The 51,451-nt window shown below is 74.8% G+C and carries 4 protein-coding genes and 1 pseudogene; all 5 read right to left on the bottom strand.

The genetic code is table 11. The features are described from left to right. Positions 1-5,659: type I polyketide synthase (locus ABZW17_RS39960; protein ID WP_354826102.1), on the bottom strand; the 5,659-nt coding region annotated here is incomplete at its 3' end. Positions 5,660-5,688: 29 nt separating this feature from the next. Next, on the bottom strand, positions 5,689-21,060 hold the full coding sequence (locus ABZW17_RS39955) for a type I polyketide synthase (RefSeq protein ID WP_354826099.1): 15,372 nt from the start codon (positions 21,058-21,060) through the stop codon (positions 5,689-5,691). Beyond that, on the bottom strand, positions 21,061-35,415 hold the full coding sequence (locus tag ABZW17_RS39950) for an SDR family NAD(P)-dependent oxidoreductase (protein WP_354826097.1): 14,355 nt from the start codon (positions 35,413-35,415) through the stop codon (positions 21,061-21,063). It abuts the gene before it with no gap. Positions 35,416-35,581: 166 nt separating this feature from the next. Further along, entirely contained in the window at positions 35,582-44,443 is an 8,862-nt protein-coding gene (locus tag ABZW17_RS39945) for a type I polyketide synthase (protein ID WP_354826094.1), read from the bottom strand. A gap of 17 nt (positions 44,444-44,460) precedes the next feature. Beyond that, positions 44,461-51,303: pseudogene (locus ABZW17_RS39940) on the bottom strand (type I polyketide synthase); the annotation flags it as partial. Positions 51,304-51,451: the final 148 nt, after the last annotated feature.

Below are 51,451 nucleotides of genomic sequence, written 5' to 3'. Positions count from 1 at the left end.
GGCTGTGGCGGGGTTTTCCGCCCCACCCCCCCCCCGCCCGCGGGGGGGGGGCGCGGGCCGCGCCGGGCTCCGTCGCGACCGGCTCCGGTGCGGCTTCGAGGACCGCGTGCGCGTTGGTGCCGCTCATGCCGAACGACGACACGGCGGCCCGGCGCGGGCGGCCGGTTTCGGGCCAGGGCCGGTTTTCGGTCAGCAGCGAGACGTTCCCGGCCGACCAGTCCACATGGGACGACGGCGTGCCCGCGTGCAGCGTGGCCGGGAGGACGCCGTGGCGCAGGGACAGCACCATCTTGATCACCCCGGCGACGCCGGAGGCGGCCTGGCTGTGCCCGATGTTGGACTTCACCGAGCCGAGCCACAGGGGGTTCTCCCGGTCCCGGCCGTAGGTGGCCAGCAGGGCCTGGGCCTCGATCGGGTCGCCGAGGGTGGTGCCGGTGCCGTGGGCCTCCACGGCGTCGACGTCGTCGAAGGTCAGCCGGGCGTTGGCCACGGCCTGGCGGATGACCTGCTGCTGCGCGGGACCGTTGGGCGCGGTGAGGCCGTTGGAGGCGCCGTCCTGGTTGACCGCCGAGCCGCGGATCACGGCGAGCACCTCGTGGCCGTTCCGCCGGGCGTCGGCGAGCCGTTCGACCAGCAGGACGCCGGCGCCTTCGGCCATGCCCATGCCGTCGGCGCCGTCGGAGAACGCCTTGCAGCGGCCGTCGGCGGCGAGCGCGCGCTGGCGGCTGAAGGCGACGAACGACGCCGGGGTCGACATCAGCGCCACCCCGCCGGCCAGCGCCATCGTGCACTCGCCGGTGCGCAGCGACTGGCAGGCCAGGTGCAGCGCGACCAGGGACGACGAGCACGCGGTGTCGACCGTGACGGCCGGGCCGGTGAGCCCGAAGGTGTAGGAGATCCGGCCGGAGACGACGCTGGCCGCGCCGCCCGTGAGCAGGTGCCCGGCCGAGCTGTCCGGCGCGGCGAGCCCGATGCCGTAGTCGGCGTAGTTGGTGCCGACGAACACGCCGGTGGCGCTGCCCCGCAGGCTTTCCGGGTCGACGCCGGCGCGTTCCATCGCCTCCCACGACGTCTCCAGCAGCAGCCGCTGCTGCGGGTCCATGGTCAGCGCTTCGCGCGGCGAGATGCCGAAGAAGCCCGGGTCGAAGTCGCCCGCGTCGTGCAGGAAGCCGCCGTGGCGGGTGTAGCTGGTGCCGTCGTGGTCCGGGTCGGGGTCGAACAGCGCCTCGACGTCCCAGCCGCGGTCGGCCGGGAACCCGGTGATCGCGTCGCCGCCGGCGGTGATCAGGTCCCAGAGGTCCTCGGGGCTCCGGATGCCGCCGGGGTAGCGGCAGCTCATCGCGACGATGGCGATCGGCTCGTCGTCGGCGACCGCGACGACGGTCTCGGTCACCTTCGCCGTCGCGTCGAGCAGGAACCCGGTGATGCGCTCGGCCGTCGGGTGGTCGAAGGCGAGGGTCGCGGGGAGGCTGCGGCCGGTTTCCGCGGCGAGGCGGTTGCGCAGCTCGACGGCGGTGAGCGAGTCGAAGCCGAGTTCGCGCAGGGCGACGTCCGGGGCGACGGCGTCCGGGCCGTCGTGGCCGAGCACCGCCGCCGCGGTCGCGCGGACCAGCCCGAGCACGGCCCGCGGGCGGTCGGCGGGGGCGACGTCGGCCAGCCACCCCGGCTTGACCTGCGGCTTTTCCACCGTCAGCGCGCGGCGGACCTCGGGCAGCTCGTCGAGCAGCGGGCGCGGCCGCAGGGCGGTGAACACCGGCGCGAACCGGGCCCAGTCGACGTCGGCGACGGCGAGGAACGTCTCGTCGTCGGCGAGCACCTGGCGGAGGCCCGCGAAGGCGAGGTCGGGGTCGAGGAACGGCAGGCCCTGGCGCAGCAGGCGGCTCGCGTCGAAGTCCTGGTTCGCCTTTTCCGGGTTGGCGGCGTTCCAGACGCCCCAGGCGAGCGAGGTGGCCCGCAGGCCGCGGGCGCGCCGACGCTGGGCGAGGGCGTCGAGGTGGGCGTTGGCCGCGGCGTAGGCGGCGTGGTCGCCGCTGCCCCAGACCCCGGCGATGGAGGAGAACAGGACGAACGCGTCGAGGTCGTGGTCGAAGACGGCGTCGAGGTTTTCGGCGCCGAGCACCTTGGCGCGCGCGACGGTGGCGAACTCGGCGACGTCGGTGGTGTCGATGGAGGCCAGTTCGATGAGCGCGGCGGCGTGGATGACGGCGTTGAAGTCGTGCGCCTGCGCGAGCGCTTCGACCTCGGCCCGGTCGGCGACGTCGCAGGTGGCGAAGGTGACACCCGGGTCGTCGGAGGCGTGGCCGCCGCGACGGCTGGCCAGGACGACGTGCTCGGCACCGGCGTTGCGCAGCCAGCGGGCGATCCGCGGGCCGAGGGCGCCGGTGCCGCCGGTGACCAGGACGGTACCGCGGACCGACCACGAGCCGGGCGCGGTCCGCGGCGGCTGGGCGTGGACGAGACGGCGGACGAGGACGCCGGAGGCGCGGATGGCCAGCTGGTCCTCGTCGCCGGGGGTGGCCAGGATGGCGGTGAGCCGCTCCAGGGCCCGGGCGTCGGGCTCGGCGGGCAGGTCGATCAGGCCACCCCAGCGGTCCGGGTGTTCCAGGCCGATCACGCGGCCGAGCCCCCAGACCTGGGCTTGCGCGGGCGACGGCGAGTCCGTGTGGACGGCGCCGGACGTCAGCAGCCACAGCGGCGCGTCGATCCCCGCGTCGCCGAGGGCCTGGGCGAGCAGGAGCGTTCCGGCGACCCCCGACGGCAGCTCGGGGAACTCCGGGTGCGGCCGTTCGTCGAAGGCCAGCAGCGACACCACGCCCGCGATGCCCGGCCCCGCTTCGCGCAGCCGTGCGGCCAGGCTTTCGCGGTCTCCGGTCACCGTCAGGACTTCGGCGCCGAGAACGTCCACAAGAGACGGTTCCGGGCCGGGGGCGACCACGGCGAGCCAGCGTCCGGACCGCGTGCCCACCGGTTCCGGTGCCGGCCGCCAGCGGATGTCGTACCGCCAGGAGCCCGCCGGATCGCCGACCGGGGAGCGGCCGGATTTGAGCCAGTAGTGCCGCTGCTGGAACGCATACGTGGGCAGATCGACCCGCGTGGCCCCGGCGATGTACGGCGTCCAGTCGACCTTCACGCCGTGTACGTGCGCTTCGGCCACCGACAGCGCGAAGCGATCCAAGCCGCCTTCGTCGCGGCGCAACGAGCCGAGCGCGACGACGTCCTCGCCGATCGCCATGGTCAGCACCGGGTGCGGGGACGCCTCCACGAACGTCCCGAACCCCTCGCCCTTCAGCCGCTCGACCGCGAGGTCCAGGCGGACTGTGCTGCGCAGGTTCGTGTACCAGTACTCCGCGTCCAGCTCCGTACCGTCGATCCACTCGCCGGTGACGGTCGAGAAGAACCCGGTCCCGGCCGTCCGCGGGGTGATCGGGGCCAGGACGTCGAGGAGTTCGTCGCGCAACTGCTCGACCTGCACCGAGTGGGACGCGTAGTCCACCGGGATCCGCCGGGTGCGCACCTCGGCGCAGGCGGCCGTGAATTCGTCGAGCGCGCCGGGCTCGCCGGAGACGACGGTCGCCCCGGGCCCGTTCACCGCGGCGATGCCGATCCGGTCGCCCCAGGGTGCGGTGAGCTCTTCGGTCCGGCTCCGGGACGCCGCGACGGAGACCATGCCGCCAGCACCCGCCAACGCGAGGATGGCCTTGCTGCGCAGCGCAACGACCCGGGCACCGTCCTCGAGCGACAGTGCACCCGACACCACCGCGGCCGCGATCTCGCCTTGGGAGTGGCCGATCACGGCGTCCGGACGCACGCCGTGGGCGGCCCACAGCTCGGCCAGGGACACCATCATCGCGAACAGCGCGGGCTGCACGACGTCGACGCGGTCCAGTTCGGGTTCGTCGAGCAGCGAGAAGCCGGTGTACGGCTCGAGCGCCCGCGCGCATTCGGTGAACCGGGCCGCGAACACTTCCGAGGTGGCCAGGAGTCCGGTCGCCATCCCGGTCCACTGGGCCCCCTGGCCGGGGAAGACCATGGCGACCTTGCCGCCGCGGGCGACCCCCGAGACGACGTGCGGCGCGGGTGTGCCGTCGGCGATCGCGCGAACCCCGGCCAGCAGCCGCTCCCGGTCCGCGCCGACCACGACGGCCCGGTGCGCGAACGTCGACCGGGACGTCGCCAGCGAGAAGGCGATGTCCACCGGGTCGCCGTCCACAAGAGACAGCCGGGCAGCCTGCTCGCGAAGCGCCTCGGGCGTTTTGGCCGACAGCACCCACGGCACCACCCCGCCGGGACCCTCCGAGGAAGCAGGCGGTTCCGCAGCCTCTTCGAGGATGATGTGCGCGTTGGTGCCCGAGATGCCGAAGGACGACACCGCACCCCGCCGCGGACGGTCGGCCGTCCAGTCCCGTCCTTCCCGGAGCAGTTCCACCGCACCGGCGGTCCAGTCGATCTTCGCCGACGGCGTGTCCGCGTGCAGGGTCGGCGGCATCCGGCGGTGCCGCAGCGCCTGCACGAGCTTGATGACGCCGCTGACCCCCGCCGCGGCCTGCGTGTGCCCGATGTTCGACTTCACCGAACCCAGCCACAGCGGCGTTTCCCGCGCCTGGCCGTAAGTCGCCAGCAGCGCCTGCGCCTCGATCGGGTCACCCAGGGCCGTGCCGGTGCCGTGCGCCTCGACCAGGTCGACGTCCACAGTGGACAAGCGGGCGTCGGCGAGTGCGTCCCGGATGACCCGCTGCTGGGACGGGCCGTTCGGCGCCGAGAGGCCGCTGCTGGCGCCGTCCTGGTTGACCGCCGAACCACGGACCACCGCCAGGACCGGGTGGCCGAGGCGCTGCGCGTCGGCCAGCCGCTCGACCAGCAGCATCCCGGCGCCCTCGCCCCAGCCCGTGCCGTCGGCGCCGTCGGCGAACGCCTTGCACCGGCCGTTGCCGGACAGCCCGCCCTGGCGGCTCATCTCGGTGAACATGTCCGGGTTGACCATCACCGCCGCGCCGCCGGCCAGCGCGAGATCGGACTCCCCGCGCCGCAGCGAGTGGACCGCCAGGTGAAGCGCCACCAGCGACGACGAACACGCCGTGTCGACGGTGACCGAAGGGCCTTCCAGGCCGAGGGTGTAGGAGATCCGGCCGGACAGGACGCTGGTGGCGGTGCCGGTCATCAGGTGCCCGGCGACCGCCTCGGCCTCCTCCCCCGCGCCGGTGCCGTAGCCCTGGGAGGCCGCGCCGACGAACACCGCCGTGCGGCTGCCGCGCAGGGTCTCCGGCACGATCCCGCCGCGTTCGAGCGCCTCCCACGACGTCTCGAGCAGCAGCCGCTGCTGCGGGTCCATCGCCAGTGCTTCGCGCGGGGAGATGCCGAAGAAGGCCGCGTCGAACCGGCCCGCGTCGTGGACGAAGCCGCCTTCGGCGACGAAGCCGGCGTCGTGGGCGTCGGGCCAGCCGCGGTCGGCGGGAAACCCGGACATCCCGTCGCCGCCGGAATCGACGAGCCGCCAGAGGTCTTCGGGCGAGCGGACGCCGCCGGGGAACCGGCAGGCCATCCCGACGATCGCCACCGGGGCGGACGCGGCGTCCTCGACCTCCTGGACGCGTTTGCGGGCGCGCCGGAGGTCCGCGGTCACCTTCTTCAGGTACTCCCGGAGCTTCGCGTCGTTGTCCATCAGGCCCCATCCCGTCGCGTGCCGTCCATTCAGGACAGTCCGAGTTCGTTGTCGATCAGGTCGAAGATTTCGTCGTCGGTGGCGGCGTCGAGTTCGGCGTCCGCGTCCTCGGCCCCGCTCCGGCGGCGCGCGAGCAGGGTTTCCAGCCGCGCGGTCACGTTTCTGGAAACGCTGTCCCCGGCGGCTTCGAGCAGCCGTTCCAGCCGGTCCAGTTCCGCCAGCACCGCCGCGTCCGCGTCGACGGCGGCGGGTGCGAGCCCGGCCAGCAGGTGCGCGGCCAGGTCGGCGGGCGACGGGTGGTCGAAGATCAGCGTGGCCGGCAGCCGCAGGCCGCTCTCGGCGGTGAGCCGGTTGCGCAGCTCGACCGCGGTGAGCGAGTCGAAGCCCAGGTCGAGGAACCCGCGGCCGCCGTCGACGTCGGCCGCCGAACCGTGGCCCAGCACGGTGGCGACGTGCCCGCGCACGACGTCGAGGAGGAACTCGCCGCGCTCGGTCTCGGGCACGGCCGCGAGCCGCTCGGCCAGCGGCGGACCCGACGGATCACCCGATGCAACCGAAGCGGTCCGCCGGGCCGGCGCCCGGACCAGCGACGCGAACAGTGGCGGCAGCCCGGCCTGCGCGCCGAGCGCGGCCGCGTCGAGCTGCAGCGGCAGCAGCGCCGGTTCCGGCCGGGCCGCCGCGACGTCGAACAGGTCGAGCCCGCGCTCGGCGGTGAACGGGACGAACGCCGACTTCGTCAGCTTCGCGAGATCGGCCTCGCGGAGCATCCCTTCGGTGGCCCAGGGGCCCCAGCCCAGCGACCCGGCCGGCAGCCCCCGGGCCGCGCGGTACTGTGCGAGGGCGTCGAGGAACGCGTTGGCCGCGGCGTAGTTGCCCTGGCCGGGGCTGCCGAGGGTGGCCGCCGCCGAGGAGAACAGGACGAACGCCGACAGGCCCCGGTCGCGGGTGAGTTCGTGCAGGTTGAGGGCCGCGTCGACCTTCGGCCGCAGCACCGCGTTCAGCCGTTCGGGCGTCAGCGACGCGACGACGCCGTCGTCGAGGACGCCCGCCGCGTGCACCACGCCGGTGAGCGCCGGGATCGCGGCGAGCACCGCCGCGAGCTCGCGGCGGTCGGCGGCGTCGGCGGCCACGATCCGTACGTTCGCCCCCAGCTCCCGCAGGCTCTCGGTCAGCTCGGCCGCGCCGGGGGCGGCCGGCCCGCGGCGGCTCAGCAGCACCAGGTCGCGGACGCCGTGCCCGGTGACCAGCCGCCGGGCGACCAGACCGCCCAGCGCACCGGTGCCGCCGGTGACGAGCACCGTGCCGTCGCCGAACGACGGCGGCATGGTGAGCACGACCTTGCCGACGTGCTTGGCCTGGCTGACGAACCGGAACGCCTCGGGCGCGCGCCGGACGTCCCAGGTCCGCACCGGCAGCGGCGTCAGCGCGCCCGCTTCGAACAGCGCGAGGACCTCGCCGAACAGCTCCCGGATGCGGTCCGGGCCGGCTTCGACGAGGTCGAACGCCTGGTACCGGACACCCGGGTGGGCGGCGGCGACGGCATCCGCGTCCCGCACGTCGGCCTTGCCCATCTCGAGGAACCGCCCGCCGCGCGGCATCAGCGCGAAGGAGGCGTCGACGAATTCGTTGGTCAGCGCGTTGAGCACGACGTCGACCCCCCGGCCGCCACTGGCTTCGCGGAACAGCTCCGCGAACCCGGTCGTGCGCGACGAAGCCAGGTGCGCGTCGTCGAGGCCGGAGGCGCGCAGGACGTCCCACTTGCCGGGGCTGGCGGTGGCGTAGACCTCGGCGCCGAGGTGGCGGGCCAGCTGGATCGCGGCCATCCCGACGCCGCCGGCGCCCGCGTGCACCAGCACCGACTCCCCGGCCCGCAGTCCGGCCAGATCGACGAGGCCGTAGTAGGCGGTGAGGAACACGATGGGGACCGACGCGGCTTCGCTGAACGACCAGCCGTCCGGGATCTTCGCCAGCATCCGCTGGTCGGCGACCGAGCGCGGGCCGAAGGCGCCGGGGAAGAAGCCCATCACCTGGTCGCCGGGGGCGAGCCCGGTGACGCCTTCGCCGCATTCGAGGACGACACCGGCGCCTTCGATGCCCATCAGCGGCTCGCCCGGGTACATGCCGAGTCCGATGAGGACGTCGCGGAAGTTCATCCCGGCGGCGCGGATGGCCACCCGGACCGTGCCCGGTTCGAGGGTCTCCGGCAGCGGGTTCGGGACGAGCGCGAGGTTCTGCAGGGTGCCGCGGCCGGTGCTGTCGAGCCGCCAGTCGCCCTCGGCGGGCGGCTGGAGCAGGGTGCCGGACCCGGCGCACACGAGCCGGGCGGCCAGCGCGCGGCCGTCGCGCAACGCGAGCTGCGGTTCGCCGGAGGCGACCGCGCCGAGCAACGCCGCCGAGCGCGGGTCTTCGTCGTCGAGGTCGACCAGGACGAGCCGGCCGGGGTTCTCGAACTGCGCCGACCGCAGCAGGCCCCACACCGGGGCGGCGGTGAGGTCGGGGACGCGGTCGCCGTCGGCCGCACCGACCGCGCCGCGGGTCACCAGCACCAGCCGGGCGGTGGCGAACCGGTCGTCGGCCAGCCACTCCCGGACGAGTTCGAGCGCGAACGCGGCCCGGTCCCGCGGCTGCGCCGAGTGCCGGATCGCGGAGAACACGTACTGCGGTTCCTCGCCGCTCTCTTCGGTGCGGCGGCCCAGTTCGGCCAGGTCCACACAGGACTCGACGGTGCCCGACGAGCCGAGCCCGGCCACCAGGCCGAGCGGGTCCGGGCCGATGACCGCATACCGGCCGCCCGAAGTCTCCGGCACCGGGATCGGCGTCCACTCGACCTGGAACAGCGCGTCCCCGCCGTCCGGGCCGCGCAGCTGATCGGCCGAAACCGGGCGCAGCACCAGCGAAGCGACCGAGGCCACGGGGGCGCCGGTGGTGTCGGCGACGTCGACGGCGACCGCGTCCCCGGCGCCCGGCTGCAACCGGACCCGCAGCGCGGTGGCGCCGGTGGCGTGCAGGGTGACGCCGGTCCAGGCGAACGGCAGCCGCGGGCCGGTCTCGCCGCCGCGGAGGCCGAGGGCGTGCAGGGCGGCGTCGAGCAACGCCGGGTGCAGGCCGAACGCGCCCGCCTGCTGGTCCGGCAGGGCGACTTCGGCGTAGACGTCCTCGCCGAGGCGCCAGGCCGCGCGCAGGCCGCGGAAAGCCGGGCCGTAGCCGAACCCGGACGCGGCGAGCTGGTCGTAGAACCCCGTCATGTCCACGGGTTCCGCACCGGCGGGCGGCCACTCGGCCAGGCCGGCGGGCTCGGCCGTGGACGCCGGCGCGAGGACACCGGCGGCGTGCGCTGTCCACTCGTCGCGGCCGTCCGGTCGCGAGTGGATGGTCAGCTCGCGGCGGCCGTCGTCGTCCGGGTCGCCGACCGACACCTGGATCGCGACGGCGTCCTGCTCGCGCACCACGAGCGGCGCCGAGAGGGTCAGTTCCTCGACCGCCGGGCAGCCGGCCTGGTCGCCCGCCCGGACCGCCAGCTCGACGAAGGCGGTGCCGGGCAGCACGACCGTGCCGAGGACCGCGTGGTCGGCCAGCCACGGCTGCGCGGACAGCGACAACCGTCCGGTGAGGACGATGCCGTCCCCGCCGGCGAGCGGCAGGGCCGCGGCCAGCAGCGGGTGGGCCGCGGCGGTGAGCCCGGCCGCGCCGACGTCCCCGGCGGGCGCCGAAACCTCGGGCCAGTAACGCCGGTGCTGGAAGGCGTACGTCGGCAGCGGCACCCGGCGGGCGCCGGTGAACGCGGCCGCGAGGTCGACCGGGACACCGCGGACCCACAGCCCGGCGACCGCGGCGGCGAACGTGCGTTCCTCCGGCCGGTCGCGGCGCAGCAGCGCCACGGCCACCACGTCCTCGCCGAGGCAGTCGGCGGCCATCGCGCTGAGCACCGCGTCCGGCCCGGCTTCGAGGAACGTCCGCACGCCCAGCCCGGCCAGCGTGGCGACCGCGTCGGCGAACCGCACCGACGCCCGCACCTGACCCACCCAGTAGTCCGGTGTGGACAGTTCGGGACCGGCGAGCCGCCCGGTCACCGTGGACACCACGGCCCGCTCGGCCGGGCGGTAGGTGAGCCGCCGGGCGACCGCGGCGAAGTCGTCGAGCATCGCGTCCATCCGCGGCGAGTGGAACGCGTGGCTCACCGTGAGCCGCTTGGTCCGCACGCCCGCCGCGGCGAACCCGGCGGCCAGCTCCAGCACGGCGTCCTCGTCGCCGGAGACGACGACCGAACCGGGCCCGTTGACGGCCGCGATGCCCACCCGGCCGCCGGTCTTGGCCACCTCGGCGGCCACGGCTTCTTCGCCGGCCCGCAGCGAAACCATCGCCCCGCCGTCGGGCAGCGCATCCATCAGGCGGCCGCGGGCGGCGACCAGTTCGGCCGCGTCGGCCAGGGACAGCACGCCGGCGACGTGCGCGGCGACCAGCTCGCCGATCGAGTGGCCGGCCAGGTGGTCCGGCCGCACGCCCCAGCTCTCGGCCAGCCGGAACAGGGCCAGCTCCACGGCGAACAGCGCCGTCTGGGTGTAGGCGGTCCGGTCCAGCAGCGCGGCTTCGGGCGTGCCCGCCTCGGCGAACACCAGGTCGCGCAGGGCGTGCTCCAGGTGCGGGTCGAGGTGCGCGCACGCCTCGTCGAAGGCGTCGGCGTACACCGGGAACCGCGCGTAGAGCTCGCGGCCCATCCCGGCGCGCTGGGCGCCCTGCCCGGTGAACAGCACGGCCAGCGGGCCGCTCTCCGCCTCGCCCGAGATCACGTCGGGGGCGGGCGTGCCGTCGGCGAGGGCGGTCAGGCCGGCCCGGAAGTCTTCGGCGGTGGTCCCGAGCACGACCGCGCGGTGGTCCAGCGCGGCCCGGCCGGTGGCCAGCGAGAACCCGACGTCGGCCGGGTTTTCGTCCACTTCGGACAGCCGGGCGGCCTGGGCGCGCAACGCGGCCACCGACCGGCCGGACACCGGCCACGGCACCGGGCCACGGCTCTCGGCAGAGAGCACGACCGGCGTGGGTCCGGCCTGCTCGATGATGGTGTGGGCGTTGGTGCCGGAGATGCCGAAGGAGGAGATGCCGGCCCGGCGCGGCCGGTCGGCCGGCCATTCGCGAGCCTCGGTCAGCAGCCGGACCGCACCCGCGGACCAGTCCACATGGGACGTCGGCGCGTCGACGTGCAGAGACTGCGGTAAAAGCTCGTGCCGCATGGCCATGACCATCTTGATGATCCCGGCGACCCCGGCGGCGGCCTGTGTGTGGCCGATGTTCGACTTCACCGACCCCAGCCACAACGGCGTCTCGCGGTCCTGGCCGTAGGTGGCCAGCACGGCCTGGGCCTCGATCGGATCGCCCAGGGTGGTCCCGGTCCCGTGCGCCTCGACGACGTCCACATCGGACGGTTCCAGACCCGCGTTCGCCAGGGCCGCCCGGATCACCCGCTGCTGCGAGGGGCCGTTCGGCGCGGTCAGGCCGTTCGACGCGCCATCGGAGTTGACCGCGGACCCGCGGACGATCGCCAGGACTTCGTGGCCGTGGCGCCGGGCGTCGGAAAGCCGTTCCAGCAGGAGCAACCCGGCGCCTTCGGCCCAGCCGGTGCCGTCGGCGGCCTCGGCGAACGGCTTGCAGCGGCCGTCGGGGGCGAGCCCGCGCTGCCGGCTGAACTCGACGAACGCACCCGGCGTCGACATCACGGTGACCCCGCCCGCGACGGCCATCGCGGACTCGCCCTGCCGCAGCGACTGGCAGGCCAGGTGCAGCGCGACCAGCGACGACGAGCAGGCGGTGTCGACCGCGACCGACGGCCCTTCGAGGCCGAAGGTGTAGGAGACGCGCCCGGCGATGACGCTGGTGGTGTTACCGGTCAGCAGGTGACCTTCGACGCCGGAGGACGCGCCGAGCATGGTGACGTAGTCCTGGCCGTTGGTCCCGGCGAACACGCCCGTTTTCGTGCCGCGCAGCGAGTGCGGGTCGATCCCGGCCCGCTCGAACAGTTCCCACGACGTCTCCAGCAGCAGCCGCTGCTGCGGATCCATGGCGAGCGCCTCACGCGGCGAGATGCCGAAGAACGCGGCGTCGAACTCGCCCACGCCGTCGAGAAATCCGCCCTCGCGGGTGTAGCTGCGGCCGCTCTTGCCGGGGTCCGGGTCGTAGAGCGCGCCGACGTCCCAGCCGCGGTCGCCGGGGAACGCCGAGATGCCGTCGCCGCCCGCGCCGACCAGGCGCCAGAGGTCCTCCGGGGACCGGACCCCGCCCGGGTAGCGGCAGCTCATCGCGACGATGGCGATCGGGTCGTCGCCGGTGACGGCCACGGTGGGCCGGTCCGGGTCCGCGGTGTCCGCGGTGTCCGCAGTGTCCGCGGTGTCCGCAGTGTCCGCGCCGAAGGCGTCGCCGAGCAGGCGGTCGGTCAGGTCCGCCGGGGTCGGGTGGTCGAACACCAGCGTCGAGGGCAGGCCGAGGCCGGTTTCGGCGGCCAGGGCGTTGCGCAGCTCGACCGCGGTGAGCGAGTCGAAACCCAGGTCTTTGAAGGGCCGGGCCGGGTCGATCGCTTCGGCACCGGCGTGTCCGAGGACCGCCGCGGCGCGGGCGCGCACGACGTCCAGGAGCACGCGACGGCGTTCGGGCGCGGGCAGCGCGGCGAGGCGGTCGGTCAGCTCGGCCGTTCCGCGCTCGCCGGGGCGCTCGCCGGCGTCGAACTCGGGCAGTTCGGCCATGAGCGGCCGGGACCGGGCGGCCGCGTAGGACGGCGCGAACCGGGCCCAGTCGACGTCGGCGACGACGACCGTGGTCTCCCCCAGTTCGACGGCCTGCAGCAGCGCGCGCACGCCGAGACCGGGGTCGAGCGGGAGGAGCCCGCGGCGGCGGAGCAGGTCTTCGCCCTCTTCGGACGCGCCCATCCCAGCGCCCGCCCAGGGGCCCCAGGCGATCGAGGTGGCCGTCTCGCCGCGGGCCCGGCGGCGCTCGGCGAGGGCGTCCAGGTGGGCGTTGGCCGCCGCGTAGGCGCCCTGGTGCCCGCTGCCCCAGACCCCGGCGATCGACGAGAAGAGCACGAACGCTTCGAGGTCGTCGCCGAGCAGTTCGTCGAGGTGGGTGGCACCGTCCACTTTGGCGCCGGCCACCTCTTCGAAGTCCGCTGTGGACGATTCGAGGATCGGGGTGAACCGGCCGAAGCCGGCGGCGTGGAAGACGGCTCTGGTGGAACGTCCCTTGAGGACTTCGGCCAGCGCTGTGCGGTCGGCGACGTCGCAGGCCACGATCTCGGGCTCGGCGCCGAGGGCACGCAGCTGCGCCGCGAGGTCGGCCGCGCCCGGGGTGTCCGGGCCGCGGCGGCTGATCAGCAGCAGGTCCCGGACGCCGCGGGCGGCCAGGGTCCGGGCGAGCGTGCTGCCCAGTGCCCCGGTGCCACCGGTGATGAGGACGGGCCCTTCGGGGCGCCAGGTGCCGGGTTCGGCACCCGCCGGGGCGCGGACGAGCCGGGGCACGAACGCGCCGGACGCCCGCAGGGCCACCTGGTCTTCGCCGGTCCCCGCGGCCAGGAGCGCGGCGAGCCGGTCGTGGCCGCGGTCGTCGAGGGTCGCCGCGAGGTCGAGCAGGCCGATCCCGCGGCCGGTGAGTTCGAGCGCGGCGACCCGGCCGAGGCCCCAGACCTGCGCTTTCGCCGGGTCGGGGGCGGTGTCGGAGCGGCCGGTGCGGACGGCGCCGGCGGTGCCGAGCCAGAGCGGGCCGGGCAGGTCGGCCTGCAGCACGGTGAGGGCTTCGGCCAGGTTCGCCGGGAAGGCGAGCGCCCCGGCGACGTCCGGCACCTCGCCCAGGCGGTCGACGGGCACGCTGACGACGTCCGCACCCCGCTCGGCCAGGCTGTCCGCGAGCCCCGCGGGGGCGGCGCCGACGAGCAGCCAGGTGCCGGTGAGGCGGCCGGTGGGGATCGGGTGGGGCCGCCAGGTGACGCGGTAGCGCCACGATTCGAGCGTGCTCGCCTCGCGGTGGCGGGTGCGCCAGGCCTGGAGCGCGGGCTGGATGGCGTCGGCGAGTTCCGCGTCGACGGCGAGGTCGCGGGCCAGGTCGCCGCGCTCGACGGCGGCCCAGAACCCGGCGTCGGCGGGGTCGGTGGCGGGCTGCGGGCGGGCCGGTTCGAGCCAGTACCGCTGGTGTTCGAAGGGGTACGTCGGCAGTGCGACGGCCCGGCCGGCGGATCCGGCGTAGAGGCTCTCCCAGTCCAGGTCGACGCCGTTGACGTGCAGGCGGGCGAGTGCGGTGAAGAGGGTTCGTGCTTCGTCGCGGTCGCGGCGGAGGGCGGGGATCGCGGTCCCGGGGACCATCGAGCTGAGGACGCCGGCCGGGCCCAGCTCCAGGAAGACCTTGGCGCCCGCGGCTTCGAGCGTGGTGACGCCGTCGGCGAACCGGACGGCTTCCCGGACGTGCCGCACCCAGTAATCCGCGGTGAACGGCTCGGCGAGAGCACCGCTCACATTCGAGATCACCGGTATTTCCGCCGGACGACAGGTCAAGGTTTCCGCCACCGCACGGAACTCGTCCAGCATCGGGTCCATCAGCGGCGAGTGGAACGCGTGACTGACGGTGAGGCGCTTGGTTTTCGGGAACTGCGCCGCGATCGCCAGAACGGCGGCCTCATCACCCGAAATGACCACCGACTCGGGGCTGTTCACCGCCGCGATGGAGACGCCCTCGGTCAGCGTGATCGCCGACTCCGGCGCGGCAATGGACACCATCGCGCCGCCCGCCGGTAGGGCTTGCATCAGTGACGCGCGGGCCGAAACCAGCCGACAAGCGTCCTCAAGGGACAACACCCCAGCCACGTGCGCAGCCGAAATCTCGCCGATCGAATGCCCCGCCACGAAATCCGGGCGCACACCGAACGACTCGACCAGCCGGAACAGCGCCACTTCCACCGCGAACAACGCGGGCTGGGTGAACTCGGTCCGATCCAGGCGCTCGGCGTCGTCGAAGGCCTCGCGGAGTTCGGGGCCGAAATGTGCGCACACCGCGTCGAAAGCTTCGGCGTACACGGGGAATCGCTCGTAGAGCCCGTGGCCCATCCCGGCCCGCTGGGCGCCCTGGCCGGTGAACAGCACCGCCAGCCGGGCGTCGCGGTCGGCGGTGCCGGTCACCACGGCGGCGTCGGAACCACCGTCGGCGAGGACACCCAGAGCACGGTCGATCTCGTCGCCACCCGCGACGAGGACAGCGCGATGGTCGTGCGTCGCGCGCGTGAAAGCCAAGGAGTACGCGAGATCCTGCGGGGCCAGGCCCGTGCCCCGGAGCCGGTCCGCTTGGGCTCGCAACGCCGTGGCGCTCCGGGCCGACAGCGGGACGAGCGGCGGTGTCGCGTCCGGTCCCGCCGCCGGGGCCGCGACCGGTTCGGCCTGTTCGAGGACCACGTGCGCGTTGGTCCCGCTCACCCCGAACGCCGAGACGGCCGCGCGGCGCGGGCCGTCGGACACCCACCCGCGTTCCTCGGTGAGCAGTTCGACGGCACCGGCCGACCAGTCCACTTGGGACGACGGCGTGTCGACGTGCAGCGTCCGCGGAAGGACGCCGTGACGCATGGCGAGCACCATCTTGATCACCCCGGCCACGCCGGAGGCCGACTGCGTGTGCCCGATGTTGGACTTCACCGAGCCGAGCCACAGGGGCCGATCGCGGTCCTGACCGTAGGTGGCGAGCAGAGCCTGCGCCTCGATCGGGTCGCCGAGCCGGGTTCCCGTGCCGTGGGCCTCGACCACGTCGACGTCCGAAGTGGACAGACCGGCGTTGGCCAGCGCGGCGCGGATCACCCGCTGCTGGGACGGGCCGTTCGGCGCGCTGAGCCCGTTGGAGGCACCGTCCTGGTTGACCGCCGAACCGCGGACCACGGCGAGGACTTCGTGCCCGTGCCGGCGGGCGTCCGACAGGCGTTCCAGGAGCACCAGGCCGACACCCTCGCCCCAGCCGGTGCCGTCGGCGGCGTCGGCGAAGGACTTGCAGCGGCCGTCCTCGGCCAGCCCGCGTTGACGGCTGAACTCGACGAACGCCGCCGGGTGCGCCATCACCGTGACACCGCCGGCCAGCGCCATCGAGCACTCGCCCTGCCGCAGCGACTGGCACGCCAGGTGCAGCGCCACCAGCGACGACGAACACGCCGTGTCCACGGTGACGGCCGGGCCCTCCAGGCCGAACGTGTAGGACAGCCGGCCGGAGACGACGGCCGGGGCGCTGCCGGTCAGCAGGTAGCCTTCGGAGCCGCCGGACTCGTCGCGCGCGCCGACGCCGTAGCCGGAGGAGGTCGCGCCGACGAACACACCGGTTCCGCTGCCGCGCAACGACTCCGGGTCGAGACCCGCGCGCTCGAACACCTCCCACGACGTCTCCAGGAGCACGCGTTGCTGGGGGTCCATGGCGAGCGCCTCGCGCGGCGAGATGCCGAAGAAGGCCGCGTCGAACTCCGCCGCCGTGGTCATGAACCCGCCTTCGCGGGTGTAGCTGGTGCCGAGGTTCGCCGGGTCCGGGTCGTACAGCGCGGCCAGGTCCCAGCCACGGTCGGCGGGGAACGGGCCGACGCCGTCACCGCCGTTTGCCAGCAAGCGCCACAGGTCCTCGGGCGAGGACACGTCCCCCGGGTAGCGGCAGCCCATGGCCACGATGGCGATCGGTTCGTCGGAAGGGGCGGCCGTGACCGGGCCCGCGGTGACGGCTTCGGCGCCGGAGACTTCGCGCAGCAGGAGCTCGGCCAGCGCCCGCGGGTGCGGGTGGTCGAAGACGACGGTCGACGGGAGCCGGACGCCGGTCGCGCTGGTCAGCCGGTTGCGCAGTTCGACGGCGGTCAGCGAGTCGAAGCCGAGGTCGCGGAAGGCCCGGTCCGCCGGGACGGCCGCGCCGGAGTCGTGCCCCAGGACGGCGGCGGCCTGCGCGCGCACGAGCTCGAGGACGTGGTGGGCGGCTTCGCGCGGGCCGAGCCCGCGGACGGCTTCGGCGAGTCCGGTGCCGACCTCGGTGACGACCTCCTCGGCGGTCACTTCCGGCAGGTCTTCGATCAGCGGCCGCCGCCGGGCGGCGGTGAACCCGGCGGCGAACCGCGCCCAGTCCATGTCGGCGACGGCGACGAACGTCTCGTCGGCGTCGAGCGCCTGCTGCAGGGCGGCGATCGCGCGTTCGGGGGCCATTTCGCGCAGGCCGCGGCGACGCAGGTGGTCCTTCGCCTCGGCGCTGCCCGCCATGCCGTCGCCCGCCCAGGAGCCCCAGGCCACGGCCGTCGCCGTCCGGCCGGCGGCGCGGCGGCGCGCGGCGAGGGCGTCGAGGTGGGCGTTCGCGGCGGCGTAGGCGCCCTGCCCGGCGCTGCCCCAGACGCCGGCATTGGAGGAGAAGAGGACGAAGGCGTCGAGGTCGTCGCCGAGCAGTGCGTCGAGGTGGTCGGCGCCGGTGGCCTTGGCGGCGAGGATTTCGGCGAACTCGGCGGGGCTGGTGCCGGCGATGGTCTGCGCTTGCGGCAGGCCGGCGGTGTGCACGACGGCCCGCACGTCCCCGAGGCTTTCGACGAGTGCGGCCACGGCGTCGCGGTCGGCGAGGTCACAGGCGGCGAAGGTGACGCGGGTGCCCAGTTCCGCTTCCAGTTCGGCGGCCCCCGGGGCATCGGCCCCGCGGCGGCTGACGAGGACGAGGTGCTCGGCGCCGGCCCGGGCGAGCCACCGGGCGACGTGCCGGCCGAGCGCGCCGGTGCCCCCGGTGACGAGCACGGTCCCCCGCGGGCGCCAGGTTCGGCCGGGTTCGACGCCGGGGGCGTGCGCGAGGCGGCGACCGAAGAGCCCGGAGGCGCGGAGGGCGACCTGGTCCTCGTGGTCGAGCCCGGCGAGCACGGCGGTCAACCGGCGGGCGGCGCGCCGGTCGAGGGTGGCGGGGAGGTCGACGAGACCGCCCCAGCGTTCGGGGTGTTCGAGGCCGGCGACCCGGCCGAGCGCCCAGACCTGCGCGGGATCGGCGGCGGGCGGCGTGTCGCCGGGCAGCGCGGCGACGGCGTGGCGGGTGAGCAGCCAGAGGGGTGCGGTGGTGTCGGCGAGAGCCTGGGTGAGGAGGAGGGTGGCGGGGGCATCGGGGAGCAGCGAGATGACACCGGCGATGGTGGGCAGGCGGGGCTCGGTGGCGGCTTCGGCAACCGCCGCAGGCTCGCGATCCCCGCGGACGGCTTGTGCCGCAGGGTCGGTGCCCGCGACCGCCACCTCGGCATCCACCGCAGGGTCGGTACCCGCGACCGCCATCTCGGCAACCGCCGCAGGGTCGGTGCCCACGACCGCCACCTCGGCAGCCGCCGCAGGGCCGCTACCTGCGGCCACCGCAGGGTCGGTGGCGAGTTCGCTCGCCAGCTCGGCGCCCGTGAGACCGTCGCTCGGCCACTCGAGCACCACCGGCTCCGCCCCGGCCGCGGCCAGGGCGTTCGTCACCTCGGCCGCGTCCGTTCCCGGCGGGGCGACCACCACCCACCGCCCGGACAGCGTCCCCGCCTCCGGTTCCGCCAGCGGCTTCCAGTCCACCCGGTACCGCCACGAGTCCACAGTGGACTTCTCCTGCCGCAGCCGCCGCCACTGGGCGAGGGCGGGCAGCAGCTCGGCGAACGACGTCTCCGCGGGCACTCCGAGCAACTCCGCCAGCGCACCGAGATCGCCGCCGTCGACCGCGGCCCAGAACCGGGCGTCCGCGGGGTCTCCGGCGACCGGCCGGTCCGGCACCTCCAGCCAGTACCGCTTGCGCTGGAACGCATAGGTCGGCAGGTCGACGATCCGGCCGTCCGGGAACGCGGGCGTCCAATCCACCGCCACCCCGCTCACGTGCGCCTCGGCCAGCGCCGTGTGGAACCGGGTCAACCCGCCGTCATCCCGCCGCAGCGAACCCAGCGCGACGACGTCGTCCCCGATCGCCATGGTCAGCACCGGATGCGGCGACGCCTCCACGAACGCGCCGAATCCCTCGCCCTTCAGCCGCTCGACCGCCACGTCCAGCCGGACGGTGGTGCGCAGGTTCGTGTACCAGTACTCCGCGTCCAACGCGGACCCGTCGATCCACTCACCGGTCACCGTGGAGAAGAACGCGGTCCCGCCCGCCCGCGGCGCGATCGGCGCCAAGACTTCGAGCAGCTCGGCACGCAGCTGCTCCACCTGCACCGAATGCGACGCGTAATCGACCGGCACCCGCTTCGCGCGCATGCCATCGGCCTCGCAACGCGCGATCAGCGAATCAAGATCCTCCGGGGCACCGGACACCACCACCGCGGACGGACCGTTCACCGCCGCGATCGACAACCCGTCCGAAAGCCGCGCTTCGACCGCGGGCAGGGGTGCCGCCACCGACACCATCCCGCCCCGCCCGGCCAACGCCAGCAGGGCCCGGCTGCGCAACGCAACCACGCGGGCACCGTCCGAAAGCGACAGTGCGCCGGACACGACCGCGGCCGCGATCTCGCCTTGCGAGTGCCCCACCACGGCATCGGGAACCACCCCGAACGACCGCCACAGCTCGGCCAGCGAAACCATCACCGCGAACAACGCGGGCTGCACCACATCGACCCGCGAAAGCGCAGCAGGATCGGCAAGGACATCCCGCAGCGACCAGTCCACGAAAGCCGACAAAGCGACCGCGCACTCGTCCAGCCGAGCCGCGAAGGCCGGGGACGACGAAGCCAGCTCCAGCGCCATCCCCGGCCACTGCGACCCCTGCCCCGGGAACACCAGAGCCACCTTGCCGCGGACCGCGGCCTCCCCGATCACCACCGCCGGGCTCGGCGAAGGCGCCGCGGAGGCCAGCGCGGCAAGACCCTCCGGGGAGGTGACCACCGCGCGGTGGCTCAGCAACGCCCGCGACCCGACCAGCGAGAACCCGACGTCGACCGGGTTTCGCTCCCAGGAAAGCAGCTCGGCGGCCTGGGCCCGCAACGCCTCCGGCGAACCCGCGGAAAGCACCCACGGCACCGGCCCGGACGCCTCCCGCGGCGGCAGCGGCGGCACCGGCGACACAACCGGCGCCTGCTCCAGGATCACGTGCGCGTTCGTCCCGCTGACCCCGAACGACGAGACGCCGATCCGCCGCGGCTGCCCGGTCTCCGGCCACGGCGTCGCCTCGGTGAGCAGCCGGACCGACCCGGCACTCCAGTCCACTTGGGACGAAGGCGCGTCGATGTGCAACGACCGCGGCAGCAGGCCCCGCCGCATGGCCTGGACGGACTTGATGATCCCGGCCACGCCCGCGGCGGCCTGGGTGTGCCCGAGGTTGGACTTGACCGACCCGAGCCACAGCGGCGTCGACCGGCCCTGGCCGTACGTCGACAGCAAGGCCTGGGCTTCGATCGGGTCGCCGAGCCGGGTGCCGGTGCCGTGCGCCTCCACCGCGTCGATGTCCGAAATGGACAGCGAGGCGTTCGCCAGCGCGGCCCGGATCACGCGTTGCTGCGACGGTCCGTTGGGCGCGGTCAGGCCGCTGCTCGCGCCGTCCTGGTTGACCGCCGAGCCGCGGACGACGGCGAGCACCGGGTGCCCGTGGCGGCGGGCGTCGGAAAGGCGTTCGACGAGCAGCATGCCCGCGCCTTCGCCCCAGCCGGTGCCGTCGGCGGCATCGGCGAACGGCTTGCACCGGCCGTCGGCGGCGAGGCCGCGCTGGCGGCTGAACGCGGTGAACGTGCCCGGGGTGGCCATCACCGTGACACCGCCGGCCAGGGCCAGCGTGCAGTCGCCGAGCCGGACGGCCTGGCAGGCCAGGTGCAGCGCCACGAGCGACGACGAGCAGGCCGTGTCGATCGTGACCGCGGGCCCCTCCAGGCCGAGCGTGTAGGCGATCCGGCCGGAGGCGACGCTGCCCGCGCTGCCGTTGCCGAGGAACGCCTCGAACTCCGCGTAGACGTCGGGGGCCAGCAGCAGCCGGGCCGCGTAGTCGGAGTACATCACCCCGGCGTAGACGCCGACCTTCTCACCGCGCACCGACGCCGGGTCGATGCCCGCCCGCTCCAGCACCTCCCACGACGTCTCCAGCAGCAGCCGCTGCTGCGGGTCCATGGCGAGCGCCTCACGCGGGGAAATGCCGAAGAACTCCGCGTCGAAGTCGGCCGCGTCGTGCAGGAACGCGCCTTCCCGGGTGTAGCTGGTGCCCGCGCTGCCGGGGTCGGCGTCGTAGAGGCGGGCCAGGTCCCAGCCGCGGTCGGCGGGGAACGCCCCGACCGCGTCCTCCCCCGCTTCGAGCAGGTCCCACAGCTGGTCCGGGGTGCGGACGCCGCCGGGGAACCGGCAGCTCATGCCGACGATGGCGACCGGCTCCTGCGCGCGGTCCTCGTTCTCCTTCAGCCGCCGCCGGGCTTCGCGCAGGTCGGCCGTGGCCCGCTTGAGGTAGTCCAGGAGCTTCTGTTCGTTCGACATTCAGGACATCCCCAGTTCGTCGTCGAGGAGGTCGAAGATCTCCTCGGCGGTGGCGTCGGCCAGTTCCGTGCCGGGTTCGTCCCGGCGGTCGTCGGTCGCGGTCCACCGGGCCAGCAGCCCGCGCAGGCGGTCGGTGACGCGGTCGCGGTCGCCGGCGGCGGGTTCGGCCGCGGCGAGCACCGCGGCCAGGCGGTCCAGTTCCGCGTGCACGGGCTGGGCGGCCTTCGCGCCGCCGGTGGGCAGTTCGGCGCACAGGTGCTTGGTGAGCGCGTCCGGGTTCGGGTAGTCGAAGATCAACGTGGCCGGCAGCCGCAGCCCGGTCGCCGCGGTGAGCCGGTTGCGCAGCTCCAGCGCGGTGAGCGAGTCGAAGCCGAGGTCGAGGAACCCGCGTCCGGCTTCGACGGCGTGGCCCGACGCGTAGCCGAGCACGGCTGCCACCTGGGCGCGCACGACCTCGTCGACGGCCCGGAGCTGCTCGGCCTCCGGCCGGCCGGCGAGCCGTTCGGCCAGCCCGGGCCCGGCCGGGACGCCGTCGCGCACGGCCCGCCGCGCCGGGGTCCGGACGAGGCCGCGCAGCAGCGCCGGGACCTCGGGCCGGGCCCGCCAGGCGGCCAGGTCCAGCGCGACCGGCATCAGCAGCGGCTCGCCGGTTCCCAGGGCGAGGTCGAACAGCCGCAGCGCGCGGTCCGTCGGCAGCGCGCGGACGCCGGAGCGGCCGAGCCGCGACACGTCGTCGTCGCCGAGGTGCGCGGTCAGGCCGCTGCGCGTCTCCCACAGGCCCCAGGCGAGCGAGGTCGCGGCCAGTCCCCGGCCGCGGCGGTGCTGGGCGAGGGCGTCGAGGTAGGCGTTGGCCGCGGAGTAGCCCGCCTGGCCCGCGCCGCCCATCGTCGTCGCGAAGGAGGAGAACAGGACGAACGCGTCGAGGTCGAGGTGCTCGGTGAGGTCGTGCAGGTGCCGGGCGGCGACGGCCTTGGGCCGCAGGACGGTGTCGAGCCGCTCGGGGGTCAGGGCTTCGAGGACGCCGTCGTCGAGCGCGCCCGCGGCGTGCACCACCGCGGTCAGCGGGTGCTCGGCGGGGATCTGCGCCAAGGCGGCTTCGAGGGCGGCCCGGTCGGCGACGTCGCAGGCGACGGCGGTGACGGACGCACCGGTCAGCTCGGTGGTGTCGGGCGCGCTGCGGCTGAGCAGCAGCAGGTGCCGGACACCGTGGACGGTGACCAGGTGCCGGGCCAGCAGGCCGCCGAGCACGCCGCTCGCGCCGGTGATCAGCACGGTCCCGTCCGGGTTCCACGCGTGCTCCCGCTGCGGCGCGGCGGCCCGCGCCAGCCGGGGCACGTGGAGTTCGCCGCCGCGCAGGGCCAGCTGGGGTTCGCCGGACGCGGCCGCCACTCCGGCCCAGGTGGCGAGGTTGTCGGTGGTGTCGACGTCGAGGAGGACGAACCGGTCCGGGTGCTCCGACTGCGCCGACCGCACCAGCCCCCAGACGGCCGCCGCGGCCGGGTCGGCGGGTGCTTCTCCCACGGCCGACTCGGTGACCAGCACCAGCCGCCCGTCTCCGGCGAGGAACTCCTGCAGGATCCCGAGCGCTTCGGCCGTCGAGTCGCCACGGCACTGCGTGTAGGCGACCGGTCCGGGCTCGCCCAGCGGCACCGCCGGCGCGGCCGGCTCGGCGGCCAGGGGCGGCCAGTTCAGGGTGAAGAGGGCGCTGTGGTCGGCGGCCGCCGCCAGCTGCCCGGCGGAAATCGGCCGCATGACGAGGGATTCGGCTTCGGCGACCGGTGCGCCGGTCTCGTCGGCGACGGCGACCGAGACGCCGTCCGCGCCGAGCGCCCCGAGCCGGACGCGCAGGGTGGTCGCGCCGGTCGCGTACAGCCGGACGCCGGTCCACGCGAACGGCAGCCGGGCGCCGGCCTGGGCGCTGGTCAGGCCGATCGGGTGCAGGGCCGCGTCGAGCAGGGCCGGGTGCAGCCCGTAGCGGGCGGCGTCCTGGTCGCCGGGGAGGGTGACCTCGGCGTAGAGGTCGTCGCCGTGGCGCCAGGCCGCGCGCAGGCCCTGGAACGCCGGGCCGTAGCGGTAGCCGCGGCCGGCGAGGGTGTCGTAGTGGCCGTCGACCGGCAGCGGTTCCGCACCCGGCGGCGGCCACGCGGTGAGGGCCGTGCCCGGCTCGGCGCCCGTGGTGAGGAACCCTTCGGCGTGCTGGGTCCAGTCGACGTCGTCGGAGGGTCGCGAGTGGACGGTCAGCGCGCGGCGGCCGTGTTCATCGGCGGCTTCGACCCGCACCTGGAGGGCGACGCCGCCGCGTTCCGGCAGGACCAGCGGGGCCTGCAGGGTGAGCTCTTCGACGGTCGCGCAGCCGACCTGGTCGCCCGCCTGCACGGCCAGCTCGACGAACGCGGTGCCCGGCAGCAGCACGGTGTCCCCGACGGCGTGGTCGGCCAGCCACGGGTGGCTGCGCCGGGAAAGCCGCCCGGTGAGCAGGGTGACGCCGGTGCCCGCGACGGTCACCGCGGCGCCGAGCAGCGGGTGCCCGGCGTCGGTGAGGCCGAGCCCGCCGGCGTCGCCCGTGGTGGTGGCCGTCCACTCTGGCCAGTACCGCTCCTGCTGGAACGGGTAGGTGGGGACGTCGGTGAGCCGGGCGCCGGGGAAGGCCGGGGTCCAGTCGACGGTGACGCCGTTGACGTGTGCCTCCGCCAACGCGGTGGAGAAGCGCGAGAGGCCGCCGTCGTCGCGGCGGAGCGAGCCGAGCGCGACGACGTCGTCGCCGAGCGCCATGGTCAGCACCGGGTGCGGGGACGCCTCCACGAACGTGCCGAACCCTTCGCGCTTGAGCCGTTCGATCGCGGTGTCGAGGCGGACCGTGGTGCGGAGGTTCGTGTACCAGTACTCGGCGTCGACCCGTTCGTTCCACTCGCCCGTCACGGTCGAGATGAAGGCGATCGCGCCCTCCTTGGGCGTGATCGGCGCCAGCACCTCGAGGAGTTCTTCCCGCAGCTGCTCCACCTGCGCCGAGTGCGACGCGTAGTCCACCGGGACCCGCTTGGCGCGGACTCCGTCGGCTTCACACGACGTGATCAGGTCGTCGAGGGCCTGCGGTGCGCCGGAAACCACGACCGCGGCCGGGCCGTTGACCGCCGCGATGGAGAGCCCGTCGGTCAGCCGCTCCTCGACCGCCTCCAGCGAAGCGGCCACCGAGACCATGCCGCCGCGACCGGCCAGGGCGAGGATCGCCTTGCTGCGCAACGCCACCACCCGAGCGCCGTCTTCGAGCGAGAGCGCGCCGGAGACCACCGCGGCCGCGATCTCGCCCTGCGAGTGCCCGACCACCGCGTCCGGCACCACCCCGAACGACCGCCACAACTCCGCCAGCGAAACCATCACCGCGAACAGCGCGGGCTGAACCACATCGACCCGGGTCAGCGCCTCCGCGTCGGCGAGGACGTCCCGGAGTTTCCAGTCCACAAAGGACTCGATCGCGGCCGCGCAGTCGTCGAGCCGGGCCGCGAACACCGGCGAGGACGCGGCCAGTTCGAGGGCCATGCCCGCCCACTGCGAACCCTGCCCCGGGAAGACCAGCGCCACCTTGCCGGGCGTCCCGGCGATCCCGGTGACCACGTCCGGCGCGGGCCTGCCTTCGGCGACGGCGGTCAGCGCGCCGGCGCCGAAAACCACCGCCCGGTAAGGGAACCGCGACCGGGCCGTCGCCAGCGAGAATCCGATGTCCGCCGGGTCGCCGTCCACCTCGGCCAGAGCGGCGGCCTGGTCGCGCAGGGCGGCCTCGGTCCGGCCGGCCAGCACCCACGGTACCGGCCCGGGCACCGGCTCGCGCTGCTCGACGACCGGGTCCGGCGCCTGCTCGAGGATGGTGTGCGCGTTGGTGCCCGAGATGCCGAACGACGACACGCCCGCCCGCCGCGGCCGGTCGGCGGTCCACGGCCGGGACTCGGTCAGCAGCTCGACGGCTCCGGCTTCCCAGTCCACATGAGACGAAGGCGCATCGACGTGCAGGGTCTGCGGCAGGACGCCGTGGCGCATCGCCATGACCATCTTGATCACGCCCGCGACCCCGGCCGCGGCCTGGGTGTGCCCGAGGTTCGACTTGACCGACCCCAGCCACAGCGGCGTTTCCCGCGACCGGCCGTAGGTCGCCAGCAGCGCCTGAGCCTCGATGGGATCACCCAGGGTCGTTCCGGTGCCGTGCGCTTCCACAGCGTCCACTTCGGACGTCGAAAGCCCGGCGTCGGCGAGGGCGGCCCGGATCACACGTTGCTGCGACGGGCCGTTCGGAGCGGTCAGGCCGTTCGAGGCGCCGTCCGAGTTCACCGCCGATCCCCGCACGACGGCGAGGACGCGGCGGCCTTCGCGCAGCGCGTCGGACAGCGGCTGCACCAGCAGCATGCCCGCGCCTTCGGAGAACCCGGCGCCGTCGGCCGCCTCGGCGAACGCCTTGCAGCGGCCGTCCGCGGCGAGGCCGCGCTGGAGGCTGAAGTCGACGAACATGCCCGGCGTCGCCATCACGGTCGCCCCGCCGGCCAGCGCCATCGTGCACTCGCCGCGCCGCAGCGCCTGCACTGCCAGGTGCAGCGCCACCAGCGACGACGAACACGCCGTGTCCACGGTCAGCGACGGCCCTTCCAGGCCGAACACGTAGGACAGCCGTCCGGAGACGACGCTGGCCGCGTTGCCGACCCCGGCGTGGCCTTCCAGGGACTCCGTCGACCGCTCCAGCAGCGCCGGGTAGTCCTGGCCGTTGGTGCCCGCGAACACGCCGATCCGCTTGCCGCGCACCGAAAGCGGGTCGAGCCCGGCGCGTTCGAAGGCTTCCCAGGACGTCTGCAGCAGGAGCCGCTGCTGCGGGTCCATGGCCAGGGCCTCCCGCGGCGAGATGCCGAAGAAGCCGGGGTCGAAGCGGGTGGTGTCGGCGAGGAAACCGCCCTCGCGGGCGTAGCTCTTGCCGGTGACGCCGGGTTCGGGGTCGTAGATCTCGTCGAGGTCCCAGCCGCGGTCGGCGGGGAACGGCGTGATGCCGTCGCCGCCCGCGGCGACCAGCCGCCAGAGGTCCTCGGGCGAGCGGACGCCGCCGGGGAACCGGCAGCCGATGCCGACGATGGCGATCGGCTCGTCCGTGCCCGTGGCGGCCGGGGCCTGCTCGGTGGTCTCGCCGCCGCTGCCCAGCAACTCGCCGAGGAACCCGGCGAGCGCGGTGACCGTCGGGTGGTCGAAGACCAGGGTCGCGGGCAGCCGCAGGCCGGTCGCGGTGGCCAGCCGGGTGCGCAGCTCGACCGCGGTCAGCGAGTCGAAGCCGAGTTCGGAGAAGGCACGGCCGACGTCGACCGCGGCCGGGCCGGCGTGGCCGAGCACGGCCGCGGCCTGCGCGCGGACGAGGTCGGTCAGTACGCGGTGGGCGTCCGGCGCGCTCAACCCGGCGAGCTGCGCGGCGAAGCCGGACGGGGCCGAGGCCGTCTCTTCGGTGGCTTCCGGGATCTCGGCGAGCAGCGGCCGGGGCCGGGCGGCGGTGAAGGCCGGCGCGAACCGCGTCCAGTCGACGTCGGCGACGAGCACGGTGGTGTCGTCGTGGTCCAGGGCCCGGCCGAGCGCGGTCAGCGCGAGCTCGGGGTCGAGCGGCGGGACGCCCTCGGCCGTCAGCCGGGCGCGGTCGACGCCCTCGTCGGCGTCCCAGACACCCCAGGCGATCGAGGTGGCGGTCTCGCCGCGGGCCCGGCGGCGCTCGGCGAGCGCGTCGAGGTGGGCGTTGGCCGCCGCGTGGGCGCCGTGGGCGCCGCTGCCGACGACCGCGGCGATGGAGGAGAACAGCACGAAGGCGTCGAGACCGTCCGGCAGCAGCGCGTCGAGGTGGTCGGCGGCGTCCGCCTTCACGCGGCAGGCCCGGTCCAGCAGGTCCGGGCCGGTCTCGGCGAGGGGCGCCAGGTCCGTGACGGCGGCCGCGTGGAACACCGACCGCACCGGCCCGTGGGCGGCGAGGACCGCGGCCAGCTGGTCGCGGTCGGCGACGTCGCAGGGTGCCTCGATCACGCCGTGTTCGCGCAGGTCACCGGCATCGGGGAAGGCCGCCGCGGCGAGCACGATCCGGGTGGCGCCCCGGGTGATCAGCCAGCGGGCGAGCCGGACGGCCGCGTGGCCGTCGGCGTCGGTGACGAGCACCGTGCCCTCGGGCCGCCAGCGGCGGGCGGGTTCGCCCTTGTCGGCGTGGACGAGCCGCCGGGCGAAGACGCCGGAAGCACGCACGGCCACCTGGTCTTCGCCGGTGGTCCCGGCCAGCACGGCGGCCAGCCGGGCGCTCGTGGATTCGTCGAGGGCGGGCGGCAGGTCGACCAGACCACCCCAGCGGGTGGGGTGTTCGAGCCCGGCGACGCGGCCGAGGCCCCAGACCCGGGCCTGCGCGGGGTCGGGGGCGCGGTCGTCGGGGGCGGTGGCCACGGCCCCTTCGGTGAGGAGCCAGAGCGGGGCGTCGAGCCGGGTCAGCTCGAGAGCGGTCGCAGCGTCCGGACGGACGGCCACGACGCCGGCCAGGTCACGGTCGTCCTCGACGAGCTCGGCGCCGTGGGCGGCCAGCACTTCCCGGACGTCGTCGCCCTCTCCGACGACTTGCCAGCGACCGGACAGCCGGGCCGCCGTCGTGGTGACGGGCCGCCAGGCGATCCGGTAGCGCCAGGAGTCCGAAGTGGACTCGTCACGGCGGCGGCCACGCCACTTCGCCAGTGCGGGCAGGACGGCGTCGAGCGGGGCGTCTTCGGCGAGGTCGAGGGCCCCGGCGAACGCCGGGACGTCCTGGTCGGCGACGACGTCCCAGAAGCGCTGGTCGGCCTGGACGGGCTCGGCCTCCGGGACGTCGAGCCAGTACCGCTCGCGCTGGAAGGCGTAGGTGGGCAGGTCGGCCGGGCGGGCATCGCCGAAGGCCGGGGTCCAGTCGACGGCGACCCCGTTGACGTGCGCTTCGGCCAGGGCGGTGTGGAAGCGGGTGAGGCCGCCGTCGTCGCGGCGCAGGCTGCCCAGAGCGACGACGTCGTCGCCGAGGGCCATGGTCAGCACCGGGTGCGGCGAGGCCTCGATGAACGTGCCGAAACCTTCGCTCTTCAGGCGCTCGATCGCGGTGTCCAGGCGGACCGGGCTGCGGAGGTTGGTGTACCAGTATTCGGCGTCGAGGACTTCGTTCCGTTCGCCGGTGACCGTCGAGACGAAGGCGGTCTCGCCCGGGCGGGGCGTGATCGGGGCCAGGACGTCGAGGAGTTCGTCGCGCAGCTGCTCCACCTGCGGCGAGTGCGAGGCGTAGTCCACCGGGACGCGCTTGATCCGGATGCCGTCCGCGCGGCACGCCGCCACGAACTCGTCCAGGGCTCCGGGCGCACCCGACACCACCACGGCGGCGGGGCCGTTGACGGCGGCGAGCGAGATGCCGTCGGTCAGCCGTTGTTCGACGGTCTCGCGGGCGGCCGCGACGGAGACCATCCCGCCCCCGCCGGCCAGCGCCAGGATCGCCTTGCTGCGCAGGGCAACCACGCGAGCACCGTCCTCCAGGGACAGCGCCCCCGAGACCACGGCGGCGGCGATCTCGCCCTGCGAGTGCCCGACGACCGCGTCCGGGACCACGCCGAACGACCGCCACAGCTGCGCGAGAGACACCATCACGGCGAACAATGCGGGCTGAACCACGTCGACCCGGCTCAACGCCGCCGCGTCGGCGAGGGCATCGCGCAGCGTCCAGTCCACAAAGGATTCGAGAGCCGCGCCGCATTCGTCGAGCCGGGCCGCGAACACCGGCGACGACGCCGCGAGTTCGAGGGCCATCCCCGCCCACTGGGCACCCTGGCCCGGGAAGACGAGCGCCACCTTGCCCGGCGCAGCCGCCTCGCCGGTGACGACGTTCGGCGCCGGAGTGCCCTCGGCGAGCGCTGCGAGCCCGCCGAGGAGATCGTCGCCGACCACGACCGCGCGGTGCCGGAACAGTGACCGCGCCGACACGAGCGCCGCCCCCACCTCCGCGGCCGGATGTTCGGCCTGGCCGAGCAACGCGGCCGCCTGGGCGCGCAGCGCGTCGGCGGTCCGGCCGGACAGCACCCAGGGCACGACACCGTCCACAAGGGACTCGGCTACGGCCTCGGGGACGTGCTCCAGCACCGCGTGCGCGTTCGTGCCGCTGACCCCGAACGAGGACACCGCGGCGCGGCGCGGCCGGTCTCCGGACGGCCAGTCCCGGGCCTCCGTCAGCAGCTCCACCGCGCCCGCCGACCAGTCCACGTGCGACGACGGCGCGTCGACGTGCAGCGTCTGCGGCAGCACGCCGTGCCGCATCGCCATGACCATCTTGATCACGCCGCCGACCCCGGCCGCCGCCTGGGTGTGGCCGATGTTCGACTTCAGCGAGCCCAGCCACAGGGGCGTTTCCCGCTCCTGGCCGTACGTTTCCAGCAGCGCCTGCGCCTCGATCGGGTCACCCAGCGTGGTCCCGGTGCCGTGCGCTTCGACGGCGTCCACTTCGGACGGCGAGAGGTCCGCGTTGGCGAGGGCCTGGCGGATCACCCGCTGCTGGGCCGGGCCGTTGGGTGCGGTGAGGCCGTTGGACGCGCCGTCGGAGTTGACCGCCGTCCCGCGGACCACCGCGAGCACCGGGTGGCCGTTGCGGCGGGCGTCGGACAGCCGCTCCACCAGCAGGAGACCGGCGCCTTCGCCCCAGCCGGTGCCGTCGGCCGCGTCCGCGAACGACTTGCACCGGCCGTCGGCCGCGAGCCCGCGCTGCCGGCTGAACTCCACGAACAGCGCGGGCGTCGACAGGACCGTGACCCCGCCGGCCAGCGCCAGGTCGCACTCGCCCTGCCGCAGCGACTGGCACGCCAGGTGCAGCGCCACCAGGGACGACGAACACGCCGTGTCCACCGTGATCGCCGGGCCTTCGAGACCGAACGCGTACGCGATCCGGCCCGAGGCGACACTGCCGGCGCTGCCGTTGCCGAGGTAGCCTTCGTAGCCCTCCAGTCCACTTCGGACGTTCTGCAGGCGGGTCGCGTAGTCCTGGTACATCACGCCCGCGAACACCCCGGTCCGGCTGCCGCGCACCGCGTCCGGCACGATCCCGGCGCGCTCGAACGCCTCCCACGCGACTTCCAGCAACAGTCGCTGCTGCGGGTCGGTCGCGGTCGCTTCACGCGGCGACATGCCGAAGAACTCGGCGTCGAATTCCGCTGCGTCGTAGAGGAAACCACCTTCGCGGACGTACGAAGTCCCGCTGTGAGCCGGGTCGTCGTCGAAGAGCTCGGGCCAGCCCCGGTCGGCGGGGAACGCCGAGACGGCGTCGCGGCCCTCGGCGACCAGCCGCCAGAGGTCGTCCGGGGACGCGATCCCGCCCGGGTAGCGGCAGCTCATCGCGACGATCGCGATCGCGTCGCCGTCGTCGGCGGTCCGCGCGACGGCGGTCCGTTCGGTCCGCCCGGCCAGGTGGGCGGCGAGCACGGCCGGCGTCGGGTGGTCGAACACCAGGGTCGCGGGCAGCCGCAGGCCGGTGGCCGCGGCGAGCCGGTTGCGCAGGTCCACCGCGGTGAGGGAGTCGAACCCGAGGTCCTTGAAGGCGCGGCCGGGGTCGATCGCGCGCGCCGACGCGTGCCCGAGCACGGCGGCGACGTGCGTCCGGACCAGGTCGAGCAGCGCCTCTTCGGAGAGCTCACCGAGGTGGCCTCCGGTCGCGGCGGTGCGCCGGGCCGACGGCGGGAAGAGCCCCCGGAACAGCGGCGAGACGGTGCCGTCGGCGGCCTGGCGGCGCAACGCGGCGGCGTCGAGCGCGATCGGGACGAGCGCGGCCGGGCCCGCGGTCACGGCCCGGTCGAACAGCGCGAGGCCCTGCGCGGAGTCCAGTGGACGCACGCCCGAGCGGCCCAGCCGGTCTCGCGCGCGGTCGTCGAGGTGCCCGGTCATCCCGCTGGCCTCGGCCCACAGGCCCCACGCGAGCGACACGGCGGGGCGGCCGGCCGCGCGCCGCCGCTGGGCGAGGGCGTCCAGGTAGGCGTTGGCGGCGGCGTAGTTGCCCTGGCCGCTGCCGCCGGTCGTCCCGGCGGCGGCGGAGAACAGCACGAACGCGGCGAGGCCGGTGGTCAGTTCGTCGAGGTTGCGGGCGGCTTCGGCCTTCGGGCGCAGGACGGCGTCCAGCCGATCCGGGGTGAGGGCTTCGACGACGCCGTCGTCGAGCACCCCCGAGGCGTGCACGACGGCGGTGATCCGGTGCGCGGCCAGGACTTCGGCGAGCCGGTCGCGGTCCGCGGCGTCACAGGCGGCGAAGACGGCGTCCGGCAGGTCCGCGGCGAGTTCGGCGGCGCCGGGCGCGTCCGCGCCGCGGCGGCTGAGCAGCACCAGCCGCCGGACGCCGTGCTGCCGCGCGAGGTGCCGGGCGACGAGCCCGCCGAGCACCCCCGAGGCACCGGTCACCAGGACGGCGCCGTCACCCCAGTCCGGCGTCGTCCCGGTGGCGGTGACACGGGCGAGGCGCGGCACAAAGGACTGTCCACTGCGGACGGCCGTCTGCGGCTCGGCCGGGACGACCGGGTGCTCCGGATCGTCGGTGTCCAGCAGCGCGAACCGCCCCGGGTGTTCCGACTGGGCCGATCGCACCAGGCCCCACGCGGCGGCGAGGTCCGGGTCCGGCGACTCGCCGTCGTGCACGGCGACGGCCCCGGTGGTCACGAAGACGAGCGTTTCGGGGCGCTCGGCGGCGAGCCAGTCCTGGACGAGCCCGAGCACGCGGTGGACCGGCGCCCCCGTCAGCGATTCGAAGACGGCGTCGGCCCCGGTGGGTTCGGCCGGGCTCTCGGTCCAGTCCACTCGGTACAGATCGTCGGCGCGGTCCAGACCGCCGGCGGGCAGCGGCCGGAGGACGAGGGAGTCCGCCGTCGCGACCGGGGCGCCCGACGGGTCGGCGACCTCGACCCTGACCTCGTCCGCGCCGCGGCGGGTGAGCCGGACGCGCAGCGCGGACGCGCCGGTGGCGTGCAGCGTCACCCCGGTCCAGGCGAACGGCAGCCGGGGCTGTTCATCCTCTGTGGACACTGCCAGGGCGAGCGGGTGCAGGGCCGTGTCGAGCAGGGCCGGGTGCAGGCCGAACCGGGCCGCGTCCGCCGGCTCGGGCAGCTCGACCTCGGCGAAGATCTCCTCGCCGCGGCGCCACGCCGAACGCAGGCCCTGGAACGCGGGCCCGTAGCCGTAGCCGGCCGCCGCGCGCAGGCCGTCGTAAAAGCCGTCGAAGTCGATCCTGGCCGCACCCTCGGGCGGCCAGGAGTCCAAAGTGAACCCGGGTGCCCGGTTGCCCGGGGCGAGCACGCCGGTGGCGTGCCGGGTCCAGGGTTCGTCCTCGTCCCGCCGCGAATGGATCTCGACGGCGCGCCGGCCGGATTCGTCGGCGGCGGCCACCCAGACCTGCAGCGTGCGGGCGCTCGGCAGGGTCAGCGGGGTTTCGAGGGTGAGTTCTTCGACCGTGCCGCAGCCCGTGCGGTCGCCCGCCTGGATCGCGAGTTCGACGAACGCGGTGCCGGGGACCAGGATCGTGTCGTGCACGGCGTGGTCGGCGAGCCACGGCTGCGCCTGCGGCGAGACGCGGCCGGTGAGGACCAGGCCGTCGCCCGCGGCCAGCGCGACGGCCGCGCCGAGCAGCGGGTGCCCGGTGGCGTTCAGGCCGAGTGCGCCCGCGTCACCCGGGTCCGCGACGACCGCGGGCCAGAACCGTTCCCGCTGGAAGGCGTAGGTGGGCAGGTCGGTCGTGCGGGCGCCGGGGAAGGCCGGGGTCCAGTCGACGGCGACCCCGCGGACGTGCGCCTCGGCCAGCGCGGTGTGGAACCGCGTCAGGCTGCCGTCGTCGCGGCGCAAGGAGCCCAGCGACAGGACGTCGTCGCCGATCGCCATGGTCAGCACCGGATGCGGCGACGCTTCGACGAACGTGCCGAACCCTTCCCGCTTCAAACGTTCGATCGCGGTGTCCAGGCGAACGGTGCTGCGCAGGTTGGTGTACCAGTATTCGGCGTCGACCCGTTCGTTCCACTCGCCGGTCACCGTCGAGATGAACGCCGTGTCGCCCGTGCGGGGTACGATCGGCGCGAGCACTTGCAGGAGCTCGTCCCGCAGCTGCTCGACCTGCGCCGAGTGGGAGGCGTAGTCGACCGGTACCCGCTTCGCGCGGATCCCGTCGGCTTCGCAGGATGCGATGAGCTCGTCGAGGGCGTCCGGCGCACCGGACACCACGACGGCGGCCGGACCGTTCACCGCGGCGACCGACAAGCCCTCGGTCAGCCGCGCTTCGACGGTCTCGAGCGGCGCGGCGACCGAGACCATCCCGCCGCGCCCGGCCAGCGCCAGGATCGCCTTGCTTCGCAGGGCCACCACGCGAGCACCGTCCTCCAGGGACAGTGCCCCCGAGACCACGGCGGCGGCGATCTCCCCCTGCGAGTGCCCGACCACCGCGTCCGGCACCACCCCGAACGACCGCCACAACTCCGCCAGCGACACCATCACGGCGAACAGCGCGGGCTGAACCACGTCGACCCGGGTCAGCGCGTCGGCGTCGGCCAGGACTTCACGCAGCGACCAGTCCACAAAGGACGTCAGTGCGGCGCCGCATTCGTCCAGGCGCGCGGCGAACACCGGCGACGATTCCGCGAGTTCGAGGGCCATCCCGGCCCACTGCGAACCCTGCCCCGGGAAGACCAGCGCCACCTTGCCCGGCGCGCCGGCTTCCCCCGTGACGACGTTCGCCGCCGGCGTACCCTCGGCGAGCGCTTTGAGGCCGGCGGCGAGATCGCCGACCACGACCGCGCGGTGCGGGAACGCCGTCCGGGTGGTGACCAGCGAAAACCCGATGTCCACAGCGGACGCTTCCGAGCTGGCGAGGGCGGCGGCCTGTGCCTTGAGCGCCTCGGGGGTCCGCGCGGACAGCACCCACGGCACCGGGCCGTTCTCTTCTGCCGACACCGGTTCCCCGGCGTCCGGCGCGGCTTCGAGGATGGCGTGGGCGTTGGTGCCGCTCATGCCGAACGCGGACACGCCCGCGCGGCGCGGTTCGCCGGTCTCCGGCCACGGCCGGGCGCCGGTGAGCAGCCGGACCCCGCCGGACGCCCAGTCGACGTGCGACGTCGGGGCGTCGACGTGCAGGGTCCGCGGCAGGACGCCGTGCCGCATGGCCATCACCATCTTGATCACCCCGGCGACCCCGGCGGCGCCCTGGGTGTGCCCGATGTTCGACTTCAGCGAGCCGAGGAACAGCGGGTCGTCGCCGGTGCGGGCGCGGCCGTAGGTGGCCAGCAGTGCCTGGGCTTCGATCGGGTCGCCGAGGGTGGTGCCGGTGCCGTGCGCCTCGACCGCGTCGACCTGCTTCGCCGACAGCCGCGCGTTGGCCAGGGCCTCGGCGATCACGCGTTCCTGCGCGGGACCGTTGGGCGCGGTCAGGCCGTTGGAGGCGCCGTCGGAGTTGATCGCCGAGCCGCGGACGACGGCGAGCACGGGGTGGCCGTGGCGCCGGGCGTCGGACAGGCGTTCCAGCACCAGCATCCCGGCGCCTTCGCCCCAGCCCGTGCCGTCGGCGGCGTCGGCGAAGGACTTGCAGCGGCCATCGGGGGCGAGGCCGCGCTGGCGGCTGAAGGCGACGAAGGCCGCCGGAGTGGACAGCACGGTGACACCGCCAGCGAGGGCGAGCGAGCACTCGCGGCGTCGCAGCGCGTGGCACGCCCAGTGCAGCGCGACCAGCGAAGACGAGCAGGCGGTGTCGACCGTGACGGCGGAGCCGCCGAGGCCGAGGAAGTAGGCCAGCCGGCCCGAGACGACGGCGGTCGCGGTGCCGGTGAGCAGGTGCCCTTCGAGGCTTTCGCCGGCGCCGCGCATGAGGTTCGCGTAGTCCTGGCCGGTGTTGCCGACGAAGACGCCGGTCTGCGAGCCGGCCAGCGAAGCCGGGTCGATGCGCGCGCGTTCGATGGCTTCCCAGGTCGTTTCCAGCAGCAGCCGCTGCTGGGGGTCCATGGCGAGGGCTTCGCGCGGGGAGATGCCGAAGAAGGCCGCGTCGAAGTCGGCGACGTCGTGCAGGAAGCCGCCGGACGCGGTGTGGGAGGTGCCGGGGCGGTCGGGATCGGGGTCGCGGAGCGCGTCGAGGTCCCAGCCGCGGTTTTCCGGGAACCCGCTGATGGCGTCGGTGCCGCTTTCGACCAGGTCCCACAGCTGTTCGGGGCTGCGGACACCACCGGGCAGCCGGCACCCCATGCCGACGATCGCGATCGGCTCCTGCTCGGCTTCTTCGACGGCCTGCAGCCGCTGGCGCGTCTGGTGCAGATTGGTCGTGACCCACCTGAGGTGCTCGCGCAGCGTCTCCTCGTCGGCCATGTCAGTGCCACCAGCCTTTTCTCAGCGAAGTGCGGACACCCGGCACATCCGCGCGCCGAAGTGGCATCAAAGTGAGGCTATGGGACCGGTTTTGGGCCTACAACCCCTAAGAATGCCCCCTAACAGGGGCCCCTATGCAGGGAAATCCCATTCTTTTCGGGGTGCTTCACATTTTTCCGAGGTCATTGTTGATGAATGCGAGAAGGGCGTCGTCGTCGGCGAATTCGAGGGCACCGGAATGCGTTTCCGGCTCGGCGTACCGGCTCAGCAGGGCCTGGAGCCGGACGGTGAGCTCGGTCCGCGTCAGCTGGTCGGGCGCACCGCCGCCGAGGGCGGCTTCGAGGCGGTCGAGTTCGGCGAGGACGCTCGGCGAGTGGTCCCCCAGCTGCGCCTGCAGGTGCCCGGCGAGCGCGGCCGGGGTGGGGTGGTTGAACACGAGGGTGGGCGGCAGGGCGAGCCCGGTCGCCGCGCCGAGCCGGGTCCGCAGCTCGACGGCGGTGAGCGAGTCGAAGCCGAGATCGCCGAAGGCGCGGTCCGGCTCGACCGCGGCGGCGGAAGCGTGCCCCAGCACGTGCGCGGCCTCCGTCCGGACGAGCGTGACCAGCTCGGCCAGCAGTTCGGCGGGCGCGAGGCCGGCGAACCGGCTGGTCTCGACCGGTTGTTCGCTCTTGGGGAGGCGGGCTTCGGGCAGCTCGTCGAGCAGCCGGCTCGGCCGGGTGGCGGTGAAGGCGGGCGCGAACTTCTCCCAGTCGACGTCGGCGACGACGACATCGTCGTTCCCGGCGGTCTTGAGCGCGGCCAGGGCTTGCGCGGGCGCCATCGGCGTGAGCCCACGACGGCGAAGGTGGTCCTGTTCGGCCTTTCCGGCGGCCATCCCGGCGCCGTCCCAGGGTCCCCAGGCGATCGACGTGGCGACGCGCCCACGGGCCCGGCGCCGGGCGGCGAGGGCGTCGAGCTGGGCGTTCGCGGCGGCGTAGGCGGTCTGGCCGCCGCTGCCCCAGACGCCGGCGATGGAGGAGAAGAGGACGAAGGCTTCCAGGTCGTCGCCGAGGAGGTCGTCGAGGTGCCGGGCGCCGGTGACTTTGGCGTCGAGGACGCGGTGGAAGTCGTGGTCGCCGAGGTGTTCGAAGGCAGCGGCCTGACTGACCCCGGCGGCGTGCACGACGGCGGTGATCTCCGGGAGGGTTCGGAGGGTGCGGGCGAGATCTTCGCGATCGGTGACATCGCAGGCGACGACGGTGGCGGGAAGTTCATCGACGAGCGCAGCGGCCCCGGGAGCATCGGGACCGCTGCGGCTCAGAAGGACGAGATGGGCGGCGCCGGCTTCGGCGGCCCAGCGAGCGACGGCGCGGCCGAGGGCGCCGGTGCCGCCGGTGATGAGGACGGTGCCGGAGGGGGTCCAGGAGGAGGCGGAGTCGGGTGCACGAACGAGGCGGCGAGCGAAGACGCCGGAGGGGCGCAGGGCGAGTTGGTCCTCTCCGCCGGCGCTCTGGGCGGCTTGCTGCCGCTTCCCGCCGGTCGCAGCGCTTTGCTGGCTGCCGACCTGCGGCGCCTTGGCAGCTTGCCCGAGCTGCGGACCGTGGCCGGTCGCAGCCTGCCGCCCGCCAGCCTCCAACTCCCCAGCAACCTGCTGCCGCGCGTCGTCGGCGAGCTCCGGAGCCCCGGCGGCCGGTCCCTGACCGCCACCCCTTGCCACGATCGCCCAGACCCGGGCGGCCTGCCGCTCGTCCGGGGCCTCCGGTACGTCCACCAGCCCACCCCAACGCTCCGGGGCCTCCAGCGCCAACGCGCGTCCGAAGCCCCACAGCCCCGCCAGCTCCACGTCGGCCGGGGCGTCGTCGCCCGGGGTGGTTACCGCGCCGAGTGTCACGCACCACAGCCTTGCCCGTGCCTCCCTCGCCAGCGTCACGGCGTTGGCCAGTGCGTCGTCGCCCGGGGCCGAGACCAGCAGCACGCCGTCCCACGGTTCCGCCGTCAACTCACCCGGCCGCACCACCGCCACCCCCGGCCGCGCCAGGGCCTCCGCCCACCGGTGAGCCGCGCCGGGGGCCGCGACGATCGCGTACCGGCCGTCCGGCGCTGCCGGGGCGGGCTCCGCTGCCGGGACCCACGTCACCCGGTAGCGCCACGACTCCGTCACCGCCGCCTCCGCGCGGTCCCGGCGCCACGACGCCAGCGCCGGCAGCACCTTCGCCACGTCGCCTTCCGCCACACCCGTCTCCGCGGACAGGCCGGCCACGTCCGCGCGGTCGACCGCCGCCCAGAACCGGGCGTCCACCTCGCCATCCGCCGGGCGCGGGGCCGGCGCCGGCCAGAACCGCTCCCGCTGGAACGCGTAGGTCGGCAGCGGGATCCGGCGTCCCGGCAACGCCGTCCAGTCCACCGGTACCCCGTTCGCGTGCAACGCGGCCAGCGCGGCGAAGAACGTCCGTTCTTCGTCACGGTCGCGGCGCAACGCCGGGATCGCCGTCCCCGGCACCATCGCGCTGAGGACACCGTCCGGGCCCAGCTCCAGGTACACCCCCACGCCCGCATCCGCCAACGTCGAGACGCCGTCGGCGAACCGGACCGCCTCCCGGACGTGCCGCACCCAGTAGTCCGCCGTGAACGACGAAGCGAGAGCACCGCTCACATTCGAGATCACCGGTATCGCCGGCGGGTGATAGGTCAGCGTTTCCGCGACCGCGCGGAACTCGGCCAGCATGGGATCCATCAGGGGCGAGTGGAACGCGTGGCTGACCGCCAGCCGCTTGGTCTTCGGGAACCGAGCCGCCACCGCCAGCACGGCCGCCTCGTCACCCGAGATCACCACCGACTCCGGACCGTTCACGGCCGCCACCGAGACACCCTCGGGCAGGTCCACAGCAGACTCGGGCGCGGCGATCGACACCATCGCCCCACCGGCGGGCAGCGCCTGCATCAAGGACGCCCGCGCCGCCACCAACCGGCAAGCGTCCACAAGGGACAGCACACCAGCCGCGTGGACCGCCGAGATCTCCCCGATCGAATGTCCGGCCACGAAATCCGGCCGCACACCCCAGGATTCCACCAGCCGGAACAACGCCACCTCGACCGCGAACAACGCGGGCTGCGTGTACCCGGTCGAGTCCAAAGAGGACCCTTCGAAGACGACGTCCCGCAACGGACGGTCCAGCAGCCGGTCGAACTCGGCGCACACCGCGTCGAACGCCTTCGCATACACCGGGAACCGGTCGTACAACCCGCGGCCCATCCCCGTCCGCTGCGCGCCCTGGCCGGTGAAAAGCACGGCAAGCGAGCCCCCGACGGGCTCGCCGAGCACCACCGAAGGATCCGACGCACCGGAAGCCAGCGCGGTGAGGCCACGGACCAGCTCGCCGTCGTCCTCGGCGAGCACCACCGCGCGCCGCGCCAGGGCCGCGCGCGCGTTCGCCACCGAGAAAGCGACGTCCGGCAACGTCCCGCGCTCGGCGTCGAGCAGACGCCGGGCCTGCTCGCGCAGCCCGGACTCCGTCCGCGCGGAAAGGGCCACCGGGAGCAGCCCCGCCGGCGCCGTGTCGTGGACCACGACGTGCTCGGGCGCCTGCTCCAGGATCGTGTGCGCGTTCGTGCCGGAGATCCCGAACGACGACACACCCGCGCGCCGCGGCCGGTCGGACGGCCACTTCCGGGCCTCCGTGAGCAGTTCCACCCCACCCGCCGACCAGTCCACATGGGACGATGGCGCGTCGACGTGGAGCGTCTGCGGCAGCACGCCGTTCCGCATGGCCAGCACCATCTTGATGACCCCGGCAACACCGGCGGCGGCCTGCGTGTGCCCCAGGTTCGACTTCACCGACCCCAACCACAGCGGCTCTTCGCGCTCCTGACCGTAAGCAGCCAGCAGGGCCTGGGCTTCGATCGGGTCACCCAGTTCGGTGCCGGTGCCGTGCGCCTCGACGGCGTCCACTTCGGACGGAGACAGGCCGGCGTCGGCCAGCGCCGCGCGAATCACGCGTTGCTGCGACGGGCCGTTCGGCGCCGTCAGGCCGTTCGACGCGCCGTCCGAATTGACCGCCGAACCGCGCACCACGGCCAGAATCTCGTGCCCGAGCCGGCGCGCGTCCGACAACCGCTCCACCAGGAGCAGGCCGACGCCTTCGCCCCAGGCGGTGCCGTCCGCCGCCTCGGCGAACGCCTTGCAGCGGCCGTCCGGGGCGAGGCCGCCCTGCCGGTCGAACTCCACGAACGCGCCGGGCGTCGCCATCACCGTGACCCCGCCGGCGACGGCGAGATCGCACTCGCCGGCCCGCAGCGCCTGGCGCGCCCAGTGCAGCGCGACCAGCGAAGACGAGCACGCCGTGTCCACCGTGACCGCCGGGCCTTCCAGGCCGAACGCGTACGCGATCCGGCCGGACACCACGGCGGCCGCGTTGCCCGTGCCGACGTACCCGGCGACGTCGTCGCCCGCGTCGGCCAGCAGCGCCGGGTAGTCCTGGCCGTTGGTGCCGGCGAAGACGCCGATCCGTTCGCCGCGGACCGAGCGCGGGTCCCGGCCCGCGCGCTCGAACAGCTCCCACGCCGTCTCGAGGAGGATGCGCTGCTGCGGGTCCATGGCCAGGGCTTCGCGTGGCGAAATGCCGAAAAGGGCGGCGTCGAAGTCCGCGGCGTTGTCGAGGAATCCGCCAGGTCGGATGGCGGCGTGGGCCGGCCAGCCACGGTCGGCGGGCGGCGCGGACAGCGCGTCGGCCCCGCGCGCGACGAGCTCCCAGAGGTCCTCCGGCGACGCCACCCCGCCGGGGAACCGGCAGGCCATCGCGACGATCGCGATCGGCTCGTCGTCACCGGCGGAACCGGTGGAGGCGGTGTCCGGCGCAACCAGAGCAGTGCTCTCGTTTGAGAGCAGGCTGTAGAGATGCCTGGCCAGGGCGGCCGGATCGGGGTGGTCGTAGGTCAGGGTGGCGGAGAGGTCCAGACCGGTCGCGGACCGCAGGCGGTTGCGCAGCTCGACCGCCGAGAGCGACGTGAACCCGAGGTCGCTGAACGCGCGGCCGCGGTCGACCGAGGCCGCCGACGGGTGGCCCAGCACCGCGGCGACGTGCTCGCGGACGAGGTTCAGCACGCCGGCTTCGGTGACCTCGACGGCGGCGGCCCGTTCGGTGGCGCGTTCGGCGGGCGGCGCGAGTTCAGCGAGCAGCGGGCTCGGCCGGGCCGCGGTGAAGGCCGGGCCGAAGACGGTCCAGTCGACGTCGGCGATCGCGACGGTCGTGTCCCCCTCGGCGAGGGCGTCGGCCAGAGCGGCGAGCGCGAGGTCGGGGTCGAGCGGACGGAGCCCCGCGGCGCCGAGCCGCGCGGTGACGGCCGCATCGGCCATTCCCCCACCGGCCCACGGACCCCAGGCGACCGAGCAGGCGGGCAGCCCGGCGGCGCGACGCGTCTCGGCGAGGGCGTCGAGCTGTGCGTTGGCGGCGGCGTACGCGGCTTGGCCGGCTGCGCCGAGGGTGCCGGCGAGGCCGGAAAAGAGGATGAAGGCGTCGAGGTCGCGGGTCAGGTCGCCGAGGTGGCGGGCGCCGGTGACCTTGGCCGCTTCGACCTGGGCGAGGCGTTCGGGGGTGAGGGTGTCGAGGACCCCGTCGTCGAGTACGCCGGCGGTGTGCACGACGACGCGGAGGTCTTCTACGCGTTCCAGGAGCGCGGCGAGGGCGGCGCGGTCGGTGACGTCGCAGGCTTCGACGGAGGTTTCGGTCCCATCGGCGGTGAGTTCGGCGGCCAATGCGGTGGCGCCGGGGGCCTCGGGGCCGCGACGGGAGGTGAGGACGAGCCGTTCGGCGCCGTTTCGGGCGGCCCACCGCGCGACGCGGGTGCCGAGCGCGCCGGTGCCGCCGGTGATCAGGACGGTGCCGCGGAGCCTGCGGCCGAGCGGGTCCGTCGGCCGGGCTCCGGGTGGGGCCGGCACCAGGCGCCGTCCGAATGCTCCCGAGGCTCGGATTGCCACCTGGTCCTCGCCGCCTCGCAGGACCGACAACAGGCGTGCGACCGCGCGCTCGTCCACAGTGGCCGGCAGATCCACCAAACCGCCCCAGCGGTCGGGGATCTCCAGGGCAGCACTACGCCCCAGACCCCAGATTGCCGACTGCTCCGGTGCCGTCAGTACGTCCGACGGGCCGATCGACACCGCGCCACGGGTCAGGCACCACATCGGTGCCGTCACGCCCGCGTCGCCGAGGGCTTGGGCGGTCGCCGCCGTCGTGGCCGCGTCGCCGCTCACCGACAGCACGCCCGTCCACTCGCGGGCCGCCTCCGGGCGCAGGCGGTCGGCCAGCTCGGACCGGGACCCCGCCGGGACAAACACCACGTCGGTGAGCAACTCCCCCAGCCGCGCCGCCGTCTCGTCACCCTCGGGGGCGATCAGCAGCCACGGCCCCGAAGCGCCGGCCGCCGCCGCCAGCGGTGTCCACTCGGTTCGGTAGCGCCGGCCGCTTGCGTCCCGGCGCTGCGGCCGGGCCCGGAGCCAGTAGTGCTGCCGCTGGAACGGGTACGTCGGCAGGTCCGCGCGGGTTTTGCCGGGCAGGAAGCAAGTCCAGTCGACGTCGACGCCGTGGACGTGCAGCGTCGCCAACGCGGTCAGCAGCGACTGTTCCTCCTCCCGATCACGCCGCAACGCCGGGACCGCGACGCCGGGCACCATCGAGCTCAGCACGCCATCCGGCCCGAGTTCCAGGAAAACACCGACACCCGGCAGCGCCGAGATACCGTCGGCGAACCGGACCGTCTCCCGCACGTGCCGCACCCAGTACTCCGCCGTGAACGGCGCGGCGAGAGCACCGCTCACATTCGAGATCACCGGTATCCGGGCCGGGTGATAAGTCAGGGTTTCGGCGACCGCCCGGAACTCGGCCAGCATCGGGTCCATCAACGGCGAGTGGAACGCGTGACTCACCGGGAGCCGCTTGGTTTTCGGGAACCGCGCCGCGACCGCCAGCACCGCCGCCTCGTCGCCGGATATCACCACCGACTCCGGGCCGTTCACCGCCGCGATCGAGACGCCCTCGGGTACGTCCACAGCGGACTCGGGCGCCGCGATCGCCACCATCGCCCCACCGGCGGGCAACGCCTGCATCAAGGCGGCTCGCGCCGAAACCAGACGGCAGGCGTCCACAAGGGACAGCACACCGGCGACGTGCGCGGCCGAGATCTCGCCGATCGAATGCCCCGCCACGAAATCCGGCTGGACACCGAAGGACGAAACGAGCCGGAACAGCGCCACCTCGACGGCGAACAACGCCGGCTGCGCCAGCCCGGTGGAGTCCAACCCGGACACCGTGCCGAACACCGCGTCCCGCACCGGGACGTCGAACTGCGCGCACACCTCGTCGAACGCCGCCGCGTAAACCGGGTACCGCTCGTACAACGCCCGGCCCATCCCGACCCGCTGCGCCCCCTGGCCGGTGAACAACACCGCGAGCTCACCCGGCACGACCCGGCCGCGCACCACGTTCGGCGCCTCGCTCCCGGCCGCCAGCGCCGACAGCCCGGTCCGCACCGTCTCGGCCGTGCCGAACACCACCGCCCGGTCCTCGAACGCCGTGCGGCCGGCGAGGGCGGCGCCCACGTCGGCAAGGTCCCCACCGGCGAACGGCAGCAAGGCCGCCGCCTGAGCGGAAAGGGCGTCCTCGCCCCGCGCCGACAGCAGCCACGGAACCGGCCCGGTCACCGGGGAAGGCGGCAACGCCTCCGCAGGCGGCGCCTCTTCCAGGATCACGTGCGCGTTCGTCCCCGAGATGCCGAACGACGACACCCCGGCCCGCCGCGGCCGGTCGCCCGAGTGCCACTCACGCGACGAGGTCAGCAGTTCCACCGCACCCGACGACCAGTCCACTTGGGACGACGGCGTGTCCACGTGCAACGTCCGCGGCAGCACGCCGTGCCGCATCGCCAGCACCATCTTGATCACGCCCGCGACCCCGGACGCCGACTGCGTGTGCCCGATGTTCGACTTCAGCGACCCCAGCCACAGGGGCGTCGCACGACCCTGCCCGTAGGTGTCCAGCAGAGCCTGCGCCTCGATCGGGTCACCGAGCGCCGTTCCCGTGCCGTGCGCTTCGACGACGTCGACGTCCGAAGTGGACAGTCCCGCCGCGGCGAGGGCCGCCGTGATGACGCGGCGCTGGGACGGGCCGTTGGGCGCGGTGAGGCCGTTCGACGCGCCGTCGGAGTTCACCGCCGAGCCGCGCAGCACCGCCAGCACCGGGTGACCGTGCCGCCGCGCGTCCGACAGGCGCTCGACCAGCAGCAGGCCGACGCCCTCGGCCCAGCCCGTGCCGTCCGCCGCCTCCGCGAACGCCTTGCAGCGCCCGTCGGCCGCCAGGCCGCCCTGGCGGTCGAACTCCGCGAAGGTGCCCGGCGTGGCCATCACCGTCACGCCGCCGGCGATCGCGAGGGTGCATTCGCCGCGCCGCAGCGCCTGCGCGGCGAGGTGCAGGGCGACCAGCGACGACGAGCACGCGGAGTCGATGGTGACCGACGGGCCCTCCAGCCCGAGGTGGTAGGACAGCCGCCCGGACAGCACGCTGCCGGCCGTCCCGGTGAGCAGGTAGCCGGCGACGTCGTCGGAATCGGCCTCGGTGCCGTACCCGGACGCGGCGCCGCCGACGAACACGCCGGTGCTGCTGCGCCGCACCGACTTCGGCGCGATCCGGGCCCGTTCCAGGAGTTCCCACGACGTCTCCAGCAGCAGCCGCTGCTGCGGGTCCATGGCCAGCGCTTCCCGCGGCGAGATGCCGAAGAACGCCGCGTCGAACCCGGCGGCCTCGTGCAGGAAACCGCCCTGGAACGTGCTTCCCGGCCAGCCGCGGTCGCCGGGGAAGCCGCCGATGGCGTCGGTGCCGCTTTCGACCAGCCGCCACAGGTCATCGGGCGAGCCGACGCCGCCGGGGTAGCGGCAGCTCATGGCCACGATCGCGACGGGTTCGGAGTCCCGGGCTTCGACGTCGGCGAGCCGGTCGCGGGTGTCCTTCAGATCGGCCGTGACGAACTTGAGGTAGTCACGGAGTTTCTGCTCGTTGGCCATGGAAGCCCCACTGTCTGTCACGAAGTCCGGAAAGTGCTGTCGATGAAGTCGAAGAGCTCGTCGTCGTCGGCGCCGCCGAGGTCGGTGCCGCCGGCCAGCTCGGTCCAGCGCGCGAGGAATCCCCGCAGCCGCGCGGTGATCTCGTCGCTGGCCAGGTCCGACTCGGTGACGGTTTCGAACGCGGCGTCCAGCCGGTCGAGCTCGTCGAGCAGGCGGCCACCGGCCGGCTCGCCGCCGCCGAACCGGCGGTCGAGTTCCTCGGCCAGGTCGGCGGCGGTCGGGTGGTCGAAGGCCAGCGACGCGGGCAGGCTGAGCCCGGTCCCGGCGGCGAGCCGGTTGCGCAGCTCGACGGCCATCAAGGAGTCGAAGCCGAGCTCCTTGAACGCGCGCTCCGGGCCGACCGTGGCGGCCGAGCCGTGCCCGAGCACGCCCGCGACCTGGTCCAACACCAACGTGAGCAACGCCTTCGGCCGTTCTCCCGCCGGAAGAGAAGCGAACCCGGTCGGCTCCGGCTCCGGCTCGGCCAGCGCGGCCCGCACCGCCGGGAGGCCGGCCAGCAGGGGCCGCGGCCGGGCCGCGGTGAAGACCGGCGCGAACCGCGCCCAGTCGACGTCGGCGACCACGACGGCCGTGTCGTCGGCGGCCAGGGCCCGCCGGAAGGCCGCGACCCCCTGGGCGGGGTCGATCGGCGGCAGGCCGCGTCCGCGCAGCATGCGCACGGCGTCGGCGTCGGCCGCCATCCCGGACTCGGCCCACGGGCCCCAGGCGATCGCGGTCGCGGGCAGCCCGCGACGGCGGCGGTCTTCCGCCAGCGCGTCCAGGAACGCGTTCGCCGCGCCGTAAACCGCCTGTTCGCCGCTGCCCCAGACCCCGGAGATCGACGAGAACAGCACGAACGCGTCCAGGTCGTGGCCGCGGGTCAGCTCGTCGAGGTGCCGGGCCCCGGCGACCTTGCCGGCCAGGACCGCGGTCACCTCCGCGGGCGTGATCGCGGTGAGCGGGCCGTGCTGGCCGGTGCCGGCGGCGTGCACGACGGCGGTCAGCGGCAGGTCCGCCGGGATCGCCGCGATGACCTCGGCCAGTGCGTCCCGGTCCGCGGCGTCACAGGCGGCGAGGGTGACGCGGACGCCGAGGGCGGACAGCTCGGCCGCCAGCTCGGCCGCGCCGGGTGCGGAACCGCCGCGACGGCCGGTGAGCACGAGGTGCTCGGCGCCCGCCGTGGCGAGGTCCCGGGCGACGGCCGCGCCGAGCGCGCCGGTGCCGCCGGTGACCAGGACCGTGCCGCGGGGCCGCCAGTCCCGCGCCGAACCGGCCGGGGCGGGGACGAGCCGGCGGGCGAAGACGCCGTCCGGGCGGATCGCGACCTCGTCCTCGGTGCCGTCGGCGAGGACCGCGGCGAGCCGCGCGCCCGCGGCCGCGTCGAGCGTTTCCGGCAGGTCGGCGAGGCCGCCCCAGGCCGACGGCAGCTCCAGGGCCGCGATCCGGCCGAAGCCCCACGTCGTCGCCTGGTCCGGGCGGGAAACGCCGTCGACCGCGCCCTGCGTGAGGCACCACAGCCGGGCCGGGACGCCGGAGTCGGCGAACGCCTGGGTGAGCGTGAGGGTGGCGGCGAGCCCGGCCGCCGCGTCGCCGCCGAAGGCCAGCAGGGAAACGACGCCTTCGACGTCGGCGTGGTCGCGCAGCAGGGTGGTCAGCGCGGCGCGGTCCCGGACGCCGGACTCGACCACGGGCTCGGCGCCGTGGGCGGCCAGCGCCTGGGCCACTTCCGCGGCCGGTCCGTCCGCGTCGAGGACCAGCCAGCGGCCGGTGAGCCGGCCCGCGGTCCCGGCCACGGGCTGCCAGGTGATCCGGTACCGCCAGTTGTCCACAGTGGACGTCGAGCGCCAGCGGTCCAGCGCCGCCAGCGCGTCGGCGTCCAGGCCGAGCTCGCCCGCGTCGACCGCGGCCCAGAAGTCGCGGTCGGCCGCCGGGGGTTCCGGTTCGAGCCAGAAGTGCGACCGCTGGAAGGCGTACGTCGGCAGGGCGGTCCGCCGGGCGCCCGCCAGGAGCACCGACGCATCGAGCGGGTATCCGGCGATCCGCAGCCGCGCGAACGCGGTGACCAGGGCCCGCGGCTCGTCCTCGCCCGCGCGCAACGCCGGGATCGCCGGAACGTCGGCGCTGTCGGCCGCCATCGCCGACAGGACGCCGTCGGGACCAAGCTCCAGGAACGTGCTCGCACCCAGCTCGGCGAGCGTGCGCACGGCGTCGGCGAACCGGACGGTCTCACGCACGTGCCGCACCCAGTAGTCCGGTGTGGACGGTTCGGCGAGCGTGCCGGTCAGCGTCGACACGATCGGGATCACCGGCTCGTGGTAGGTCAGTTTCGCCGCCACTGCTCCGAATTCCGCCAGCATCGGATCCATCAGCGGCGAGTGGAAGGCGTGGCTGACGCGCAGCCGTTTGGTCTTGACACCGCGAGCGGCGAACTCCCCGGCGAGGGCCAGCACGGCGGTTTCCTCGCCGGCGATCACCGTGGCGGCGGGCCCGTTGACGGCGGCGATGCCGACACCGCCGGTCAGCGCGGCCCGGACGTCGGCCTCGGGGGCGCCGATGGCGGTCATCGCGCCGCCCTCGGGCAGCGCCTGCATCAGGCTCGCCCGCGCGGCCACCAGCGCGCACGCGTCGGGCAGCGACAGCACGCCGGCGACGTGCGCGGCCGCGAGCTCGCCGATCGAGTGCCCGGCCACGAAGTCCGGCCGGACGCCCCAGGACTCGACGAGCCGGAACAGCGCGACTTCGAGGGCGAACAGCGCGGGCTGGGCGTGCCCGGTTTGGTCCAGCTGCTCCGTTTCGACGCCGCCGAGCAGGGCGCTGACCTCGTCGAAGGCCCGGGCGAAAACCGGGAACCGCGCGTACAGCTCACGGCCCATCCCGGGCCGTTGCGCGCCCTGCCCGGTGAAGAGGACGGCGAGCCGTCCGGGGCTGCCGCTGCCGGTGCGGGCGCCGAGGTCGCCGTCGGCGATGGCCGCCAGCCCGGCCAGCAGCTCGGGGCCGGTCTCGCCGACGACCGCGGCGCGGTGCCCGAGGTCGGCCCGGGTGGTGGCCAGGCTGAGCGCGATGTCGGCGGGCACCACCTCGCGGCCGTCCAGGAACTCGTGCAACCGGGCGGCCTGGGCGCGTAGGGCGGCCGGGCTCCTGCCGGACAGCAGCCACGGCACCGGCCCGGCGACGGGCTCGCGCTCCTCGGCCACGACGGCCGGGGGCTCCTCCAAGATGGTGTGGGCGTTGGTGCCCGAGATCCCGAACGACGACACCCCGGCTCGCCGCGGCCCCTCGGACGTCCACGCGCGCGGCTCGGTCAGCAGCTCGACCGCCCCGGACGTCCAGTCCACATGCGACGATGGTGCGCCGACGTGCAGCGTCCGCGGCAGGACGCCGTGCCGCATCGCCAGCACCATCTTGATCACCCCGGCGACCCCGGCCGCGGCCTGGGTGTGGCCCAGGTTGGACTTCACCGAACCGAGCCACAGCGGCGTTTCCCGTGCCTGGCCGTAGGTCGCCAGCACGGCCTGGGCTTCGATCGGGTCGCCGAGTTTCGTGCCCGTGCCATGAGCTTCCACGGCGTCCACTTCGGACGGAGAGAGCCCGGCGTCGGCGAGGGCCGCGCGGATCACCCGTTGCTGCGAAGGACCGTTCGGCGCGGTGAGGCCGTTCGACGCCCCGTCCGAGTTGACCGCCGAACCCCGCACCACGGCGAGGACCTCGTGCCCGTGGCGGCGCGCGTCCGACAGCCGCTCGACCAGCAGCAGGCCGACGCCTTCGGCCATGCCGGTGCCGTCCGCGGCTTCGGCGAACGCCTTGCAGCGGCCGTCCTCGGCCAGGCCGCGCTGCTGACTGAAGGCGAGCAGGACGCCGGGCGTCGGCATGACCGTGACACCGCCCGCGAGCGCCAGATCGCACTCGCCGCGTCGCAGCGCCTGCACCGCGAGGTGCAACGCCACCAGCGACGACGAACACGCCGTGTCCACCGTCAGCGCCGGGCCTTCCAACCCGAACACGTACGACAGCCGGCCCGACGCCACCGACGACGTGCCGCCGGTCATCAGGTGCCCCTCGAGCCCGTCGGTGGCCGCGCCGGTGCCGTAGCCGGAGGTGGCGGCGCCGACGAACACGCCGGTCCGGCTGCCGCGGACCGACGCCGGGTCGATGCCGGCGCGCTCGAACGCCTCCCACGTCGCTTCGAGCAGCAGCCGCTGCTGCGGGTCCATGGTCAGCGCCTCGCGCGGCGAAATGTCGAACAGTTCCGGGTCGAACCGGCCCGCGTCGGCCACGAACCCGCCGTTGCGGGTGTAGACGCGGCCCGGGGTCCCCGGCTCGGGCGCGTACAGCCCGTCGAGGTCCCAGCCGCGGTCGGCGGGGAACGGCGAGATCGCGTCGACGCCGTCCGCCACCAGGGCCCACAGGTCCTCCGGGGAGCCGACCCCGCCCGGGTAACGGCAGCTCATCGCCACGATGACGACCGGGTCGTCGCCGTTTGCCGCACCGGTGACCACCTGCGCCTGCGGCGTGTCGGCACCGAGCAATTCCGTCCGGAGGAGCTTGACCAAGGCCGAGGGCGCCGGGTGGTCGAACACGAGCGTCGCGGGCAGCCGGAGGCCGGTCGCGGCGCCGAGCCGGTTGCGCAGTTCGACGGCGGTCAGCGAATCGAAGCCGAGTTCGGCGAACGAGCGGTCCGGGTCGATGTCGGCCGCCGTGTCGTGGCCGAGTACCGCGGCCACGTGGTCGCGGACCAGGTCCAGGAGCCGGCGGTCGCGCTCGGCCGCGGGCAGGGTTCGCAGCCGGGCGGCCAGGTCGCTCTCGCTCGTCGCGACGGCGGCGGTCCGGCGGGTGGCGCGGACGAGCCCGCGCAGCAGCGGCGGGACCGGTCCGTCCGCTGTGGACAGATCGAGCCGGGCCGGGATCGCCAAGGTTTCGCCCCGCGCGATGGCCGCGTCGAACAGCGCCAGCCCCTCCGCGTCCGACAGCCCCGTCATCCCGCCCCGCGACAGCCGGGCCAGGTCGGCGGCGCCGAGGTGGCCGGTCATGCCGCTCGCCTCCGCCCACAGGCCCCAGGCCAGCGACACACCGGGGAGGCCGAGCGCGCGGCGGTGGGCGGCCAGGGCGTCGAGGGCGGTGTTCGCGGCCGCGTAGTTGCCCTGCCCGGCCGTGCCGAACACGCCCGCGGCGGCCGAGAACAGCACGAACAGCGCCAGATCCGTGTCCCGGGTCAGCTCGTGCAGGTTGATCGCGGCGGCCAGCTTGGGCCGCAGCACGTCCGCGAGCTTCGCCGGATCCAGGCTGGTCAGGAGGCCATCGTCGAGGACACCGGCTGCGTGCACGACCCCGGTCAGCGACCGGCCGGCCAGCAGCCCGGCCAGTGCGTCGCGGTCGGCGGCGTCGCACGCGGCGATCGTCACCTCGGCGCCCAGCGCGGTCAGGTCCCGGGTCAGGTCCGCGGCACCGGGCGCGTCCGGGCCGCGGCGGGACAACAGCAGCAGCCGCCGGACGCCGTGCGCGGTCACCAGGTGCCGCGCGATGCGGGCACCGAGCGTGCCCGTGCCGCCGGTGACGACCACGGTGCCGTCCGGGTCGAGCAGGCGCGGCAGGGTCACGACGTTCTTGCCGACGTGCCGGGCCTGGCTGATGAACCGGAACGCCTCCGGGACCTGGCGCACGTCCCAGGTCCGGCGCGGCAGCGGGGTCAGCGCGCCCGCCTCGAAGAGCGCGGCGAGTTCGCGCAGGATCTCCTGCAGGCGCTCGGGTCCGGCCTCGATGAGGTCGAAGGCGCGGTAGTGGACACCCGCGTGCGCGCGGGCGACCTCGGCGGCGTCGCGGACGTCGGCCTTGCCCATCTCGACGAACCGGCCGCCGCGCGGCAGCAGCCGCAAAGACGCGTCGACGAACTCCCCCGCGAGGGCGTCGAGCACGACGTCGACGCCGCGACCCTCGGTCACCGTCCGGAAGTGGTCCTCGAAGGACAGTGACCGCGAGTCTCCGATGTGGACGGTGTCGAGGCCCAGTTCCCCGAGCACGTCGTGCTTCCCGGCGCTCGCCGTCGCGAACACCTCGGCGTTCTGCCACCGGGCGAGCTGCACGGCGGCCATGCCGACGCCGCCCGCGGCCGCGTGCACGAGGACGGACTGGCCCGCCTGCAGGCCGCCGAGGTCGAACAGGCCGTAGTAGGCGGTGGCGAAGGCGACCGGCACCGACGCGGCCTCGGCGAAGCTCCAGCCCTCGGGCATCGGCGTCACCAGGCGGTGGTCGGTGACCGCGACCGGGCCGAGCGCGCCGGTGAACAGGCCGGTGACGCGGTCGCCGGCGGCGAGCCCGCGCACCCGTTCCCCGGTTTCGAGCACGACGCCGGCGGCCTCGCCGCCCATCAGCGCCTGCCCCGGGTACATGCCGAGGGTGATCAGGACGTCGCGGAAGTTCAGCCCGGCCGCGTGGACCGCGACGCGGATTTCGTCCGGTCCGAGCGCCGTCTGCGGAACCGGGAACGTCGTCAGGCCGTCGAGGGTGCCGGTGCCGGTGGTGCCGACGCGCCAGGCGCCGTCCGCGGGCAGGGGCAGTTCGGCGGCCGGACGGGCCAGCCGCGCCGCGAGCAGCGTCCCGGCGCGGGCCGCGACCTGCGGTTCGCCCGAGGCGAGCGCGGTCCCGACGGCGGCTTCGGGGTCCGAACGCTCGTCGACGTCCACGAGCACGAACCGGCCCGGGTGCTCGGCCTGGGCCGAGCGGATCAGGCCCCAGACCGGGGCCTGGTCGAGGCCGGGCACCGGGTCGCCGGGCAGTGCCGCGACTGCGCCGGTGGTCAGCACGACCAGCCGGGACGCGGCGAACCGCCCGTCGGCCACCCACGCCTGGGCGGCCGTGAGGACCTGCTCGACATCGGTCACCGGCAGCACGACGGCGTCCGGCACGACGTCGAGCTCGGCCAGTCGTGGGGGGGAGTTGCCCCGATTTCCAAGGCGAACGCGCCGCCCGACCCCA

The sequence above is a fragment of the Amycolatopsis sp. NPDC004625 genome (assembly GCF_040609695.1).
Lineage (GTDB): Bacteria > Actinomycetota > Actinomycetes > Mycobacteriales > Pseudonocardiaceae > Amycolatopsis.
This window is presented reverse-complemented; position numbering and strand designations above follow the sequence as displayed.

Coding starts and splice junctions, on each gene's coding strand:
- ABZW17_RS39950 (WP_354826097.1), bottom strand. CDS start 35,415: ATGGCCGACGAGGAGACGCTGCGCGAGCACCTCAGGTGGGTCACGACC.
- ABZW17_RS39955 (WP_354826099.1), bottom strand. CDS start 21,060: ATGTCGAACGAACAGAAGCTCCTGGACTACCTCAAGCGGGCCACGGCC.
- ABZW17_RS39945 (WP_354826094.1), bottom strand. CDS start 44,443: ATGGCCAACGAGCAGAAACTCCGTGACTACCTCAAGTTCGTCACGGCC.